The 55,094-nt window shown below is 67.8% G+C and carries 55 protein-coding genes and 1 tRNA gene (2 of these 56 only partly in view); 35 read left to right on the forward strand and 21 right to left on the reverse strand.

Features of this window, described 5'->3' with window-relative positions; genetic code table 11:
• The 9 genes from AC5P7I_RS11355 to AC5P7I_RS11395 form a co-directional block, all read left to right on the forward strand.
• Positions 1-50 carry the end of a TonB-dependent receptor plug domain-containing protein gene (locus tag AC5P7I_RS11355; protein WP_262087396.1) on the forward strand. It extends 2,527 nt beyond the left edge of the window, so the window shows 50 of its 2,577 coding nt (coding positions 2,528-2,577); its start codon lies beyond the left edge, outside the window; it ends in the stop codon at positions 48-50.
• A 117-nt stretch (positions 51-167) separates the two neighbouring features.
• Positions 168-749 carry an FMN reductase gene (gene msuE, locus AC5P7I_RS11360; RefSeq protein ID WP_032960012.1) on the forward strand — a complete coding sequence of 194 codons (582 nt, stop codon included), beginning with the start codon at positions 168-170 and terminating at the stop codon, positions 747-749.
• Positions 750-906: 157 nt separating this feature from the next.
• Complete coding sequence (locus tag AC5P7I_RS11365; RefSeq protein ID WP_032960011.1) at positions 907-1,269, forward strand: DUF3088 family protein; 363 nt, start codon at positions 907-909, stop codon at positions 1,267-1,269.
• A gap of 14 nt (positions 1,270-1,283) precedes the next feature.
• A complete protein-coding gene (locus AC5P7I_RS11370; protein WP_069117071.1) occupies positions 1,284-2,261 on the forward strand; it encodes an MsnO8 family LLM class oxidoreductase in 978 nt (325 codons plus the stop codon).
• An 18-nt stretch (positions 2,262-2,279) separates the two neighbouring features.
• The gene (locus AC5P7I_RS11375; RefSeq protein ID WP_180835531.1) at positions 2,280-3,623 is read left to right on the forward strand and encodes an LLM class flavin-dependent oxidoreductase; all 1,344 of its coding nucleotides are present in this window, start codon (positions 2,280-2,282) and stop codon (positions 3,621-3,623) included.
• A gap of 4 nt (positions 3,624-3,627) precedes the next feature.
• Positions 3,628-4,848: a M20 aminoacylase family protein gene (locus AC5P7I_RS11380; protein ID WP_321212197.1), complete on the forward strand. Its 1,221-nt coding sequence runs from the start codon at positions 3,628-3,630 to the stop codon at positions 4,846-4,848.
• Positions 4,845-5,396 carry a GNAT family N-acetyltransferase gene (locus tag AC5P7I_RS11385; protein ID WP_014646902.1) on the forward strand — a complete coding sequence of 184 codons (552 nt, stop codon included), beginning with the start codon at positions 4,845-4,847 and terminating at the stop codon, positions 5,394-5,396. The genes AC5P7I_RS11380 and AC5P7I_RS11385 overlap by 4 nt, the downstream gene beginning before the upstream one ends.
• Positions 5,393-7,138 carry an amino acid ABC transporter permease/ATP-binding protein gene (locus tag AC5P7I_RS11390; protein ID WP_321212198.1) on the forward strand — a complete coding sequence of 582 codons (1,746 nt, stop codon included), beginning with the start codon at positions 5,393-5,395 and terminating at the stop codon, positions 7,136-7,138. The genes AC5P7I_RS11385 and AC5P7I_RS11390 overlap by 4 nt, the downstream gene beginning before the upstream one ends.
• 16 nt (positions 7,139-7,154) lie before the next feature.
• On the forward strand, positions 7,155-8,132 hold the full coding sequence (locus AC5P7I_RS11395; RefSeq protein ID WP_014646904.1) for an ABC transporter substrate-binding protein: 978 nt from the start codon (positions 7,155-7,157) through the stop codon (positions 8,130-8,132).
• A gap of 59 nt (positions 8,133-8,191) precedes the next feature.
• Here the strand turns inward: AC5P7I_RS11395 and AC5P7I_RS11400 are convergent, their stop codons facing one another.
• Complete coding sequence (locus AC5P7I_RS11400; RefSeq protein WP_262087404.1) at positions 8,192-11,311, reverse strand: galactose-binding domain-containing protein; 3,120 nt, start codon at positions 11,309-11,311, stop codon at positions 8,192-8,194.
• A 166-nt stretch (positions 11,312-11,477) separates the two neighbouring features.
• The gene (locus AC5P7I_RS11405) at positions 11,478-12,554 is read right to left on the reverse strand and encodes an MBL fold metallo-hydrolase (protein ID WP_262087406.1); all 1,077 of its coding nucleotides are present in this window, start codon (positions 12,552-12,554) and stop codon (positions 11,478-11,480) included.
• 104 nt (positions 12,555-12,658) lie between these two features.
• On the opposite strand from AC5P7I_RS11405, the gene AC5P7I_RS11410 reads away from it, so the two are divergent.
• Positions 12,659-13,270 carry a TetR/AcrR family transcriptional regulator gene (locus tag AC5P7I_RS11410; RefSeq protein WP_169412155.1) on the forward strand — a complete coding sequence of 204 codons (612 nt, stop codon included), beginning with the start codon at positions 12,659-12,661 and terminating at the stop codon, positions 13,268-13,270.
• On the opposite strand, the gene AC5P7I_RS11415 is transcribed toward AC5P7I_RS11410, so the two are convergent.
• The 4 genes from AC5P7I_RS11415 to AC5P7I_RS11430 all read right to left on the reverse strand — a co-directional run bounded on the left by AC5P7I_RS11415 (position 13,267) and on the right by AC5P7I_RS11430 (position 17,461).
• Entirely contained in the window at positions 13,267-15,213 is a 1,947-nt protein-coding gene (locus AC5P7I_RS11415) for an EAL domain-containing protein (protein ID WP_262087409.1), read from the reverse strand. The genes AC5P7I_RS11410 and AC5P7I_RS11415 overlap by 4 nt on opposite strands.
• Positions 15,214-15,307: 94 nt before the next feature.
• Positions 15,308-16,024, reverse strand: a complete 717-nt coding sequence (locus AC5P7I_RS11420; RefSeq protein WP_262087411.1) for an SDR family NAD(P)-dependent oxidoreductase — start codon at positions 16,022-16,024, stop codon at positions 15,308-15,310.
• Between the two features lie 28 nt (positions 16,025-16,052).
• Positions 16,053-16,781 (reverse strand): GNAT family N-acetyltransferase, encoded by a 729-nt coding sequence (locus tag AC5P7I_RS11425; RefSeq protein ID WP_169412159.1) that lies wholly within the window; start codon positions 16,779-16,781, stop codon positions 16,053-16,055.
• Positions 16,782-16,795: 14 nt separating this feature from the next.
• A complete protein-coding gene (locus tag AC5P7I_RS11430) occupies positions 16,796-17,461 on the reverse strand; it encodes an ArsR/SmtB family transcription factor (protein ID WP_262087414.1) in 666 nt (221 codons plus the stop codon).
• 55 nt (positions 17,462-17,516) lie between these two features.
• Here AC5P7I_RS11430 and AC5P7I_RS11435 point away from each other — a divergent pair, with 55 nt between their 5' ends.
• The 5 genes from AC5P7I_RS11435 to AC5P7I_RS11455 all read left to right on the forward strand — a co-directional run bounded on the left by AC5P7I_RS11435 (position 17,517) and on the right by AC5P7I_RS11455 (position 21,691).
• Positions 17,517-18,023 (forward strand): DUF2938 domain-containing protein, encoded by a 507-nt coding sequence (locus AC5P7I_RS11435; protein ID WP_053494450.1) that lies wholly within the window; start codon positions 17,517-17,519, stop codon positions 18,021-18,023.
• A 41-nt stretch (positions 18,024-18,064) separates the two neighbouring features.
• On the forward strand, positions 18,065-18,868 hold the full coding sequence (locus AC5P7I_RS11440) for an APH(3')-II family aminoglycoside O-phosphotransferase (protein ID WP_262087420.1): 804 nt from the start codon (positions 18,065-18,067) through the stop codon (positions 18,866-18,868).
• Positions 18,869-18,965: 97 nt separating this feature from the next.
• Positions 18,966-19,556: a TetR/AcrR family transcriptional regulator gene (locus AC5P7I_RS11445; protein WP_069117054.1), complete on the forward strand. Its 591-nt coding sequence runs from the start codon at positions 18,966-18,968 to the stop codon at positions 19,554-19,556.
• Positions 19,553-20,587 (forward strand): DUF418 domain-containing protein, encoded by a 1,035-nt coding sequence (locus tag AC5P7I_RS11450; protein WP_262087423.1) that lies wholly within the window; start codon positions 19,553-19,555, stop codon positions 20,585-20,587. Before AC5P7I_RS11445 ends, AC5P7I_RS11450 begins: the two co-directional genes overlap by 4 nt.
• Before the next feature lie 99 nt (positions 20,588-20,686).
• Positions 20,687-21,691, forward strand: a complete 1,005-nt coding sequence (locus tag AC5P7I_RS11455; RefSeq protein WP_262087425.1) for a phosphotransferase — start codon at positions 20,687-20,689, stop codon at positions 21,689-21,691.
• Between the two features lie 99 nt (positions 21,692-21,790).
• On the opposite strand, the gene AC5P7I_RS11460 is transcribed toward AC5P7I_RS11455, so the two are convergent.
• From AC5P7I_RS11460 to amaB, 7 genes are all read right to left on the reverse strand, one after another.
• On the reverse strand, positions 21,791-22,678 hold the full coding sequence (locus tag AC5P7I_RS11460) for a DMT family transporter (RefSeq protein WP_262087552.1): 888 nt from the start codon (positions 22,676-22,678) through the stop codon (positions 21,791-21,793).
• Between the two features lie 32 nt (positions 22,679-22,710).
• Complete coding sequence (murB, locus tag AC5P7I_RS11465; RefSeq protein ID WP_069117045.1) at positions 22,711-23,772, reverse strand: UDP-N-acetylmuramate dehydrogenase; 1,062 nt, start codon at positions 23,770-23,772, stop codon at positions 22,711-22,713.
• A gap of 8 nt (positions 23,773-23,780) precedes the next feature.
• Positions 23,781-24,836: a quinone-dependent dihydroorotate dehydrogenase gene (locus AC5P7I_RS11470; protein ID WP_032962331.1), complete on the reverse strand. Its 1,056-nt coding sequence runs from the start codon at positions 24,834-24,836 to the stop codon at positions 23,781-23,783.
• An 8-nt stretch (positions 24,837-24,844) separates the two neighbouring features.
• Entirely contained in the window at positions 24,845-25,615 is a 771-nt protein-coding gene (locus tag AC5P7I_RS11475; protein ID WP_014646920.1) for a class I SAM-dependent methyltransferase, read from the reverse strand.
• A gap of 4 nt (positions 25,616-25,619) precedes the next feature.
• Positions 25,620-25,904: a DUF4190 domain-containing protein gene (locus AC5P7I_RS11480; RefSeq protein ID WP_014646921.1), complete on the reverse strand. Its 285-nt coding sequence runs from the start codon at positions 25,902-25,904 to the stop codon at positions 25,620-25,622.
• A gap of 179 nt (positions 25,905-26,083) precedes the next feature.
• Complete coding sequence (locus tag AC5P7I_RS11485; RefSeq protein WP_262087432.1) at positions 26,084-26,923, reverse strand: SDR family NAD(P)-dependent oxidoreductase; 840 nt, start codon at positions 26,921-26,923, stop codon at positions 26,084-26,086.
• The gene (amaB, locus tag AC5P7I_RS11490) at positions 26,923-28,455 is read right to left on the reverse strand and encodes an L-piperidine-6-carboxylate dehydrogenase (protein ID WP_014646923.1); all 1,533 of its coding nucleotides are present in this window, start codon (positions 28,453-28,455) and stop codon (positions 26,923-26,925) included. The genes AC5P7I_RS11485 and amaB overlap by 1 nt, the downstream gene beginning before the upstream one ends.
• 183 nt (positions 28,456-28,638) lie before the next feature.
• Here amaB and AC5P7I_RS11495 point away from each other — a divergent pair.
• Positions 28,639-28,715 (forward strand) — tRNA-Arg (locus AC5P7I_RS11495).
• 34 nt (positions 28,716-28,749) lie between these two features.
• Here AC5P7I_RS11495 and AC5P7I_RS11500 read toward each other — a convergent pair.
• Positions 28,750-29,640, reverse strand: a complete 891-nt coding sequence (locus tag AC5P7I_RS11500) for a dihydrodipicolinate synthase family protein (protein ID WP_164077563.1) — start codon at positions 29,638-29,640, stop codon at positions 28,750-28,752.
• A gap of 164 nt (positions 29,641-29,804) precedes the next feature.
• Here AC5P7I_RS11500 and AC5P7I_RS11505 point away from each other — a divergent pair, with 164 nt between their 5' ends.
• The gene (locus tag AC5P7I_RS11505) at positions 29,805-30,269 is read left to right on the forward strand and encodes a GNAT family N-acetyltransferase (RefSeq protein WP_142234639.1); all 465 of its coding nucleotides are present in this window, start codon (positions 29,805-29,807) and stop codon (positions 30,267-30,269) included.
• A gap of 7 nt (positions 30,270-30,276) precedes the next feature.
• Here AC5P7I_RS11505 and AC5P7I_RS11510 read toward each other — a convergent pair whose 3' ends face one another.
• Entirely contained in the window at positions 30,277-30,837 is a 561-nt protein-coding gene (locus AC5P7I_RS11510; protein ID WP_142234640.1) for a GNAT family N-acetyltransferase, read from the reverse strand.
• Between the two features lie 146 nt (positions 30,838-30,983).
• On the opposite strand from AC5P7I_RS11510, the gene AC5P7I_RS11515 reads away from it, so the two are divergent.
• On the forward strand, positions 30,984-31,877 hold the full coding sequence (locus tag AC5P7I_RS11515) for a helix-turn-helix domain-containing protein (RefSeq protein ID WP_142234641.1): 894 nt from the start codon (positions 30,984-30,986) through the stop codon (positions 31,875-31,877).
• 85 nt (positions 31,878-31,962) lie between these two features.
• Here AC5P7I_RS11515 and AC5P7I_RS11520 read toward each other — a convergent pair whose 3' ends face one another.
• On the reverse strand, positions 31,963-32,322 hold the full coding sequence (locus AC5P7I_RS11520; protein ID WP_014646927.1) for a response regulator: 360 nt from the start codon (positions 32,320-32,322) through the stop codon (positions 31,963-31,965).
• Positions 32,312-33,475, reverse strand: coding sequence for a two-component system sensor histidine kinase NtrB (locus tag AC5P7I_RS11525; protein ID WP_401730139.1), 1,164 nt, complete (start codon positions 33,473-33,475; stop codon positions 32,312-32,314). The genes AC5P7I_RS11520 and AC5P7I_RS11525 overlap by 11 nt, the downstream gene beginning before the upstream one ends.
• 151 nt (positions 33,476-33,626) lie before the next feature.
• Here AC5P7I_RS11525 and AC5P7I_RS11530 point away from each other — a divergent pair, with 151 nt between their 5' ends.
• From AC5P7I_RS11530 to AC5P7I_RS11550, 5 genes are all read left to right on the forward strand, one after another.
• Positions 33,627-36,740 (forward strand): response regulator, encoded by a 3,114-nt coding sequence (locus tag AC5P7I_RS11530; protein WP_262087438.1) that lies wholly within the window; start codon positions 33,627-33,629, stop codon positions 36,738-36,740.
• Positions 36,737-37,561 (forward strand): CheR family methyltransferase, encoded by an 825-nt coding sequence (locus AC5P7I_RS11535; RefSeq protein ID WP_075076806.1) that lies wholly within the window; start codon positions 36,737-36,739, stop codon positions 37,559-37,561. The genes AC5P7I_RS11530 and AC5P7I_RS11535 overlap by 4 nt, the downstream gene beginning before the upstream one ends.
• Positions 37,561-38,136 carry a chemotaxis protein CheB gene (locus tag AC5P7I_RS11540; RefSeq protein WP_046430340.1) on the forward strand — a complete coding sequence of 192 codons (576 nt, stop codon included), beginning with the start codon at positions 37,561-37,563 and terminating at the stop codon, positions 38,134-38,136. The genes AC5P7I_RS11535 and AC5P7I_RS11540 overlap by 1 nt, the downstream gene beginning before the upstream one ends.
• Positions 38,133-39,266: a hybrid sensor histidine kinase/response regulator gene (locus AC5P7I_RS11545; RefSeq protein ID WP_032957670.1), complete on the forward strand. Its 1,134-nt coding sequence runs from the start codon at positions 38,133-38,135 to the stop codon at positions 39,264-39,266. Before AC5P7I_RS11540 ends, AC5P7I_RS11545 begins: the two co-directional genes overlap by 4 nt.
• A gap of 83 nt (positions 39,267-39,349) precedes the next feature.
• Positions 39,350-39,778 carry a BLUF domain-containing protein gene (locus AC5P7I_RS11550; RefSeq protein WP_049406521.1) on the forward strand — a complete coding sequence of 143 codons (429 nt, stop codon included), beginning with the start codon at positions 39,350-39,352 and terminating at the stop codon, positions 39,776-39,778.
• Between the two features lie 3 nt (positions 39,779-39,781).
• Here the strand turns inward: AC5P7I_RS11550 and AC5P7I_RS11555 are convergent, their stop codons facing one another.
• Positions 39,782-40,105: an ArsR/SmtB family transcription factor gene (locus AC5P7I_RS11555; protein WP_032957672.1), complete on the reverse strand. Its 324-nt coding sequence runs from the start codon at positions 40,103-40,105 to the stop codon at positions 39,782-39,784.
• Positions 40,106-40,191: 86 nt separating this feature from the next.
• On the opposite strand from AC5P7I_RS11555, the gene AC5P7I_RS11560 reads away from it, so the two are divergent.
• The 3 genes from AC5P7I_RS11560 (at position 40,192) to AC5P7I_RS11570 (ending at position 42,159) form a co-directional block, all read left to right on the forward strand.
• On the forward strand, positions 40,192-40,629 hold the full coding sequence (locus AC5P7I_RS11560; RefSeq protein ID WP_049440812.1) for a YeeE/YedE family protein: 438 nt from the start codon (positions 40,192-40,194) through the stop codon (positions 40,627-40,629).
• Positions 40,626-41,039, forward strand: coding sequence for a DUF6691 family protein (locus AC5P7I_RS11565; protein WP_262087443.1), 414 nt, complete (start codon positions 40,626-40,628; stop codon positions 41,037-41,039). The genes AC5P7I_RS11560 and AC5P7I_RS11565 overlap by 4 nt, the downstream gene beginning before the upstream one ends.
• 67 nt (positions 41,040-41,106) lie before the next feature.
• Positions 41,107-42,159, forward strand: coding sequence for a linear amide C-N hydrolase (locus tag AC5P7I_RS11570; RefSeq protein WP_014646937.1), 1,053 nt, complete (start codon positions 41,107-41,109; stop codon positions 42,157-42,159).
• Here the strand turns inward: AC5P7I_RS11570 and AC5P7I_RS11575 are convergent.
• The gene (locus AC5P7I_RS11575; RefSeq protein ID WP_041863364.1) at positions 42,156-42,962 is read right to left on the reverse strand and encodes a DUF6491 family protein; all 807 of its coding nucleotides are present in this window, start codon (positions 42,960-42,962) and stop codon (positions 42,156-42,158) included. The two genes, AC5P7I_RS11570 and AC5P7I_RS11575, sit on opposite strands and share 4 nt — an antisense overlap.
• A gap of 103 nt (positions 42,963-43,065) precedes the next feature.
• On the opposite strand from AC5P7I_RS11575, the gene AC5P7I_RS11580 reads away from it, so the two are divergent.
• Together AC5P7I_RS11580 and AC5P7I_RS11585 are read left to right on the forward strand one after the other, a co-directional pair.
• The gene (locus tag AC5P7I_RS11580) at positions 43,066-43,761 is read left to right on the forward strand and encodes a helix-turn-helix transcriptional regulator (RefSeq protein WP_014646939.1); all 696 of its coding nucleotides are present in this window, start codon (positions 43,066-43,068) and stop codon (positions 43,759-43,761) included.
• 167 nt (positions 43,762-43,928) lie between these two features.
• Positions 43,929-44,879 carry a DMT family transporter gene (locus AC5P7I_RS11585; protein ID WP_262087447.1) on the forward strand — a complete coding sequence of 317 codons (951 nt, stop codon included), beginning with the start codon at positions 43,929-43,931 and terminating at the stop codon, positions 44,877-44,879.
• Positions 44,880-44,887: 8 nt separating this feature from the next.
• On the opposite strand, the gene AC5P7I_RS11590 is transcribed toward AC5P7I_RS11585, so the two are convergent.
• Positions 44,888-45,208 (reverse strand): hypothetical protein, encoded by a 321-nt coding sequence (locus AC5P7I_RS11590; RefSeq protein WP_164072103.1) that lies wholly within the window; start codon positions 45,206-45,208, stop codon positions 44,888-44,890.
• Between the two features lie 27 nt (positions 45,209-45,235).
• Between AC5P7I_RS11590 and thrA the strand changes: the two genes are divergently transcribed.
• From thrA to thrC, 3 genes are read left to right on the forward strand one after another with little or no spacing between them, the layout of a single operon-like run.
• Positions 45,236-47,740, forward strand: a complete 2,505-nt coding sequence (gene thrA, locus AC5P7I_RS11595; RefSeq protein ID WP_262087455.1) for a bifunctional aspartate kinase/homoserine dehydrogenase I — start codon at positions 45,236-45,238, stop codon at positions 47,738-47,740.
• Complete coding sequence (locus tag AC5P7I_RS11600; protein WP_262087457.1) at positions 47,737-48,651, forward strand: homoserine kinase; 915 nt, start codon at positions 47,737-47,739, stop codon at positions 48,649-48,651. The genes thrA and AC5P7I_RS11600 overlap by 4 nt, the downstream gene beginning before the upstream one ends.
• A gap of 29 nt (positions 48,652-48,680) precedes the next feature.
• Complete coding sequence (thrC, locus tag AC5P7I_RS11605; protein ID WP_262087460.1) at positions 48,681-49,967, forward strand: threonine synthase; 1,287 nt, start codon at positions 48,681-48,683, stop codon at positions 49,965-49,967.
• Between the two features lie 102 nt (positions 49,968-50,069).
• Here the strand turns inward: thrC and AC5P7I_RS11610 are convergent, their stop codons facing one another.
• On the reverse strand, positions 50,070-50,822 hold the full coding sequence (locus AC5P7I_RS11610) for a Crp/Fnr family transcriptional regulator (protein ID WP_010482595.1): 753 nt from the start codon (positions 50,820-50,822) through the stop codon (positions 50,070-50,072).
• Between the two features lie 127 nt (positions 50,823-50,949).
• On the opposite strand from AC5P7I_RS11610, the gene hisS reads away from it, so the two are divergent.
• The 4 genes from hisS to hisD all read left to right on the forward strand — a co-directional run.
• Entirely contained in the window at positions 50,950-52,347 is a 1,398-nt protein-coding gene (gene hisS / locus AC5P7I_RS11615) for a histidine--tRNA ligase (protein ID WP_049420211.1), read from the forward strand.
• Between the two features lie 487 nt (positions 52,348-52,834).
• Positions 52,835-53,143: a YerC/YecD family TrpR-related protein gene (locus AC5P7I_RS11620; protein ID WP_005416326.1), complete on the forward strand. Its 309-nt coding sequence runs from the start codon at positions 52,835-52,837 to the stop codon at positions 53,141-53,143.
• A gap of 34 nt (positions 53,144-53,177) precedes the next feature.
• Positions 53,178-54,089, forward strand: coding sequence for an ATP phosphoribosyltransferase (gene hisG, locus AC5P7I_RS11625; protein ID WP_262087464.1), 912 nt, complete (start codon positions 53,178-53,180; stop codon positions 54,087-54,089).
• On the forward strand, positions 54,086-55,094 hold the 5' portion of the coding sequence (gene hisD, locus AC5P7I_RS11630; protein ID WP_032957995.1) for a histidinol dehydrogenase. Its footprint extends 287 nt past the window's final position; the window shows 1,009 of its 1,296 coding nt (coding positions 1-1,009); its start codon is at positions 54,086-54,088; the stop codon falls past the right edge of the window. Before hisG ends, hisD begins: the two co-directional genes overlap by 4 nt.

Genomic DNA, 55,094 nt, shown 5'->3' on the forward strand with positions numbered 1-55,094 from the left:
TGGGCAACGTCGGGGCGTATTGGTATGGGCGGATCAGTTACCGGTTCTGATCTGGGGCAGCCGAGCATGGCTCGGCTCTACAAAGGCGGGAAGCAGCCGAGCATGGCTCGGCTCTACAAAAGACGAAGGGCGGCCGGAGGTAGTTCGGCATTATCGAGGAGCAGTTCATGTCTTCTGCATTGAAGGTGGTTGCATTGGTGGGGTCGCCGACCAGTTCGGCGACATCGCGCACGTTGCTGCTGGTGCGACATCTGCTGGCGTCGCTGCAGCAACGCGTGCATGCCAGCGTGGAGCTGGTGGAGCTGGCGCCGATCGCGCGCTCGCTGGGCCAGTCGTTGTCGCGCGATGAGGCGGGGCCGGAGGTGGAGCAGGCGCTGCAGAGCATCGAGGCCGCAGAGCTGCTGGTGGTGGCCGCGCCGGTCTATCGCGGCTCGTATCCCGGGTTGTTCAAGCACCTGGTCGACTTCGTCGGGCTGGAGGCGCTGGTGGATACGCCGGTGCTGCTGGCAGCGACCGGTGGCAGCGAGCGCCATGCGCTGGTGATCGACCACCAGTTGCGGCCGTTGTTCAGTTTCCTGCAGGCGCACACGCTGCCGATCGGGGTGTACGCCACGCCTGCCGACTTCGACGGCGAGCACATCAACAGTGCTGCCTTGCAGGCACGCATCGCGCTGGCAGCCGAGCGTGCGGCCGGCCACCTGGCGACGCAGGCGCTGGCGGTAGCGGCGCCGCTGCGACGCATCGCCTGACGCCATAACCGGCGGCGCTTTGCTTATGGCCACGCTGCATCTGCATGGCCGGATCTGACCGCCGATTGTCGCCAGGCGTCGCTGCCGCAGCCGCCGGCATCTCTAGCATCGATATCGAAGCGGCATCGCATTGCCGGCCCAGATGAGGACCCCCCCAGTGACGCTCGACGCAGCAAGCAAACCCATCCTGTTCCTGCTCGATCGCGAGTTCGAGGACGGCCAGATTCCCGGCCAGCGCTTCTTCTGCCGGCACAGCCTGTTGCTGGAAGGTGCACTGTCGAGCATCGACGGCCTTGATGCGCAGCTGGACGTACGTCGCATCGGCTTCGCGCGGCCGCGCCGCGAGGTGATCGCCGAGATCGGCGAGCAGGACCAGTCGTTGCCCAAGCTGGTGCTGCCGCAGGGCGTACGCAGCGACCTGGCCAGTGGCGCGCACCAGGACCGGCAGTACATCTCCGGTGCCGAACCGATCCTGGCCGCACTGAACGGATTGCTCGGCATTCCCGTGGCCCACCCCTGAGCGAGGACGCGACCGTGAGCTATCAGATCAGCGTGCTGGACAAGAGCCCGGTGGCCGAGGGCGCTTCGCCGGAGCAGGCGCTGCGCAACAGCCTGCAGCTGGCGCAGCGCGCCGAACAGCTGGGCTATCACCGCTACTGGTTTGCCGAGCACCATGCCGCACCGACGTTGGCCAGCCCTGCACCGGAAGTGCTGGCGGCCTGGGTGCTGGCGCAGACCCGGCGCATCCGCATCGGCAGTGGCGGGGTGATGCTGCGCCACTACGCGCCGTACAAGGTGGCGGAGAACTTCAACCTGCTGGCGGCGCTGGCGCCGGGGCGCGTCGATCTGGGCGTGGGCAAGGCCCCCGGGGGCCTGCCGGCCTCGACCGCCGCGCTGGCAGCCGGGCGTCCGCCGTTCGCCGACTTCGACCAGCAACTGCGCGACCTGGAGGGTTATCTGGCCGGCGCCGAAAGCGAGGCGCTGGCGCGGCCGGTTCCGCAGCAGGCGCCGGAGCGTTTCCTGCTCGGCGCAAGTCCACAGAGCGCAAAGCAGGCGGCCGAACTGGGCTGGCGCTTCGTCTACGCCGCGCACTTCGATGGTGACCCGAAGCACATCGAGGCCGCGTTCGACGCCTATCGCAGCGTCGCCTCGCAGCCACCGCTGCTGGCCACAGTGGCCTTCGCCGCACCGACTGCTGAAGCCGCAGCGCGTCACATCGGTGCGCTGCGGGTCTACAAGCTGCACCTCGGTCCCGGGCAGGCGGTGAACCTGCCCAGCCCGGAGGCGGCTGTCGAGTACGCGCGCCAGGTGGGCGTGGCCGACTTCCGCATCGAGGAAACGCGCCCCAGCGTGCTGTCCGGCGATGCGCAGCACGTGCGCGGCGAACTGGATGCGCTGCACCGGCGTTTCGGCGTGGGCGAGTTCATCCTCGATGCGCCGGTGGCCGACCTCGACGCACGCCTGACATCCCTTGAACTGCTGTCGCCCGCGCCGCGCGCGGCGGTGGCCTGACCTGCAGGAGCGTTTCCCATGAGCACGACCCCGCGCCACATTCCGTTCGGCATCATGCTGCAGGGCCCCGGCAGCCACATGCATGCCTGGAAGCACCCGTCCAACCCGGCCGATGCCAGCGTCAACCTGCAGTTCTACATCGACATCGCGCGCACCGCCGAAGACAACGGCATCGCCTTCGGCTTCGTGGCCGACGGGTTGTATATCAACGAGAAGTCGATCCCGCATTTCCTCAACCGTTTCGAGCCGATCTCGCTGCTGTCGGCGCTCGCTACGGCGACGAAGAAGATCGGCTTGGCCGGTACGCTGTCCACCTCCTACAGCGACCCATTCACCGTCGCCCGCCAGTTCGCCTCGCTGGATCTGCTCAGCGGCGGCCGCGCCGGCTGGAACGTGGTGACGTCGCCGTTGGAGGGCTCGGGTCGCAATTATGGCCGCCCACATCCCGAGCATGCACTGCGCTACCAGATCGCCGACGAGTACCTGGAGGTGGTGCAGGGGCTGTGGGATTCCTGGGATGACGATGCCTTCGTGCGCGAGCGCGACAGCGGTACGTTCTTCGCGCCGGAAAAGTTCCGCCGCCTCGACCACAAGGGCCGCTTCTTCCAGGTGGAAGGCCCGCTCAACATCCAGCGTTCGCCACAGGGCCAGCCGGTGATCTTCCAGGCCGGTTCGTCCGACGATGGCATCGCGCTGGCCGGCAAGTACGCCGATGCGGTGTTCACCCATTCGCCGTCGCTGGAAGAAACCCGCGCGTTCACCCAGAAGGTGAAGAACTCGGCGATCGCGCATGGCCGCAGCGGCAACGACGTGAAGATCTTCCCGGGCATCGGCCCCATCGTCGGCCGTACCGCAGAGCAGGCCGAAGCCAAGTACCAGGCAATCGCCGCACTGGCCACGCTGGAGGATGCACTGGCGTACCTGGGACGCTTCTTCGATCACCACGATTTCAGCCAGTACGATCCGGACGCGCCGTTCCCGGAGCTGGGTGAGATCGGCAGCAACTCGTTCCGTTCCACCACCGATCGCATCAAGCAGGATGCGCGGGAGAAGGGGCTGAGCCTGCGCCAGGTGGCACTGGAAGCCGTGAGTCCACGACCGAACTTCATCGGTACGCCGGAGCGCGTGGCCGATGAGCTGATCCGCTGGTTCGATGCCGGTGCCAGCGACGGCTTCATCCTCGGTTTTGCGGCACAGCGCGAAGGCCTGGACGATTTCGTGACCCAGGTGCTGCCGATCCTGCAGGCGCGCGGCTACCACCAGCGCGAGCTGGGAGGGCAGACCCTGCGCGAGCATCTGGGCCTGCCGTACAAGGCCAGCCGCCATTCGACCGATGCCGAGCCGGCGCGGAAGGCGGGGTAGGGCAATGAGCGGAGACACTGCGGCAGCACCGGGCCATGCCCGGCGGGATTCCCAAACGACGGGCGTATTGCCCGAGATCGCGGCACGCGCCGAGGCCACCATCGCGATCCGCCGTGACCTGCACCGCCACCCGGAGCTGGCCTTCGAGGAGCACCGCACCAGCGCCCGTGTGGCCGAGTTGCTGCAGCAGTGGGGCTATGAGGTGACCACCGGTCTTGGCGGCACCGGCGTGGTCGGCACATTGCAGCGTGGGCAGGGCAGCCGTCGGCTGGGGCTGCGTGCGGACATCGATGCCTTGCCGATCCACGAAGACTCGGGGCTGGCCTACGCCAGCCAGACCGACGGCCTGATGCATGCCTGCGGCCATGATGGTCACACCGCCATCCTGTTGTCCGCCGCGCATTACCTGGCCCATCACGGCACTATCGACGGCACCTTGCAGCTGGTGTTCCAGCCAGCCGAGGAAACCGGCTCGGGTGCATCGAAGATGATTGCCGACGGCCTGTTCGAGCGCTTCCCGGTGGATGCGATCTATGGGCTGCACAACTGGCCCGGCGTACCGGTCGGCCACTTCGGCTTCGTCGACGGCCCGGCGATGGCGTCGGTCGACTGGGCGCGGCTGAAGGTGATCGGCAAGGGCGGCCACGGTGCCGAGCCGCAGGGCAGCGTGGATCCGATCCTGGTCGCCGCGCACATCATCACTGCATTGCAGAGTGTGGTGTCGCGCAATGTCGACCCGCGGCAGATGGGCGTGGTCACCGTCGGTTCGATCCACGGTGGGCAGGCCGCCAATGTGATTCCGGACGTGGTCGAGCTGAAGCTGACCGTGCGCGCCTACCTGCCCGAGGTGCGCGACACGCTGCGCCGCCGGGTGACCGGGATTGCCGAGCAGACCGCTGCCGCTTTCGGGGCACGCGCCGAAATCGAGTTCCCGCGTGGCTTCCCCAGCGTGATCAACCACCCGCAGCAGACCGCCTACATCCGCGACGTGGCCATACAGGGCTTCGGCCACGAACAGGTGGTGCCGGAGTTCGCGCCGCGCACCGCCAGCGAGGACTTCGCTTTCCTGTTGCAGGCACGGCCCGGGAGTTTCGTGTTCGTCGGCAACGGCGACAGCGCACCGTTGCACAGCCCGCGCTATGTGTTCAACGACGCCGCCATTGCACCCGCTGCCAGCCTGTGGGCTCGGCTGGCCGAAGACTATCTGGTGAAGGACGTGGCATGAGCAGCAACGAACGCTTCCTCTATACGTCGGTGGATGATCCGCTGGCGCGGCCGCTGTTCGATGGCCTGGAGCAGGAGTACGACAGCCGTTACGCCGACGTGCGCCGACGCATCGGCGGCAGCGCCCGCGAGGAGCTGCAACGCTATCCGGCGCAGGCCTTCGCGGCGCCGGTAGGCGCGTTCGTGCTGCTGCTGCGCGATGGTGTGGCGATCTCCGGCGGCGCCTTCATGCCGCACCGCGATCCGGACACCGCCGAATTCAAACGCATCTGGACGCTGCCCGGGCTGCGCAGGCAGGGCATCGCGCGTCGCGTGCTTCAGGAACTGGAAGACCAGGCGGCGCGGCAAGGGTACCGTCGGGTGTTCCTGACCACCGGCTTCCGCCAGCCTGAAGCCGTCGGCCTGTACCTCAGCCACGGCTATACCGCGCTGTTCGACCTGCAGGCCGACCCGGAAACCATCGCGCATCTGCCGTTCGAGAAGCATCTACGTGCGCCGGCGCCAGTGCTTTCGCCGTCGCAGACCGTGCTGCACGGAGCCCACGCATGAGCACGCCTTCGACTGCGCTGGATGGCATTGCCGCACCCCCCGCGCCAGCACCGGCGTTGAAGATCGTGCCGGCCCGGCATCCGCTGCAGGTGGTCGGAACCCTTCTGGCGTTGGCGTTGATCCTGATCGGGCTGCAATCGGTGCTGGGCAATCCGCGCTGGGGCTGGGGCACGTTCGCCGAGTGGTTCTTCGCGCGCCCGGTGCTGGAAGGCCTGGGTCGCACGCTGCTGCTGACCGCACTCGGTACTGGTCTCGGTTTCGCGCTGGGCACCATGCTGGCGTTGGCCCGGGTGTCCGGCTCGCCGCTGCTCTCGGCGGTGTCGTGGGGCTATGTATGGCTGTTCCGTTCGATCCCGCTGCTGGTGCTGTTGCTGCTGCTGAACAACCTGGGCTACCTGTACAGCACCATCGAACTGGGCGTGCCGTTCACCGGCATCAGCCTGTTCTCGTACCCGACCACGCAGCTGATCGGCGTGTTCACCGCCGCAGTGCTCGGCCTCACCTTGAATCAGGCCGCGTTCTCGGCCGAAGTGATCCGCGGTGGCATCCTCTCGGTCGACCATGGCCAGTACGAGGCGGCAGCGGCACTTGGCCTGCCGCGTGGCCGCCAGGTGCGCCGCATCATCCTGCCGCAGGCGATGCGTTCGATCCTGCCGGCCGCGTTCAACGATGTGATCGGCCTGGCCAAGAGCACCTCGGTGGTCTACGTGCTGGCGCTGCCGGAGCTGTTCTACACCGTGCAGGTGATCTACCGCCGCAATCTGGAAGTGGTGCCGCTGCTGATGGTGGCCACGGTCTGGTACCTGGTGATACTTACCGTGCTGTCGCTGTTGCAGCGGCGCGTGGAGCAACGCTTCGCGCGCGGCCAGCTGCAGCGCGAGCGCTCGGTGTCGCGGGTGTCATCGCCCCCGCGTGTGCAGAGCGAAGCCGCACCGCGCGTAGCAAGCCGCCCGCGTATCGCCCCCCAGGTTGAAGCGGGCGAGGGCGCGGCGGTGTCGCTGCATGGCGTAGGCAAGGTGTTTGGCGACCAGCCGGTGCTGGAAGACGTGAACCTGGACCTGCGCGCCGGCAGCGTGACCGTGCTGATCGGCCCTTCGGGCGCCGGCAAGTCCACGCTGCTGCGGCTGATCAACCACCTGGAACGCGCCGACGGCGGTTACGTGACTGTCGGCGGCCAGCTGATCGGCTACCGCCGCGAGGGCGACACCCTGTACGAGCTGCCCGAGCGCGAGATCCGACGCCGCCGTGCGGAAGTGGGCATGGTGTTCCAGGGCTTCAACCTGTTCCCGCACCTGACCGCGCTGGAGAACATCATCGAGGCACCGATCGCGGTGCGTGGCGTGCCGCGCGCGCAGGCTGAGCAGCAGGCGCGCACGCTGCTGGAACGGGTCGGCCTGGCCGACAAGGCCGATGCCTTCCCGCGCCAGCTGTCCGGTGGCCAGCAGCAGCGCATCGCAATTGCCCGCGCGCTGGCCCTGCAGCCGAAGGTGCTGCTGTTCGACGAACCGACGTCGGCGCTGGACCCGGAACTGGTGGCCGAGGTGCTGAGCGTGATCGAGGAGCTGGCCCGCTCCGGCACCACGCTGGTGATCGTCACCCATGAGCTGAGCTTCGCCCGCCGCGTGGCCGACCACGTGGTGATGATGGACCAGGGCCGGGTGATCGAGCAGGGCACGCCCGAGGTGCTGTTCGAACGCCCGCGCCAGCAGCGCACCGCCGATTTCCTGGCCAAGACCCTGTAACCGAGAAAGGAACACCATGAGCCCTGCAGCACCGCGTCGTCCCTCACGCAGCACCCTGTTGATCGTGGGCGTGCTGGTCATCGGCATCACCGGTATCGTCTATTCGCGCGTGCGGCAGGCACCGGATGCCGGCACCGTGGCCGCGACCAGCCTGGCCGGTGCGAACACGGCGGTGTTGAAAGGCACGTTCGATCCAGAGGCGCAGTCATTGATCCCCAAGGGGTATCGCTTCGTCACGCCCGGGTCCTTCACCGTGGCCACCCATCCAGGGCAGCTGCCGCTGGCCGACTACGGGGCCGACAGCAAGGACGTTGTGGGCATCGAGCCCGACATCGCGCGCCTGATCGCCGATGCGCTGGGCCTGAAGCTGGTGATCGTGCCGGTGGCCTGGGCCGACTGGCCGCTGGGTCTGGAATCAGGCAAGTACGATGCGGTGCTGTCCAACGTGACGGTTACCGAAGAGCGCAAGAAGAAGTTCGATTTCTCCAGCTACCGTTTCGACCTGCTGGGCATCTACACGCGCGCAGACGGGCCGATCCAGAAGATCGAGAAGCCGGCCGATGTGGCCGGGCTGAAGGTGGTGGTGGGTGCCAGCACCAACCAGGACCAGATCCTGCGGCAGTGGGACCAGCAGAACATCGCGGCGGGATTGAAACCAGTGGAGTACCAGTACTTCGATGACGCCGTGGTCGGCCGGTTGGCGGTGATCACCGGCCGTGCCGATGTGTCGTTCGAGCCCAACGCCACCGGCGCCTATTCCGCACGCGACGGTAAGGTGCGGCGCGTCGGCCTGTTCCCCGGTGGCTGGCCGAACGCTGCGGCGATCTCGGTGACCACGCGCAAGGGCAGCGGCCTGGCTGATGCAGTGACGCAGGCGCTGAACACCCAGATCGCCAGTGGCACCTACGCGCAGGCGCTGAAACGGTGGAACGTGGCCGAGGAAGCCGTGCCGCAGTCGCAGACCAACCCGCCGGGATTGCCGACGTTGCAATGACACCGGGCGTGGCCCGGCGCGACCTCCGCTTTTGTAGAGCCGAGCCATGCTCGGCTGCTTTACCAACGCGCCTCCAGCGTTCTGAACGGTTTCGCCAGGCGCACGCCCTCGGCGTCGAAGTCGGAAACGCTGCGTCCGTCCACACGCACCGTCTTCGGCATCGTGCGCGCCGGCCACCAGACCTTCACCGCCGTTCCGCCGCGCAGCCCTTTGCCAAGCCCCACCGTCAGCACCCCGTCGCGCTGCAGCGCCTGCATCCGCAATGTGCCATACGCCGTCGGCAGGCGTTCCACCGTCAATCCATCCCCCGCCACCCACGAGGGCGGTGTGCCCGGCAGCAGCGAGAGCGCATCATCGTCTTCGCGCATCAGCATGCCGAACAGGGTGCGGCCGTATTCGGCGCCGATCCAGGTATGCGGCATGTCGCCGAGGTAGCGCGGGAAGCGCAGCCGTGAATGCACTACTTCGGCCAGTACCTGCCATTCAAGCGGGCGCCGGTCATGAAGCAGGCCCTGCAGCAGCTCGTCAGCCACGTCTGGCTGGCCCAGGTGCACATAGCTCAGCACGTTGCGGATCTCGTACGGCGTGTAGGCATACAGCGCACCGGGCTGGCTGCGCTTGCGCACGTCTTCCAGGTAGCGGGCGAAGGTGGTCCGCAACGCATCTGCCGGCAACACGCTCTGCGCGCCGGTCGGGTCCAGGGCGATCGACACGCCCGTGGGGTCACCATCGCCAAGATCGGCCGATGACGGAATGAAGTCGATGCCCTTCCACGCCATCGTTGCGCGGATCGAGGCACGCAATGCGTCGTACAGCGCTTTGTACTGCTCGCGCGCCCAACGGGCGGTTTCGTGGTCGCCCAGCGCCTCGGCCAGCCACGCGCCGTCGTGCCACCCCTTCAGGCCCCAATAGTCATCCCAGTAGCTGTGGGTGGGTGATGGATAGCCCTCATGGCTGATCGATGGTGCAAGGATGCCCGCAAAGCGTTCCGGGGCAGGCTGGTCAGCCTTGTAACCGGGCACCAGCGTGCGCTCGCGCAGTTCCTGCAGGAAGTGCAGCGCGGCCTTCACCTTCGGCAGGTAGTCACGCACCGACTCGGGTCCGCCATCCAGCCGTGCAACGTCGGCGACCAGCGCCACGTACTGGCCCTGGCTGTCGTACTCGATGTCCGAACCGAAGCCGGTGTTGACGCTGCCATCGTCATTGAGGATCGGCGAGACCAGGCCGTTGGCATGTACGCCGTGTTCGCTGTACCAGGCCAGGTAGTCGCGCGCGACCTTGGCCTCGCCCATGCGCAGCAGCACGGCCGAGGTGGCCATGCCGTCGCGGATGAAGGAGCGGTTGTAGTTGCGCGGGCCGGGCTGCATCGCCGGGCCGGTCTGGTTGATCAGCATGTAGGCGGCCTGCGCGCGCAGCATGTCCACCAGTGATGGGTCGGGCAGGCGCAGGCCGACCTGGCCCAGCCGTGCCTGCCAGTCCGCGGACGCCTGCGTGGCCAGTGAATCGAACGCCGCATTGGCATCGCGGGGAAGCGTGGCCAGATCCAGCGCAGGCGCTTCGGGCAGCACGCCATTGGCATCCGCGGCGGCGGTGCCCAACGGGAACGCGACCACGATGGCATCGCTGGTTCCCGGCGCCAACGAGACGCGGTAGTCCAACGCCGCCGAGGCAAGACCCTGGTCATCATGCGCCTGTTGCGCGGAAGGCAGTTGGCCGGCAGCGATGTCCGCGGTGATTTCCGTTGCGCCATCCCTGCCGAACGGGGCCGCGCCGGACGCAGCCACCGGCGTGAGCGAGTGCAGCAGCGTGCGCCCATTGATGCGCACAGCCTGTCCATCGATCGCCACATCGCGAATGGGTGACAGCCCGCCGTTCTGCCATGGCGGATTCATCTGCATCGGGCGCACGACCAGGCTGAGTGTGCCGTCGATCCGGGTTTTTCCGGTGTTGTGCAGGCGATGGCGGAGGAAGGTTACCGGCTGGCCATCGCGCTCGATGGCGAACACTTCACTGCGCAGCTCCAGGCCGGGTTGCGGTGACCAGGTGGCGGAGGGCATCGGCTTCCAGCCATCCCGCAGCGCGTGCTGTATCGGCTGTCCTGCCGCGCCAGCGGCGCGGCCGTCAGCACTTCGCCAGATCGGCTGCACCAGTGGCGCGCCCTTGAAGGCTTCCAGATTGCCGTATTCGTCGAAGATCGACTTCTGCCGGCCCGCATGCACGCCCACTGCGGTCCAATAGGTCTGCTGCATCTGCAACGACGCCGGGAACAACGCGCGCTGCGCGCCGCTGGCAGCGATCTGGTAGCGCTTCATCGGCGTCATCACGGCTTTCGGGCCGAGCAGGCGCAGGCGCGCGATCTGCGGTGCAGCGCCGTCCACGCTCAGGCGGAATGTACGTAACGGTTGTGCTGCAGTGGCGGCCAGCCAGCTTTGTCGATGATTGGCCGCTTGTGCATCGTGTGCGAGGTCCTGCCAACGGCCCTGTGCATCCTGCACCTGCAGTCGCGCGGCGCCGCGCGCGCCATCGGCCCAGTCGACGACCAGGCCAGCCGTTGATTGGGCCCGCGGCAGCGTGATCTCGAACGTATGGGATCCATTTGCCCCGGCCGGCATCGCGACGGTGCCGCCGCCTTGCCAGAGCGCCGCTGCCTGCGTTGCATCGATACCGCTGATGCGTGCGCTGAGCGTGCTGTCCAGTGGCTCCATCTCGAAGATCGACACGCCCCAATCGGAGGTGCGCTGCGGGCTGGCCAGCCGCAGGTAGCGTGCCTGCCGCGGCGCGAAGTACAGCGTTTCCACGTCGCCCAGCGAATCGGCCATCGTGTACGCGGTCTGCCACTGCGTGCCGTCCAGCGAGGTCTGCAGTGAATAGCCTTCCGGGTTGGAGACATCCCAGGTAAGGCGCGCACCGGCCAGCAGGGTGGGCGCGCCCAGATCGATCTGGAACCAGTGGCCCGGACTGAAGGCGCCGCCGGTCACGGTCTTCGGGTCGCCGTCGATCAGGTGGCCGATCGCCATCGCCGGTACCTGCTGCGAGGAACTGCTGGCCTGCCATTGGCTGCGCGGGGGGAGGGTCTGTGCCTGTGCGCTGGAGGCCAGGGCGGCCAACAGCAGGGCGGCGGCAGATCGCCATGGGATAGCTGAGCGGGAGACCTTGGAGCGTTCGGCGCGCAACGTCATTACGGACTGCCTCGCAGGTTCGACCGGAATCGGGCGAGCGCTACGCTAGCAAGGGATGTAATCGGTTACATGACGCACTGCAGCGCCGCAGGCCGCTTCCGTGGTTGACGCAGCCGAGCATGGCTCGGCTCTACATGGCTTCCGGCAGGTCAAACGGCATCCCCCGTTAAAGCTCCACCGTCTCCCACCATCGCGTACCCGCCTGCGGCGCCTGCATGTCCAGTGCTTCGCCCATCATCGGCGTGGCCACCGGCACAGTCTTTGCGGCCGCCAATGCCGTGATGCGCTCGAACGGCTGCTGCCATGCGTGCAGGGCCAGATCGAAGGTGCCGTTGTGGATCGGCAGCAGCCACTTGCCGCGCAGGTCCAGGTGCGCCTGCAGGGTCTGTTCCGGCTGCATGTGCACGAACGCCCAGCGCGGATCGTAGGCGCCGGTCTCGATCATGGTCAGGTCGAACGGTCCGTACTTCTCGCCGATGGCCTTGAAGCCATCGAAGTAGCCGGTGTCGCCGCTGAAGAAGATGCGGAAGTCGCCGTCCTGGATCACCCATGACGCCCACAGGCTGCGGTCGCTGTCACCCAGCCCGCGGCCGGAGAAGTGCTGGCCCGGGGTCGCGGTCAAGCGCAGGCCACTGGCTTCAGTCGACTGCCACCAGTCCAGCTGTTCCACCTTGCTGGCGTCCACACCCCATGCAATCAGCTGGTCGCCGACGCCGAGTGGTGCGATGAAGCGCGCGGTCTTGCCGGCCAGCTGCATTACCGCGGCACGGTCGAGATGGTCATAGTGGTTGTGCGAGAGGATCACGCCGGCGATGGGCGGCAGTTCGTCGATGCTGATCGGCGGTGCGTGGAAGCGCGCCGGCCCCATCCACTGCACCGGTGAGGCGCGCTCGGAGAACACCGGGTCGGTCAGCCAGTACTGGCCACGCAGCTTCAGCAGGATCGTGGAGTGCCCAAGCCGGAACAGGCTGCGATCCGGCGCAGCATCCAGGGAGGCGCGGTCCAGCGGCTTCACCGGAATCGGGTGGGCGGGCACGGTCCCCTTGGGCTTGTTGAACAGGAACGTCCACCAGATCTCCGCACCGTCGCGCAGGCCCATCGCCGGACGGGGCAGGGCATTGCGGAACTTGCCGTCGCGGTACTGCGGCGAATCGGGGAAGTCGGGGAGGGACCAGGACTTGCAGAAGGTGTAGGCGGTCACGGCGAGGATTCCAAGCAGGAGGACAAGGAGCAGGCGCTTCATGGGTGACGTCCGCTGGGTACACTGCACAGTGTAGTTTCACATTTTTCAAAAGTACACTACTGGGTGTAAAATGGTGGCGTCCGTTCAGCTATCCGGTTTCCGCCATGCCCCGTGCCCCACAACGCCTGACCGACCGCAAACGCGAGGCCATCGTGCGCGCGGCGGTGGAGGAGTTCCGTGCATCGGGCTACGAGGCGACCAGCATGGACCGCATCGCCGAGGTGGCCGGGGTCTCCAAGCGCACCGTCTACAACCACTTCCCGAGCAAGGAAGCGCTGTTTTCTATGATCCTGGAGGAGCTGTGGGAACGCAGCGTGGCCAGCGACGCACTGCCGTATCGCGCGGACCAGCCGTTGCAGGCGCAGCTGCTGCAGTTGCTGGGCCAGAAGCTGGAACTGCTCAGCGATGCCAACTTCATCGACCTGGCACGGGTTGCGATGGCCGAGGTCATCCACTCACCGGAGCGGGCGCAGGCCATCGTCTGCCGCATGGGCGAGAAGGAAAGTGGCGAGAGTGCGTGGATCCGCGCAGCGATCGCCGATGGCCGGTTGCGAGAGGTTGATCCGGAATTCGCCGGCCACCAGCTGCATGGGCTGGTGAAGAGCTTCGCGTTCTGGCCGCAGGTGACGATGGGGCAGGCACCGTTGAGCGCACAGGAGCGTGCACGCGTGGCCGAATCGGCGGTGGCCATGTTCCTGGGTTTCTACGCGGTCTAGCTGGCGGCGAAGCGGCGGAACTCGTCGGCCGGCAGCGCCGCCGAGTACAGATAGCCCTGGCCGACATCCACGCCCAGCGCGCGCAGGTGCTGTTCCTGCGCCAGGGTTTCGGTCCCCTCGGCCACCACGATCGCGCCGCAGCGGTGCGCGACTTCGACGATGAAGCGAACGATCGACTGCGACTTGGCGTCGGACAGCGTGGCGATCAACGCCTGCTCGATCTTGACCTCGGCGATGGCCAGCTGCGAAAGCAGGATCAGGGTCGAATAGCCCGCGCCGAAATCATCCAGCGACAGGGTGACTCCGGCCGCCAGCAGCTGTGCGATGTTGGCATCGACCAGGTCACGCTCGACGATCTCGGTCCACTCGACGATTTCCAGCCGCAGCATCGCGCCGGGGATGTCGTGCAGCTGCAGCAGTTCCTGCAGGCGCAGGCCGAAGTCGGGCAGGCGCAGGGATTCGGCTGACACATTGACTGCGATGGTCAGCGCCGCGCCGTCCTGCCGGCAGTGCTGCAGGAAGTGCACCGCCGACTGCAGCGTGGCCCATTCCAGGTCTGCCAGCCGGCCCTGCCGGCGCAGCAGCGAGATCACCCGCATCGGTGCAATCGGCCGGCCTTCGCCATCGCGCATGCGCAGCAGCGCTTCGGCGCCGACCAGCTGGCGGTCCTGCAGGCGATGCTTGGGCTGGTAGCACAGCGGTGCGTCGCCCTGCTGCAGCCAGCGTTCGAGGGCGACTTCGATCAGGGCGTCGATCTCGCCGTCGCGCTGGATCGGGTCGTCGAAGAACACGACGCCGGATTCGATCGCGCTCAGTGCCACGGTGATCGCGCGGAACGGAAGATGTCCTTCGTCGGCATCAACGGGGGGCTTCAATTCAACCACCGCACAGCGGAACAGTGGCCGGAAGCCAGGCCAATCGCGGCCGACCCGATCGGCCAGGTTGCTGGCCAGCTCGGTGATCTGCGGTTGTATGCGCAGTTCGGACAAGGTCATGCCGCGCACCAGGATCGCCAGCGCGGCATCACCGAACTGGTAGACCTCCACGTCGTCCACCGCCAGCGATGGCAGCAACCGGTGGACGTCGGCCGGTGTATCGCGCTGCCACAGGCCGTTGTCCTGCAATGGCCCGTAGCGCAGGCGCAGATCGCGCAGGTTGCCCATCTCGGCCACGATCAGGCAGGCCTTGCCGATGCCGTCGTTGTCGCGCCAGTACCGCTGCAGGCGTTCACCGAGCGCACGCATGTTGGGCAGGCCGCTGATCGGATCGATGCGCAGCCACGCCTGTTCGCGCTGCCGCTGCGCATCGATCTGGGCATCGTTGTAGACCAGTGCGAACACTGCGCCGAGTACCAGCAGCGAGACCGGCAGTGCCAGCACACGCTGGATCGCCAGTTCGGCCACCGGTAATTGATCGGCCCCAATGATCGCCACACCCAGCGCCAGGCCCAGGGCGGTCATCCCGATACGCACGGACCACGCCTGCAGGATCATGCGTGGCGAGAGTTCGTTGAGCATGCGCGGGTGCAGGCGCCTGCGCAGCCAGACGCCGGCCACCATCTGCAACACGGCCTCGAGGCTGGCAGGCAGGAAGAACTGGGTGCCGACGAACTGGTAGCGGGCGAGCAGGGCGGCGGCCAGGCAGGCCAAGCCGCCGCGCCAGCCACCGAGCAGGCCACTGACCAGCAGGATGTCGAAGCCGAGGTGCAGCTTGACCACACCCTGGGTGTAACGGGCCACGAACCAGGAATTGAACAGGTAGATCAGGCCCAGCGCTATGCCGACATACAGGCGCCGTCCTTCAATGGCGTGCCCGGCGCGACGGGTGGCGATCAGCAGCACGCCGATCATGCCGATCACCGCCGTGGCCTGCAGCAGGTACAGCGGCAGGCTGGGCAGGGCGCTGTCCAGGACCTGGGCCGAGACCCGTGAAAGCGCATCCATAGCAGGTTCCCGCCTGTGACCGACGGCCAGTGACGAGCAGGGTAAACCACAGGCGCCTGTGCGGCCACCAAGGGGCAGGCCAAGGTCCCTGCGGTCAGTAGCGCGGGTCGGCGATGGCGGGCAGCACCAGTTCGCGCACGAAGGAGGACGGTGACAGCTGCAGCAGGGCGCGTACCATCGCCACGACATCATGGACCGGCACCAGTGCGCCGTCGCCGCGCGCTGCGGCGTCCGCTACCGGCACTGACAGTGCATCGTCGGTGTTGAGGTAGCCCAGCTGCAGGCTGGTTACCGCCAGGCGCCGATCCCGGAAGCCTTCGCGCAGCGCATCGGCGATGCCGTTGAGCGCGAACTTGGATGCGCCGAACGCCACTTCCGGGCGGCCGCTGCGCGGCAGCGCCGAGGTCGAGCCGGTCAGCACCAGCTGTGGACGTGCTGCGCCCAGTACCCTCGGCAGCAGGCGCCGCAGCAGCACCAGGTTGGCGGTGATGTTGACGTCGACCAGCTGGGCAAGCGCGGCATCGCTTTCGTCGAGGAAGGCGTACCCGTCGCTGAAGGCCGTCTCTTCCCAGATGCCCAGGTTGTGGATGAGCACATCCAGATCGGCCGGCGCCTGCGCTGCGATGTGATTGGCAGCAAGGGTGGGCTGGGACAGATCCGCTTCGATCCACTGCAGGGTGACGCCCTCGGGGCATTCAAGGTCGTGCGGGCGGCTGCGCGAAACGCCGATGACGGTGTCGCCCGCACTGCACAGGCCTTCGACGAACGCTCGACCGAGGCCCCTGCTGGCGCCGATGACCATCAATTTCATGTGGCTTCCTTGTTGTGCTGCGGCGGCCTCAGTCGGCCGCCAGAATGGTGTCCCAATCGGCGAACGCGCGCAGGCCGCTGCGTCCGGCGGTGATGATCGAGGCGGTGTTGTCGAGCTGGCAACGGTATTGCGGCTGCAGCCCGGACGCCCGCGCGGACACGGCCATGGCGTGTACCAGCTGTCGCGCGTGACCGCGACCGCGGGCCTCGGGCAGGGTCAGTACGCCCATATCGGCGAAGGCTGGATCCAGGCTCCAGGGGTACATGCTTCCCGCAGCGACCAGGCGCTCGCCGTCGAAGGCACCGAACACCTGCCAGTGATCCAGCTCGACCCATGCGGCATCGAGATCGTCCTCGCTGGCGGTGGCCTGGAACGCGTTGAACGCTGCCGCGTCGGTCGCGCCGAGGCGGCGGATATGTGGTGGGGCAGGGTGTTCGGCGAGGGCGGCGAGTGTTGCGGTGGGGAAGTAGAAGACACGATCCGCGCCGTGCGTATGCTGGCCGAGCTGCTGCAAGCGCTGTTGCAGCTGCGCCAGTGTCCAGTGCGGTTGCGCACGCAGTTGCAGGCGAGCGGCCAGGGCAGGACGCAACAGCGCTCGGGCGGGGCCCGCGACCGGCTGTAACAGCATGCCGTCCTCACCCTCATCGACATCATCGCTGCACGCCAGGAGCAGCTGCGGCCCCTGCTGCAACGTGCGCTGGCCGGCGAACACGCGCTGCCAGGCAGCATCGATCAACGGGGAAATCGCATCATCCATGACAAACGGTTCGCTCAGTGTCGGGGCAGTTCAACCTGCAGGCCTGCGGCCTTCCATTCGGGATAGCCGGCGGCCAGTCGCTGCGCGCTGAGGCCGGCTTCGCGCAGCATCATCACTGCATCGTTGGACAGCACGCAGTAGGGCCCGCGGCAGTACGCGACAATGTGGACGGCGCGCGGCAGTTCGTCCATCCGCGCGTGCAGTTCCGTAGCGGGAATGTTCAGCGCGCCGGGCAGGTGCCCCAGATCGAATTCCTCGCGCGGCCGCACGTCCAGCAGTACCACGCTGTCGCGTTGCTCCAGCAGCTGCTCGACGGTCAGCCCTTCCAGTGCATCGCGGCGCTGCAGGCTGTCGGTGAGGACGCCCTGCATTTCGCTGCGCTGGTGGTCGGCATAGTCGCGCAGCGCGGCCAGCAGGTTGGCCAGTGGGCCGTCAGCGCTGCGGTAGAGGATGCGCTTGCCGTCACGGCGGGTCTGCACCAGGCCGGCACGACGCAGCTGCTGCAGGTGCTGGGAGGTATTGGCCACCGACAGGCCGCTCAGTTCGGCCAGGCGCTCGACCGCACGCTCGCCCTGGGCGATGTGCTCCAGCAGGGCCAGGCGGTGCGGGTGGCTCAGGGTGCGGGCGATCTCGGCCAGCGCTTCCAGCGGGGACGGTGGCAGCTCGGTTGCAGCGTTCATGCCGGGCACGCTAGCATCGCTCCATCATTCAAGCAAATAATTGAAGGTGGGCGGAATGAGTGGCTGGGCGACGACATTGGTGATCGATGCGGTAGTGATCGGCGTGGGCGCGACCGCGCTGATGGATCTGTGGGCGTTGCTGCAGTGCAGGCTGCTCGGCATTCCGTCGCTGGATTTTGCGATGGTCGGCCGCTGGCTCGGCCACCTGCGGCGTGGGCGCTTCCGCCATGAGGGCATTGGTCGTTCGCTGCCGGTGGCCGGCGAGCGCGCGCTGGGGTGGACCGCGCATTACGTGATCGGTGTGGTCTTCGCCGCGGTGTTGCTGGCCGTGGTCGGGAACGGTTGGGTGCAGGCACCGACCCTGTGGCCGGCGCTGGCCTTCGGCATTCTCAGCGTTGCCGCGCCGTTCTTCATCCTGCAGCCGGGCATGGGCGCCGGCATTGCCGCTTCGAAGACCCCGGCGCCTGGCAAGGCGCGGCTGCGCAGCCTGGTGGCACACAGCGTGTTCGGCGCAGGCATGTACCTTTCCGCGCTGCTGTTGGCCGGGGTCCGTGCAGGATGAGCGAGAATCCGTAGGGTCACCGGCACCAGGAACATCCCGCCATGGAAGCACCCGATCCCTTCACTGATGGCATGCCGCTGCCGTGGGCGTGGCGGGAAACATTGGCCGATGCGCGCATCGAGCGACAGTCGATCGGCGTATCGCGTGCGGACGTTGCCCGCGTGCATCGTCCGGGGCAGGCCGATGCCTTCCTGAAATCGGAAGTGATAGACACCTTCAGTGAGTTGGGCGATGAGATCGCGCGCCTGCGCTGGCTGCAGGCGCAGGGCCAGCCGGCGCCAACGGTAATTGCCACCACCGAAGAAGCGGGCCGGCGCTGGTTGCTGATGAGCGCGCTGCCCGGCCGCGACCTGGCCTCGTCGCCTGAGCTTCCGCCCCAGCGCCTGGTGGAACTGCTGGCCGATGCGCTGCGGGGCCTGCATGCCATACCGGTGGCGGCCTGTCCGTTCGACCAGCGGCTGGCCTCGCGCCTGCAGGCCGCGCAGGCACGGGTCGAGGCGGGCCTGGTCGACGCCGATGACTTCGATGACGAGCGCCTGGGGCAGAGCGCACAGCAGGTGTTCGCCGAACTGCGCGCTACCCGGCCCAATCACGAGGATCTGGTGGTCAGCCACGGCGACGCCTGCCTGCCGAACCTGCTGGCAGCCGAAGCCCGTTTCAGCGGTTTCATCGACTGTGGCCGGCTGGGTGTGGCCGATCGCTACCAGGATCTGGCGCTCGCCGCGCGCAGCCTGGTCCACAACTTCGGCGACACGCGCTGGGTCGCGCCGCTGTTCCGGCGCTATGGCGTTGTGCCCGACGAACGGCGGCTGGCGTTCTACCGTCTTCTCGACGAGTTCTTCTGAAACCGCACAGGGCAGCGTAGGGCAGGGCTGAACGGCACCCTGCCAGCGGATGCGCGCGCCCTTAAAAATGGACGAACGTTCGTTCACTATTTGTGGCATGAACCGAACCGACCGCAACGGGCAACGCATCGCGCAGATCCTGCAGGCCGCCCTGCAGTGCTTTCTCGTGAAGGGCTTCCACCAGACCAGCATGCGTGACATCGCGCAGGCGGCCGGCGTCAGCCTCGGCAATCTCTACAACCACTTCCCGGGCAAGGAGGCGATCATCCTTGCGGTGGCCGTGGCCGAAGGCGAGGAACTGGCACCGTTGCTGCAGCGACTGGCCGCGTCCGATGGCGAGCGCGCACGGGTGCTGGTTTTCCTTCAGGACTTCCACGCACTGTGCCAGCAACCGGAGTGGGCAACGCTCGCCGTCGAAGTGCTGGCCGAGAGCGCACGCAATCCGGCCGTGGCCGAGGCATTTGCGGCCAATCGCAGGCAATTGCAGGCGACGCTGGCCGAAGCCCTGCAGCAGGTGGCACGGCGCGAACGTCGGCGCCCCGTGCTGGCCCCGGCACTGCAGGCACAGGTGCTGCTGGATGCCATCGAAAGCGATGCCCTGCGCCGAGGGCTGGGCGAAGCCGGGGGCACCGATGAGGCATCGCTGGATCTCGGCCTGCTTGCGCTGCTGCTGGGCGCACGCGCATGAGCGCCGTCGACCGGCGACTGCACGGCGTTGATCTGGCGCGTTACCTGGCCTTGGCCGGCATGGTGCTGGTCAACTTCCGCCTGGCGATGGCCGTGCCGGCAGAGGGCGCCGGATGGTTGGCAGGCGTCTTCCACTTTCTGGAAGGCAAGGCTTCGGCGACGTTCGTTACGCTGGCCGGGTTGGGCCTGGTACTGGGCGCGCATCGGCAGGGTTGGTGGCCGGCCAGTGTGCAGACCTGGCGGCGCGCACTGTTCCTGCTGGTGCTGGGCCTGCTCAACCTGACGCTGTTCCCGGCCGATATCCTGCATTACTACGCGGTGTATTTCGCGCTGGCCGTGCTGTGGCTGCGGGCCTCGCCGCGGGTGTTGCTGGCCAGCATCGTGGGGATCGCGGCCTGTTCGTTCTGGGCGTTGCTGCACTGGGACTACAGCCAGGGATGGAACTGGCAGACGCTGGAATACGCCGGTCTGTGGCAATGGCCGGGCGCGGCCCGCAACCTGCTGTTCAACGGGTTCCATCCGCTGCTGCCGTGGCTGTGCTTCTTCCTGCTGGGCATGCTGCTGGCGCGGCTGCAACTGTCGCAACCGCGGGTCCAGCGCGCGCTGCTGGTGCTGGGCCTGATGCTGATCGTGGCTGGACATGGCGTGCAGCAGCTTGCGCAGGGAACGCCCTGGCAGGCGTGGCTGGGAACGCAGCCGATGCCACCGGGACCGGCCTACGTACTCACAGGCGCGGGCGCGGCCTGCAGTGTCATTGCCGCCTGCCTGTGGCTGACGCGTGTACGACCGGGTGACTGGCTGGAACCGTTCACCGCGGCCGGGCGCATGACCCTGACCCTGTACGTCGGCCATATCCTGCTGGGCATGGGCACGCTGGAAGGCCTGGGCCTGCTTGATGGCAGCGCATCGCTCGCGTCGGTGCTGCTGTGGGCATTGTTGCTCCTGATGCTGGCCACGGGCGCAGCGTGGCTGTGGTCCTGGCGGTTCGCGCGGGGCCCATTGGAAGCGGTGATGCGACGCGTCGCCGGCTAGCACTTTGGTCGCGCAGGCACGATGTTGTGACGGACATGTCTGTGTCGCGGCCCGCGCATCTGCGATAGTGGCGGCAGGTAATACTCTCCGCTTGCATCCATGTCATTCGCTTCGGCGCAGCATCTCGGCGAAGTCCTTCAGCAGTCCTATGGCATCACCGCCAATGCCGTGGTGCCACGCCCGGTTGGCGCCGATGCCAACGCCAGTGTGTATCGCATCGATGCACGGCGCGGGCAATGGTGGTTGAAGTGCCGCAGTTACCAGGTTGCCCCTGCCGTCTGGGACACCCTGCATTGGCTGCGCGGCACGCTGGGCATCGAGGAAATCGTCGCGCCCTGGCCAGCCCTGACCGGTGGAGCGTCAGTGCAGCGCTGGGGCCTGCAGTTCACCCTGTTCCCGTATGTGGAAGGCCAATCCGGCTTCGAGGCGGCGTTGAGCCGCACGCAGTGGCAACGATTGGGCGAGGTGCTGCGGCGCCTGCACGAGGCGTGCCCGCCACCGGCGCTGCAGGAGGCGCTGCCGAGCCTGCGGATGGAAACCGCGGCGCTTGATACGGTCGGGCAATGGCTGGCCGGCGAGGGCCTGGCGGCCGCCAGGGATAGGCTGGGCCGCGCCTTCGTATCCGTCTGGGACCAGCAGCATGCGCGCATCGCGGCGCTGCATGCGCAGGCACTGCAGCTGCACGCCGCGTTGCAGGATGTCCCGGTGCGGCTGCACCTGTGCCACACCGACCTGCATGCCGGCAATCTGCTGATGGGCAATGACGGCAGCCTGCACCTGATCGATTGGGATGGCCTGTCGCTGGCCCCGCGCGAGCGCGACCTGATGTTCATCGGTGGCGCGGTCGGTGGGCGCTGGGGGCGCGAGAACCCGTTGGGATTCGAGGAAGGCTATGGCAGTGACCGCGGCGATCCACGCTGGATCGCCTGGTACCGGCACTGGCGCATCCTGCAGGACCTGATCGAGTTCCAGCAGGTCCTGCTGGGCAGCGATGGAGAGGACCGTTCGCCGCAGCTGCGCCGGCAGTCGCTGCATTTCCTCAGCGAACAGTTTGCACCGGGCAATGTATTCGACGCGGCAGAGCGGGTGTATCGCGCGCTGTAGATCCACGCCATGCGTGCATGGCATTTTCTACGATGAACCCTCACGCTGCGCGATGAGTCGAGCATGGCTCGGCTCTACAGGGGGCCGCGGGGTGTGGAGCTACTCTGCGGGCTTGGCCGCTGCAGAGGCCGCCGCGCTTGCAGCGCGGCGTGACAGCACGGCTTCGCGGTGGGCGATGTAGGCGTTGGCGGCGAGGATGATGCCGGCACCGATGATCGTCCAGCGGTCTACCGTTTCCTTGAACAGCAGCCAGCCGAACAGCGTTACCAGTGGCAGCTGCAGGAAGCTGATCGGGGTCAGGGCAGAGACCTCGCCCAGCCGTAGCGCGCGGGTCCACAACAGCTGGCCGACGGTGCCGAGCACGCCGGTGGCCAGCAGCCACAGCCAGGCCGACCCGGTCGGCCAGACCCAGACGAACAGCGCCGGCACCAGCGACAGCGGCACCCAGAACACGTAGGTATAGAGCACCACGGTATCGGCACTGTCGACGCGGGTCAGCTGCTTGATCTGGATCGCCACCAGCGAGCTGAGTACCGCCGCACCCACCGCGACCAGGCTGCCGGCGGTGAAGCCGGCGGTGCCGGGACGCACGATCACCAGCACGCCGATGAAGCCGACCACGACCGCGGCCCAGCGGCGCACGCGCACGGTTTCACCCAGCCACAGCACGGCGGCAATGGTGACGAACAGCGGCGTGGAATAGGAGAGCGAAACCGCCTGCGCCAACGGCAGGTGACCCAGCGCCCAGAATGCGCACAGCATCGAGCCCAGGCCGATTGCACTGCGCACGAAATAGCGTGGCAGCTGCTGCGTCCTCAAGGGCGCACGGCCGGGCCGCAGCAGCATCGGCAGCAGCGCAAGCAGGCCGAAGGCGTTGCGGAAGAACGCCACTTCCTGGGTGGGCACGTAGCGCGTGGCATAGCGGATCGCCACCGCCATCAGGCCGAACGCCATCGTGCTGCCGAGCATCAGCAGCGCCGCCCGCATAGGGGTGGCGCTGGGGGAAAGGGTGGGGCTGTTCACCACTGTGCGCCGAGCAGGCGGGGCTCCGGTTCGATCGGCACGCCGAATTTTTCCAGCACCGAGGCCGAGATGCGGCGCGCCAGCGCCAGCAGTTCAGCGCCGCTGGCATTGCCGTGGTTGACCAGCACCAGCGCGTGGCTGGGAGCCACGCCGGCATCGCCGTCGCGGAAGCCCTTCCAGCCGCAGGATTCGATCATCCAGGCCGCCGAGACCTTGCGCTTGTCGTCCTGCTCGGCCGGGAACACCGGCAGGTCGGGGAAATGCTGCAGCAGCACGTCGACCTGCTCCAGCGGCAGCACCGGGTTCTTGAAGAAGCTGCCGGCATTGCCGAGTACCTCCGGGTCGGGCAGCTTGCGGCGGCGGATCGCGATCACCGCATTGGCCACGTCCACCGCGCCCGGCAGCTCCACGCCCTGTGCCTGAAGTTCCTCGCGGATGCCGGCGTAGTCCATGCGCAGATCGTGCAGCAGTGGCAGTTTCAGTTCGATGGCGGTGATCAGGTAGCGATCGGGCTGTTGCTTGAACACGCTGTCGCGGTAGGCGAAACCACACTGTTCGTTATCCAGGCGCACCCAGGCCTGTTCCTGGCAGTCCCAGGCTTCGACCGCCTGGATGAACTCGCCGACCTGCGCGCCATAGGCGCCGATGTTCTGGATCGGTGCGGCACCGGCGGTGCCGGGAATCAGCGCCAGGTTTTCCAGGCCGGACAGGCCTTCCTGCAGCGACCACATCACCAGGCCATGCCAGGGCACGCCGGCGCCGGCGCGGATCACGGCATGGTCGGCGCGGTGTTCAAGGAAACTGATGTCGCGGTTGCCGAACACCAGCACGGTACCGGGCAGGTCCTCGGCGATCAGGACGTTGCTGCCGGCACCCAGCACCAGCAGTGGGCCGTTGGCCACCTCGGGCAGTGCCAGCACCTCCGGCAGCAGCGCGGCATCGTGCAGTTCCAGCAGCTGTTCCGCATTGGCCTGCACGTGGAAGGTGTTCAGTCCCTGCAGCGGCGCATTTTGGGTGAGCGTCCAGCGCAGCGGGGCGTTGCCGTCGATGGTGTCCATGGGCGCGCTCACAGTGGGGCCACCGCGCCGCGGCTGGGCGCTTCGCGGCGGCGACGGATCGCCTCCACGCATTCGGAAACCAGCGCCGGTCCACGGAAGATCAGGCCGCTGTAGCACTGCACCAGCGCGGCACCGGCCGCCATCTTGGCCACGGCATCGGCACCGGACAGGATGCCGCCGACGCCGACCAAGGGCACCGACTCGGGCAGGCGCGAGCGCAGGCGGCGCAGCACCAGCGTGGACTGCTCCAGCACCGGCGCACCGGACAGGCCACCGGCCTCGTTGGCCAGCGGATCGCCGGCCACCTTGCTGTGGTCGATGGTGGTGTTGGTGGCGATCACTCCGTCCACCTGCAGCTCGCCCAGCACGCGGGCGGCGGCATCGATGTCGCGCTCGCTGAGGTCCGGCGCCACCTTCACCAGCATCGGTACGCGGCGGCCGTGGCGGGCCGCGAGCTCTTCCTGGCGGTCACGCAGCTGGCTGACCAGCTGGCGCAGCGCGGTTTCTTCCTGCAGTTCACGGAGGCCGGCGGTGTTGGGCGAGGAAATGTTGACAGTGATGTAGTCGGCCAGCGCGTACACCTTGTCCAGGCAGGCGATGTAATCGTCCACGGCCTGTTCGTTGGGGGTGTCCTTGTTCTTGCCGATGTTGATGCCGAGCAGGCCGCGGCGGTTGCGCGCGCGCTCGACGTTGCGCACCAGTGCGTCCACGCCTGCATTGTTGAAGCCCATGCGGTTGATGATCGCGTTGTGTTCCGGCAGGCGGAACAGGCGCGGCTGCGGATTGCCGGCCTGCGGGCGCGGGGTGATCGTGCCGATTTCGACGAAGCCGAAGCCGAGCGCGAACAATGCATCGATGTGCTCCCCGTTCTTGTCCAGGCCGGCGGCCAGGCCGACCGGGTTGGGGAACGTCAGCCCGAACACCGTGCTGGGCATCGGCGCGATGCGTGCGGCCAGCAGCGGCGTGGTGCCGGTGCGATAGGCCAGGTCCAGTGCGGACAGGCCAAGGCCGTGGGCGCGCTCGGCGTCGAGCGAGAACAGGAAGGGGCGGGCAAGCGAATACATGCGTCGGTTCAGTCCAGCGTGCCGAGGAAGGCTCGGGTTCGATATTCAAAAGCAACCTGGCCGTCGACCGCGTGGGCGGCGAACAGGTGCTGCAGAGCGTCGATCATCGGTGCGTGGCGCGGATGACCGGGTTGAGGGGCGTAGGAGGAGGACAGCAGGCGCCCGCGCAGGGCGTCGAAGTCCAGGTGCTGCACGTTCGGCAGCTCCACCCTGCCGCGCAGGCCAGCGCCGAACCAGGCCTGCATGGTGGCGTCGTCCTGGTAGCGCTCGGCCACGGCGGTGTAGTCGGTGCCGTAGTCCAGCAGCAGCTGTTCGTACCCGATCAGGAACGGGCTCGCATCGAGCAGGCGAGAATTCCAGTAGATGAGGGCCTGGCCGCCGGGGCGCAGGATGCGCTGCCACTCGGCGCGTACCGCCACGGTGTCGAACCAATGGAAGGCCTGCGCGACGCTGACCAGATCGATGCTGGCATCGTCCAGCGCGGTGGCCTCGGCGCGGCCGTCCACCGCACGGAACTGCGGGTACTGCGGTGCCAGCCATTCTTCGGCCGCGCCCCGCATGGCCGCATTGGGCTCAACCGCGACAACAGGATGGCCGCTGGCCAGGAACAGGCGGCTGGAAATGCCGGTACCGGCGCCGATGTCAGCCACACGCGCCTGCTGGCTGACACCCATCGGGCCATGCAGCCACTCCAGCAGCGCGGGTGGGTAGTCGGGCCGGTAGCGGACGTAGTCGGCGACTCGGCTGCTGAAGCGTTCAGTGCTGTCGGAGGCGGTCATGGCGTCAGTTCGACACCGCCGCCAGCCACGCCAGGCCGCCGAAGAACAGGATGAAGACCACGATGGCGGCAAGTGCCGCGCCGACCATGACCCAGCCCAGCACCAGGCCGGTGACGGCCAGGCCATCGCCTTCCAGTTCGTGCGGGCGGCGGCGGATTTCGGCGCGGGCCATGTGGCCGGTGATGATGGCGACGATGCTGGCCACGAAGGGCAGGACGGTCCAGCTGGCGATGCCCATGACCAGGCTGACCACGGCCAGGGCGCTTGTCTGTCGGGGTGCCACGCTCATCGGGGTCCTCCTTGGCAGTGTGCACATGATAGTGCCTCTGCCCCGGCAATCCCATGCCCGGCGGATGGGATGGCAGGCGTCGACCCTGGCCGACGAATGGGATTTCGGCCCTGGTAGGCGTCGACCTTGGTCGACGAAAGGCATGCCAACCAGGGTTGGCGGCTACCGAAGTGCCGGTATCAGCCCATCAACACCTGGCCGGCATCCACATTGAGCACGCTACCGGTGACCCAGCGCGCCAGCGGCGAGCACAGGAACAGGGCGGCGTCGGCGATCTCGCGCGGGTGGCCGAAGCGGCCGAACGGAATCTTCGCCAGGGTGCCGTGGTACAGCGCAGGGTCCTCGACGCGGCGACGGTCCCAGAGGCCGTCATCGAACTCGATCGAGCCCGGGGCGATGGCATTGACCCGGATCCGGTCCTTGGCCAGCGCCAGCGCCTGTGACGTGGTGTAGTGCGAAAGCGCCGCTTTGGCCGCAGCATACGGCGCGCCACCGGGGCGCGGCTGCTGCGCGGCAATCGACGACAGATTGAGGATGCAGGCGTCGCTGGAGGCACGCAGCCATGGCAGTGCCAGGCGCGAGGCACGCACGGCCGCCATCAGGTCGATCTGCAGGCTGGCCGCCCAGCCGTCCTCGTCGTCGGCCATGCCGTAGCCGGTGGCATTGTTGACCAGTACATCGATACCGCCGAGGGCATCGGCGGCGGCCTGCAGCCAGGCCTGGATCTGGCCGGGATCGGCCAGATCGGTGGAAAACGCGTGCAGTTCGAAGCCCTGCGCCCGTGCATCGGCACGCAGGGCATCCAGGCCGGCCTGGCCGCGGGCGCAGACCGAGACCTGTGCGCCGGCGCCGGCAAAGGCCAGCGCCATTTCACGGCCAATGCCCTTGCTGCCGCCGGCGATGAGCACGCGGCGGCCGCTGAAATCGAGGGTCGGAGCCCCTGCGGGGATCCGACCCCTCGCTGGGGCCAGATCCCCGGAGGGGCTCTGGCCCACGGACGTGTCCGCGTCGTTTGCCATCACAGGTCGAACTTGATGCCCTGGGCCAGCGGCAGCGAATCCGAATAGTTGATGGTGTTGGTCTGGCGGCGCATGTAGACCTTCCACGCATCCGAACCGGACTCGCGGCCACCGCCGGTGTCCTTCTCGCCACCGAAGGCACCGCCGATCTCCGCACCGGACGTGCCGATGTTGATGTTGGCGATGCCGCAGTCGCTGCCGGCGGCCGACAGGAACTTCTCGGCAGTCTTCAGGTTCTGGGTGAAGATCGAGGACGACAGGCCCTGCGGCACGCCGTTCTGCATGTCGATGGCTTCATCGAGGGTGTCGTACGGCATCACGTACAGGATCGGCGCGAAGGTCTCGTGCTGGACCACGGCGTCGCTGTTCTTCAGGCCGGAGACGATGGCCGGCAACACGAAGTTGCCCGGGCGGTCGATGCGGCTGCCACCGGTTTCGATGGTGCCGCCGGCCGCCTTGGCCTGGGCGATCGCATCGAGGAACTGCTGCACGGCGCCTTCGCTGTTCAGCGGGCCCATCAGGTTGGCCGCATCGGTCGGGTCGCCGATCTTGCCTTCCACCTGCTTGTAGGCCTTGACCAGGGTGGCCAGCACATCGGCGTAGATCGAACGATGCACGATCAGGCGGCGGGTGGTGGTGCAGCGCTGGCCGGCGGTGCCGACGGCGCCGAACACGATGCCCGGCACGGCCAGCTTCAGGTCGGCGGTTTCGTCCAGGATGATGGCGTTGTTGCCGCCGAGTTCCAGCAGGCAGCGGCCGAGGCGGCGCGCGACCTTCTCGTTGACGGTGCGACCGACCTGGGTCGAGCCGGTGAAGCTGATCAGCGGCACGCGGCGGTCATCGACCATCTTTTCCGACAGCGCGGTGCCGGCATCGTTGATCAGGAAGAAGATGTCCGGGAAGCCGGCTTCGCGCAGGGCGTCGTTGCAGATCTTCAGCGAGGCGATGGCGGTCAGCGGCGTCTTGTTGGACGGCTTCCAGATGCACACGTCGCCACAGATGGCGGCCAGGAACGAGTTCCAGCTCCACACCGCGACCGGGAAGTTGAAGGCCGAGATGATGCCGACCAGGCCCAGCGGGTGGTACTGCTCGTACATGCGGTGGCCGGGGCGCTCGGAATGCATGGTGTAGCCGTACAGCATGCGGCTCTGGCCCACGGCGAAATCGGCGATGTCGATCATCTCCTGCACTTCGCCATCGCCTTCCGGCTTGCTCTTGCCCATTTCCAGGGCAACCAGCGAACCCAGGGCGTCCTTGTGCCTGCGCAGTGCTTCACCGCACAGGCGCACGGCTTCACCGCGGCGCGGGGCCGGCGTGGTACGCCAGACCTTGAAGGCTTCCTGGGCGCGGGCCACGACGGTCTCGTACTCGGCCTCGGTGGTCGCGCGGACCTGCGCGATCGGCTCGCCGGTGGTCGGGTTGACCGGGGTGATCAGCTCACCGCTGGTCGCGCTCGACCACTCCCCGTTGCCCAGGTACGTGCCAGCGTTGATCGCGTCCAGGCCAAGGGACTTGAGCAGCTCGGAAGACATGCAGACTCCTGTATTTCGTTACGTTGTTTGGCGCCATCGCGGGCAGGTGGGGGACGCGATGAACTGAATCGCCGATGGTAGCAGAGCGCCCCGATCGGCCATGGTGCAACGCGCCAGCCAGGCCCGGCCGAACATGAATGCTTGGAGGGCAGGGCACGTTGCCTGTAAACTTCCCGGCTGCATGGCCCCGTAGCTCAGCTGGATAGAGCGTCCCCCTCCTAAGGGGAAGGTCGCCCGTTCGAATCGGGCCGGGGTCACCATCCACGCGCTGCCCGGGACGCCCTTCTTCGAGCGCTACAGCAGCTCCAGGCCGCGCAGTACCTGCGCCACGTGCGCACGCTCTTCGCCTCGCAGCCCAAGCAGCGGCCGTGGCAGGCAGTCCTCCGCACACAGGCCCATCAGTGCCGCCGCGCATGCCATGACGCGGATGCCACCGAAGCGGTCGTACAGCGCCCAGAGCGGCGCCAGCCTCGCCGACACGGCCTGCGCCGTCGCCATGTCGCCGGTGCCGGCCGCGCGGGTGATCTGCTGCACCACCCCGGGGAACAGCCCGCCGGTTACCGAGTACCAGCCATCGCAGCCAGCGGCCAGTCCGCGCACGGCGGCTGCGTCGCCGCTGATGCCCAGCGTGACATGCGCTGGAAGATGGGCGCGCAGTGCGGTGACGCGCGCCGCTGCTTCGGCAGGATCGTCGGAAAGGCGTGGGATCTTGATCGAGGCGATGTTGGGCAGGGCGGCGATCCGCCCATGCAGTTCATCGCTGAACCGGAAGTGGGTGGTGCCGGGATTGTCGTAGACACAGATCGGTGTGCCCACCGCCGTGCACACCGATTCGAAGAGCGTGTAGACCTCGTGCTCCTTCAATGGCTGGTAGGACACGGGTGCCAGCAGTAGGCCGGCTGCACCCGCATCTTCCGCGTCCCGGGCCAATGCCAGCACATCGCGGGTGCGCAGCGCACCGATGCCGACGATGACCGGGACATCGCCCGAATGGGCCAACGCTTCGCGCAGCACGCGCATGCGCTCGGCCTTTTCCAGGTAGGCGTAGCTGCCGGTGGAGCCGAGCACGCCCATCGACCCCACGCCAGCGGCCGCGAGACGCTCGACCAGCCCGGCGAAGGCGTGCAGGTCGATGCTCGATTCGTTCATCGGCGTAAGAGGAAAGGCGCTGAGGCCGTGGATCATGGCTAACCCCGAAGGCAGAGGGCGAAGGGAGGTTGTCTGCAGCGGCGACCCTGGACGGCTGGCATTTTTTATTGTCCTAGGACAAAATTCAAGCGCTGCCGTGCAACGTGATTCGGCCGCCGGGATCGCGCACCATGGCGGCCATCCTTCCTTGCGCGCACGCCATGACTGAGTACCTTCGCCCCGTGCAGCCTCCGCACTTCGCCGCCATCGGCGCGTGGCTGGATTCGGCCAGCGCAACCCGGCGCTGGGCCGGTCCCGGCGTGGCGTATCCGCTCGTGCCGGACGCATTCGCGCACGCACTGCAACTGCAGCAGCGCCCGGGCTGGGTGCTGCTGGATGCGCATGGCCACTGCCTTGGTTTCGGCCAGTACTGGCCAACGACCTCCGGCACGCTGCACCTGGGCCGCATCATCGTTTCGCCGCGGGCACGCGGGCGTGGACTGGGACGTGTACTGATGCAGGCGCTGATGGCGCAGGCGTTGCAGTCGCCCGGGGCGGAGCGGCTGACCCTGCGTGTCTATCGTGACAACGTCGCGGCGGTGACCCTGTACCGCGACCTGGGCTTTCAGCCGATGGAAGACGCTTCGACGCCGGAACTGCTGTTCATGCAGCACCGTGCCGGCTGAGTGGTGATCACGCGCGCAGCACGGAAGCCTGTTGCGCCTGCCATTGCTCGCGGGTGATGCGGCTGATGTGTTCGGTGCGGTAGTCGCCGAGGAAGCTGTTGAACTTGTTCACTTCGGTATGGTGATGCTGGAAACCGCATTTGCTCTGTACGCTCAGGGACTGCAGGTTGTCGGCGAAGTAGCCGCACCACAGTGCGTCCAGGCGCAGGCCGAGGAAGGCGTGCCGCATCACTTCGCGCACTGCTTCGGGCACCAGGCCGCGCCCCCAGTACGGTACGCCGATCCAGTAGGCGATCTCGCCTTCGCGCTCGCCGATCTCGAAGTTGCTGTCGGCACCGATCAGGATGCCGACGCAGCCGATGGCGCGGCCATCTTCGCGGCTCTGCAGGGCATAGACCTCCGGCCGGTTGAACACGGTGCGGATGATCTCGGTACTTTCCTCGACGCTGGTGTGGGCTGGCCATCCGGCGATGGGCCCGACGCGCAGGTCGCGGGCGTATTCGTACAGGTCGGCGGCGTCGGTGTCGCGCCAGGGGCGCAGGATCAAGCGTTCGGTATGCAGCGGCATGGCCGTTCCAGGGGCAGGGAGAGAGCGCACAGGCTAGGCCGCGTCGGGCGGAGGGCACAGGGCGGGACCTTGATGGTTTCGGTACTTTTCACAACTCCCCGGCGTTGCCCGGTATGCTGTGCCCCGGAATGCAGCCAGATCGGCCAATGGACCGCATACCCCAGCTTCTGGATCAGGACGAATCGATGCGCCTGGAGGTCAGTACGCTGGCCGAAGGGCAGGGGGTTCCGCTGTCGTTCGGGCACGCGTATCTGGCGGTACTGGTGTGCGTGTCCGGGCGTGCGCGCTTCGCGCTGAACTTCCGTGAGGTGGCGGTGCAGCGGCACGACGTGCTGGTGCTGGCCGAGGACACGCTGGCGCTGCTGCGGAAGCGATCGCGTGGCTTCCTGGCGGTGGTCTGCCTGATGCCGAAGGCGCTGGCGTCGGAGGTGGCCTACGTACTGCCCAACGCGCTGTTCAAGTTCCTGCATGAGCATCCCCATTGCGTGCCGTCGCCGCTGGAGGTGCCGCTCCTGCAGGGCTGGCTGCAGCAGCTGATGGACGCGCAGCATACTGGGGGCCGCTATCGGCACGTGATGCTGCGCAATCTACTGCAGACCTTTTTCCTGAAATTCGCCACGCTGTTGCCGGCACAGAAGGGGGTCGCAGCGTCGGTCAGCCGGCGCGAGCGCCTGGCGTGGAATTTCTGGGAACTGGTCGGCCAGCGCAGTACCCGCCAGCGCGACGTGCAGTCTTATGCCGATGCGTTGTGCATCACGCCGTTCTATCTTTCACAGCTGACCCGCGAGTGCTTCGGTGAAACACCCAAGGCGTTGATCGACCGCCAGGTGGTGCTGGAGATCAAGGCGCTGCTGAGCTACAGCGAGCTGCCGATCGGGCGCATCGCCGAGCGATTGTGCTTCGAGGATGCGTCCTACCTGTGCCGCTACTTCCGGCGGCACACCGGGCAGTCGCTGACCGGCTACCGCCGTGCGGGGCAGGGCGGCGCTGGTGGGATGCGAACAGCGGTGCCGGCACTTCGGGCAGCAGATCCTCGGTAACCCCGCCGAGCACGCGTTCGACCACGCAGTCGCGGCGGTAGGGCCCCGGCACCCGCAGATCGGCTTCGCCAGGCCTGGCGAAAGGTCAATCCTGCTTCAACAGCTCGACCAGTTGGCGCAGGCGATAGGGCTTGGGCAGGAACTCCACCTGCTCCGGCAGCGGCGGCAGCTGCGAGCGCGCATAGCCGGAGGACAGGATCATGCGTGCCTGCGGCTGTTCGCGGGCGACGTGCTCGCTCAGTTCGATGCCGGACATGCCGTTGGGCATGCTGACATCGCTGAACACCACGTCAAAACGCGCCTCGCCCTTGAGCAGCTCCGCCGCCTCGTGGCCATCGGCGGTGGTGGCGACCTCGATGCCGAAATCGCGCAGGGCCAAGCCGATCATCTCGCGCAGATCGTTCTGGTCCTCCACCATCAGTACGCGGATCGGTTCATCGGTCATGGGTTGCTTCCTCTGATGCGGGTAACAGCAGGCTTACCGTCGTGCCGACACCGGGCGTGGTGGACACATCGACGAAGCCGCCGCTCTGGGTAGTGAATCCGAACACCTGGCTCAGGCCCAGGCCGCTGCCCTTGCCGATGTCCTTGGTGGTGAAGAAGGGCTCGCTGGCGCGCTCGGCGATGTCGGCCGCCATGCCATGGCCTTCGTCACAGACGCTGAGGGTGACATAGCCGCGTTGCAGCGTAGTGTCCGCATCCGGGTCGAGCCGATGTTCCAGCGCGGTGCCGATCAGGATGCGCCCGCCATCGATGGTGGCCTCCACGGCATTTGCCACCAGGTTGGCCAGGGCAGCCTGCAGCTGCATCGCGTCGGTGCACACCTGCGGCAGGCCCGGCGTGAGGCAGGCGTCCAGCGTCACCGTGGGTGGGCAGGCGCGCTGCAGGCCCGGCAGCCATTGCTGTACCAGCGTGTTGATGTCCAGCGGTTCGCGGATCAGGGTCTGGCCCGTGCTGAAGGCCAGCAGCTGGCGGGTCAGCAGGGCGCCGCGGTCGGTGGCCGCCTGCGCAGCGTCCAGCAGCTCGGCGGCGCGTGCATCGTCACCGCGGACGCGTAGCGACAGCAGGTCCAGTGCGTTGCCGATGGTGGTCAGCAGGTTGTTGAACTCGTGCGACAGGCCGCGGCTGAGCCGGCCGACCGTCTCGAACTGCTGGGTGTTGCGCAGCGCACGCTGGGCATCGCGCAGCAGTCGCTGTGCCTGCCATTGCTCGGTGATGTCGCGGGTGATCTTGACGAAGCCAAGCAGTTCGCCCGCTTCAACGACCGGCTCGATGACCACGCTGGCGCGGAACGAGGAGCCGTCGCGGCGTACCCGCCAGCCCTCGCTGGCAACATGGCCCTGCTGCGCCGCGAGGCGGAGCAGGCGCTGCGGTTCGCCGGCCTCGCGCTCGGTGGCCAGGTAGAAGCGACCGAAGTGCGTACCCACCACTTCATCGGCTGAATAGCCCTTGATGCGCTCGGCGCCCGGGTTCCAGCTGCAGACGATGCCTTCAGGATCAAGCAGGTACAGCGCATGGTCGCGCACGCTGTCGATCAGCAATCGCAGTTGTCGGGAAGGGTCCGTCAGCACGGACGTCGTAGAGGCAGCTGCGTCCACGTGTAGATAAGTGTTACCCCTGTGAGGGACGTGAAGCTAGGCATTCAAGTGTGAAGGATGCGTGCACACCTGACACGTGCCATTTGTCCTGTGCGGCTGAATGCGACACGGAGTACCATCTTCCACCCTTTGCCTTCTGGAACCGACCTGCATGCGTCCTGGTGCGACTACGCGTGACCGCTGGATCTGGATGACCTCTGCCGTATTGCTGGCGGCGACCATCGCGCTGGAACTGGTGGTGCCGCTGGGATACGCGGTCTGGCTGGCCTATTTCCTGGCCGTGGGCGTCACGGTGTTCCAGCGCAGTGCGCGCGCGCCGTTCGTGGTCGCGATGATCGCCTGTGTCCTGCTGGTGATCGGCTTCAACGTGGCGCCCGCCAGCAACAACTCGTCGTTCTCGTTCGTCAACCGCACCATCGGTGGCTGCGCCTTCCTGATGATCGCGCTGATCGTCTCGCGCGCCATCCAGGCCCGCCGCCAGGCCATGCGCGCGCTCTGGCTGCAGGAGGCCGAGAACGCGGTGGCGTCGAGCCTGCGCGGCGACCTGGGGCCGGAGCAGATCGCTGAGGCGGCTGCGACGAGCCTGGCCGGGCAGCTGGACGCGGAGGTCGGTGCGGTCTATCGGCTGGAAGGCGGACGGCTGCAGCTGACCGGTGGCATGGCGCTGCCTTCGGGCGCGCCGGCCTCGCTGGCCCTGCACGAAGGGCTGGCCGGGCAGGTCGCTCGTGATGAACGGATCCGCCACCTGCATGGCGACGATGCCGCCGTGCTTGAACTGCAGACCAGCCTGGGCCGGCTGCCGGTGCGCGAGCGCATCCTGGCGCCGCTCAGCAGCGATGGTGCCGTGGTCGGCATCATCGAACTGGGCCGCGCCCGGGTCGGTGAACAGCGTGATCTGGATCGCGAGCTGCTGGAGCGCTGTGCCGAGACCATCGGCATGGCGCTGCGCGCATCGCTGTTGCGTGCGCAACTGGTGGTGCTGCTGGAAGAGTCGCAGCGCCAGGGCGAGGAGCTGCAGGCCCAGCAGGAAGAGCTGCGCGTGGCCAACGAGGAGCTGGAAGAGCAGAGCCGCAGCCTGCTGCAGTCGCAGAGCCACCTGGAAGAACAGCAGGCCGAGCTGGAACAGAGCAACGTGCAGCTGGAAGAGCGCACCCACGAGCTGGAGGCGCAGAAGCAGGCGCTGCTGGTCGCGCAGAGCCAGCTGGTGCGCAACAGCAACGAACTGGCCGCGACATCGCGCTACAAGTCCGAGTTCCTGGCCAACATGTCGCACGAACTGCGCACGCCGCTGAACAGCTCGCTGATCCTGGCCAAGCTGCTGGCCGACAACAAGGACGGCACGCTCACCGAGGAACAGGTGAAGTACGCCCGTGCGATCCTTTCGTCCAACAACGATCTGTTGGCACTGATCAACGACATCCTCGACCTGTCGCGCATCGAGGCCGGCCATGTCGAACTGTCCGATGAAGTGGTGGTGGTCGACAGCGCGCTGCAGCGCCTGCGCGAGACCTTCGAGCCGATGGCGCGGCAGAAGGGCCTGGCCCTGCAGATCGAAGCCGATGCGCTGGCACCGAGCCAGCTGGTGGTCGACAGCCAGCGGCTGCAGCAGATCCTGAAGAACCTGCTGGCCAACGCGGTGAAGTTCACCGAGCACGGAAAGGTCAGCCTGCACGTGCGTGCGGCCGGCAACGGCCGCATCCGGTTCGAGGTCTGCGACACCGGCATCGGCATCGCCCGCGAGCAGCTGGACGTCATCTTTGAAGCCTTCCGCCAGGCCGACGGCAGCACCCGCCGTCGCTACGGCGGTACCGGCCTGGGCCTGTCGATCTCGCGCGATCTGGCCGAGCGCATGGGCGGCCAGATCCAGGTCGACAGCGAGCCCGGGCGCGGCAGCTGCTTCATCCTGGAGCTGCCATTGCAGGGCGCCCCCGCGGCGAGCGCAGCCGAGGCTGCCGAGGCCCCCGTGGCAGTGCAGGCGCCGGCACGGACACCGGCCGTGCTGCCGCCCGCGCCGGTGCGCGCTGCCACTGCGGCGGCGCCGGCCATCGCGTCGGCCGGCGTGGCCGACGACCGCGGCCGCCGCCAGCGCGCCGGGCGCCTGATCCTGGCGGTCGAGGACGATGCCACGTTCGCCGAAGCACTGGTGGCCCTGGCCCATGAACTGGACTTCGACTGCGTGGTGGCGGGTACGGCGGAAGAAGCGCTGACACTTGCCAGTGAGCTGCGTCCGAACGGCATCCTGCTTGATATCGGCCTGCCGGACGTGTCGGGCCTGAGCGTGCTGGAGCGCCTGAAGCGCAACCCCGAAACCCGGCACATCCCGGTGCATGTGGTCTCGGCAACGGACCGCAGCCAGGTGGCGCGCGAGCTGGGCGCGATCGGCTTCGCGATCAAGCCGACCACGCGCGAGCGGCTGGTGACGGCCATCGAGCAGCTGGAACAGACCAGCCAGCGCGACGTGCGGCGCCTGCTGATCGTCGAGGACGACAGCGAGCTGCGCAGCAACCTGGAACTGCTGCTGGGCCGCGACCAGCTGCAGATCGTCGCGGTGGGCACCCTGGCCGATGCACTGGAACAGCTCAGCACGGTCACGTTCGACTGCATGGTGATGGACCTGTCGCTGCCCGACGGCAGCGGCTACGACCTGCTTGAACACATGGCCGGCAACGATGAGGTCGGTTTCCCGCCGGTGATCGTCTATACCGGCCGCGCGCTCAGCCGCGAGGAAGAGCAGCGCCTGCGCCGCTATTCCAAGAGCATCATCATCAAGGGTGCGCGTTCGCCGGAACGCCTGCTGGATGAAGTGACCCTGTTCCTGCACAGCGTCGAGGCCAGCCTGCCGACCGACCAGCAGCGCCTGCTGCGCGAAGCGCGCCGTCGCGACACCGTGCTCGATGGCCGTACCGTGCTGCTGGCCGAAGACGATGTCCGCAACATCTTCGCGCTGTCCAGCGTGCTCGAACCGCTCGGCGTCACGCTGGAGATCGCGCGCAATGGCCAGGAAGCGGTGGATCGCCTGGCCGAGCGCGAGGTCGATCTGGTGCTGATGGACATCATGATGCCGGAGAAGGATGGGCTGGCCGCGATGCGCGAGATCCGCGCGCAGCGCCACCTGCAGGACCTGCCGATCATCGCGCTGACCGCCAAGGCCATGCCGGACGACCGTGAGCGATGCCTGCAGGCCGGTGCCAACGATTACATCGCCAAGCCCATCGATGTCGACAAGCTGGTCTCGCTGTGCCGTGTCTGGTGCTCGCGGCAATGAACGAGCAGGCGCTGTTCGACCTGGAACTGAAGGTGCTGCTGGAAGCGCTGTACCAGCGCTACCACTACGACTTCCGCAGCTACGCGGTATCGTCGCTGCGGCGGCGCATCCGCCAGGCCATGCAGCGCTACGAGTGCGAGCGGCTGGCCGACCTGCAGCACCGCCTGCTGCACGAGCCGGACCTGTTCGCGCAGGCGATGCAGTTCTTCACAGTGCAGGTGTCGGAGATGTTCCGTGACCCGGCCTATTTCCGTGAGCTGCGCGAGCAGGTGGTGCCGGTGCTGCGCACCTATCCCTCGGTGAAGCTGTGGGTGGCTGGCTGCAGTACGGGCGAGGAAGTGTGGTCACTGGCGATCCTGCTGCACGAGGAAGACCTGCTCGAGCGCAGCATCGTTTACGCCACCGACATCAATCCGGCAGCGCTGGCCACCGCCGAAGCCGGCGCCTATGGCATCGACCGCATGGCCCAGTTCAGCCGCAACTACCTGGCGGCCGGCGGCACCGCTTCGCTCTCCGACTACTACGCCACGGCCTACGATGGCGCGGTGTTCAACCGCCAGCTGCGCCGCAACGTGGTGTTCGCCGACCACAGCCTGGCCACCGACACCGTGTTCTCCGAAGTGCACCTGGTGTCGTGCCGCAACGTGCTGATCTATTTCAACCGCGACCTGCAGGATCGCGCGGTGGGCCTGTTCCGTGATGCGCTGGTGCATCGCGGCTTCCTTGGCCTGGGCAGCAAGGAGTCGCTGCAGTTCGGGCGCCACCACGGTGCGTTCGAGGTCTGCTCGCGCGAGCATCGCCTGTACCGGAAAGTCGCCTGATGAGCCTGCCGATACGACCGGCCGTGCTGGTGATCGGGGCCTCTGCGGGTGGGGTCGCAGCGCTGCAGACGGTGCTTGGCGCGCTGCCTGCGGCACTGCCGGCGCCGGTGCTGGCAGTGCTGCACCTGCCACGCGATCGCAGCAGCCGCATCGCCGAAGTGCTGGCGCCGTACTGCGCGCTGCCGGTGCGCGAGGCCGAAGACAAGCAGCCGCTGCAGCCTGGCACGGTGACCTTTGCGCCACCGGACTATCACCTGCTGGTGGAAGACGCCGGTTCGCTGGCGCTGTCGGTGGACGCCCCGGTACTGTTTTCTCGCCCGGCCATCGATCCGCTGTTCGAGTCGGCGGCAGCGGTGTTCGGCGCGCAGGTGCTGGCCCTGCTGCTGACCGGTGCCAGCAGTGATGGCAGCGAAGGCGTGGCCGCCGTGCGCGCCGCTGGTGGCCGCGCCTGGCTGCAATGTCCCGAGGAGGCCGAGGCATCGATGATGCCGGCCTCCGCCCTGCAGCACGCTGGCGCCGATGCCGTGCTGCCCCTTGAACTGATGTGCCGTCGCCTGAAGGAGTTGTTTGCATGAACCTGTTGCCACCGGACCCTGCGCAGTCGCAGACCCCGGTCAACCTGCTGATCGTCGATGACGTGCCGCAGAACCTGGTAGCCATGCAGGCGCTGCTGCAGCGCGAGGGCGTGAACCTGCTGCTTGCGGGCTCGGGTGCGCAGGCGCTGGAGCTGCTGCTGGAGCACGAGGTGGCGCTGGCATTGCTGGATGTGCACATGCCGGAGATCGATGGTTTCACCCTGGCCGAGCTGATGCGCGGTTCGCACCGCAGCCGCGATGTGCCGATCATCTTCCTGACCGCCTCGCCGGATGACCCGGTGCGTGCCTTCAAGGGCTACGAAACCGGTGCGGTCGATTTCCTGCACAAGCCGGTCGCACCGCAGGTGATCCTGAGCAAGGTCAACGTCTTCATCGAGCTCTACCAGCAGCGCCAGCTGCTGAAGGCGCGCAACGAGGCGCTGGAACGTTCGCTCAAGCTCAACGAGACGATGGCGGCCGTGCTCACCCATGACCTGCGCACGCCGCTGTCGGCGATCCTGCTGTGTGCCGACAAGCTGGCGCTGGAGCTTCCAGAGGACAATGCCGGTGCGCAGCAGACCCTGAAGCACCTGGAAGCCAGCACCCTGCGCATGGCGCGGATGGTCGAGCAGCTGCTGGACTTTTCGCGGATCCGCAGCGGCGGCCTGCGCCTGCAGGCAAGTGCCTGCGATCTTGCGGAGGTGACGCGTGCCGTGGTGGCCGAAGCGGGCAGCGCCCACGGCCACGCACGGGTGCATCTCGACATGCAGGGCGATACCCGCCTGCAGGGTGATCTGGATCGGCTTGGCCAGGTCGCCGCGAACCTGGTCGGCAACGCGCTTACCCATGGCAGCGAGGCGAGGGTGGAGGTCGACGGCCGCGATCCGCGCAGCGTGCTGCTGCGGGTAAGCAACGCCGGTCGGATCGACGACGCGCTGCTGCCGCGATTGTTCGAGCCGTTCAAGGCCAGTTTCCACCCCAGCAATGGCCTGGGGCTGGGCCTGTACATCGTTGATCAGTTCGTCCGCGCGCACGGCGGCCACATCGGCGCGCGCAACGAGGCGGGGCAGGTGGTGTTCGAGGCGACGCTGCCACGGCGCTCTGAAAGCCCGGCAACGGCGGCCAGCTGAATCCTTCAGCAAGCGACGCGTGGATCTGAGACGGGCTCGTCCGCAACTGCTACCGTGGCGGCAGATATTGCCAAGGAAGCACCATGCCACTGCGTGCGATCGCCTATGTCAGCCGGGCGCTGCCGGATCTCTCCGCTCGACGGCTGCAGGCGCTGGTCGACGATGCGGCCCGCTTCAACAAGATGGCCGGCGTGACCGGCGTGCTGCTGCACGACGGCGGGCGTTTCCTGCAGTACATCGAAGGGCCGCCGGATGGCATCGGTTCGGTCTACGAACGCATCCTGCAGGCCGGCAGCCATATCGACATCATTGAACTGGCGCGCGGCCGCCTGGGCCAGCGCCAGTTTCCGTACTGGTCGATGCGCGCGCTGCCGGTGGAGGAGGCGCTGTTGCGCCAGCTGTCATCCTGTGACTGGTCGGGCTTTACCCGTACGCTGCAGGGTGATCGCTCCGCGCCGACGCCGGTGGACCTGCTCGACAACGTTGTGCAGCCAGCACTGCACGCCGGCTGAGCGTCAGCCCGAGGTGCCGCCGCCGCAATAGGCGGCATGCAGCGCCTGCAGCACGCCCAATGCGGGCCCTTCCTGCATGCGGTAGTGGATGGCCTGTGCTTCGCGCCGGGTCGCCACGATGTCCATATCGCGCAGCACAGCCAGGTGCTGCGACAGCGCGGACGCACTCAATCCGGTCAGCGCCTGCAGCTCCGGTACCGGCGCTTCGCCTTCGACCAGGCGGCACAGCACGCGCAAGCGGGCAGGATGGGCCAGGCGCTTGAGCAGGGCAGCGGCCTGCGCGGCGTGCTTGGCCATCGCGGCACTGTCGAGCGGGGTGCTGGGCATGGTTGACCTTTTTGTTTAGACGTGTCTAATTTAGATAAATCTAAATAAAAGGGCAATCCCATGAAGGGCGTGAATGAGGGCAGGGCATGAACCTGCCGTGGACTGCGGTGGCCGGCGGTGGGTTGATCGGCGCCGCCGCAGTGCTGTTGCTCGCCACCCTCGGGCGTGTGGCCGGTATCAGCGGGATCGCCGCAGGCAGCCTGCGCGCAGCGGAAGGCGAGCGCGGATGGCGCTGGGCCTTCCTGTCTGGCCTGCTCGCGGCGGCCGGGCTGGTGCTGTGGTGGCAGTCGCTGCCCGAAGCGTTGCCGCGGGTACAGTTGCGCGATGCCTTGCCTGCCTGGCAGTTGATCGGCGCCGGCCTGCTGGTGGGCTTCGGCACCCGCTTGGGCAGTGGCTGTACCAGCGGTCACGGCGTCTGTGGCATGGCTCGCGGCTCGAAGCGCTCGCTGCTGGCGGTGCTGGTGTTCATGGCCTGCGCGATGCTGACGACGTTCCTCATCCGCCACGGCGGAGGCCTGGCATGAGCCGCGCGACAGGGGCCGCGGCAGCGGCGGGTGCGCTGTTCGGTGCGGGGCTGGCGCTTTCGGGGATGACCGACGCGCGCCGTGTGCTCGGCTTCCTCGACATTGCGGGTGATTTCGATCCCACCCTGGTGTGGGTGCTGGGCGCGGCGCTGCTGGTCAGTGCGGTCGGCCAGCGCTGGGTGCTGCGCCGCGCGCAGCCGTGGTTCGCGGTGCGCTTCCAGCTGCCCAGTGCGCGTGATGTCGATGCGCGCCTGCTCCTGGGTGCCGCTCTGTTCGGTATCGGCTGGGGATGGGCTGGCTATTGCCCGGGACCGGCCATCGCCGGGCTGGCAGTCGCATCGCGTGAAGCGCTGTGGTTCGTGCCTGCAATGCTTGCAGCTTTCTGGCTGCACGATCGGGTCGTACGCTGAGGCTTCACCCCTGTGTCACCCCGCGTGCGGTCAGATCCGGGGTTCACGGGGAAAGGAGCACAACGACATGGTACGGATGAAGTGGACGGGCAGGGCAATGCTGGCGGTCGCACTGGCCGCTGCGGTGGCACCGGCGCTGGCCTGCACGCGCGCGGTGTACCTGGGTGACAACGGCGATGTGATCACCGCACGCTCGATGGACTGGAAGGTCGACGTGGCGACCAACCTCTATGTGCTGCCGCGCGGCATCGCGCGCACCGGCCAGGCCGGACCGAAGTCGCTGGCCTGGACAGCGCGCTATGGTTCGGTGGTGGCCACCGGCTACGACGTGTCGACCACCGATGGCATGAACGAGAAGGGCCTGGTGGCCAACCTGCTGTGGCTGGTCGAATCGGAGTATCCGCAGCAGCGCGGCAACAAGCCGGGACTGGCGATCTCGCTGTGGGCGCAGTATGTGCTGGACAATTTCGCGACCGTGGATGAGGCAGTGGCGGCGCTGAAGCGCGAGCCGTACTCGATCGTCACCGACAAGGTGCCGGGCGAGGACCGCCAGGCAACGCTGCATCTGTCGCTGTCCGACGCGAGCGGCGACAGTGCCATCGTCGAGTACATCGGGGGGCGCCAGGTGATCCACCATGACCGGCGCTACCAGGTGATGACCAACTCGCCGATCTTCGAGCAGCAGCTGGCACTCAACAGCTACTGGCAGCAGATCGGTGGCACGGTGATGCTGCCAGGTACCAACCGCTCGTCCGACCGCTTCGCGCGTGCGTCGTTCTACATCAACGCCATTCCCAAGGCCGAGGACCCGGTGGAAGCGCTGGCCAGCGTGTTCAGCGTGATCCGCAATGCGTCGGTGCCGTACGGCATCACCACGCCGGGCGAGCCGAACATCTCATCGACGCGCTGGCGCACGGTGGCCGACCACAAGCGGCGGTTGTACTTCTTCGAATCGGCGCTGACCCCCAACACCTTCTGGATCGATCTGAACAAGGTCGATTTCGGCGGCCAGGTGCTCAAGCTCGACCTTGGCAAGGACCAGCGCAACACGTTCGCCGGCGATGCATTGGGTCACTTCGTACCCAGTGCACCGTTCGCCTTCCTCGGCGTGGACGGCTAGCGCGAGGCCTGGTCCGGCGCGTTCTTCGGATAGACCGCCAGCACGCTGCAGCCCGGGCGGGCGAAGCGCGGCGTGCTGGCGCGCATGTCGCCGGGGATTCCGGACGGCGTCTCCACGATGCGATCGCCCGGATTGCCACAGATCAGGCCGTTCTGGAAACCGGACTGGAATTCCACCGAGGTCGCCCCGGCCAGGATCGAGCAGCTGCCGGCCAGTTCGACGCGGTAGTAGCGATTGCCGCCATTGCGGCGCGGATTGGTCTCCACCACCACGCCTTGCGGATCCTCGTTCCAGCTGCGCACATGGCGGGTGGCGAAGCAGAACGCTGGCGAGGCCTGGAAGGTATGGCGCGGGCTGCTGCCGCCACGGCTGGGCTTGCCTGTGGCGGTCACGTTCACCGGCGGCAGGGTGGCCGCGTACAGGCGGCTGCTCTGGCGAGCGGTGCTGGCGAACTCCCGGTTGTCGATGGGGGTGACACTGCCGACGCCGCAGCGGCGGCCATCCACCATCACCTGTTCACTGGGGCGGCCGCAGGCCCAGCCCGAAGGCGCCTCCAGCCGCAGTGCGCTGGCTTCGTTGACACCCGGGCAGGCTGCGCTGAAGTCGATGCGGAAGGCCTGGCCCCTGCCATCACGGACCGCGATGGCGGTCGGTGTCTCCTGCTCGACCTGGCGTACGTCACGTGCGTCCAGGCAGTGCGGTGCAGGTGCGATGCGCTCGGCGGCCGATGGCGCGGATGGCGCCTGGGCCAGGGCGGCCAGGGGTAAGGCGCTGGCCAGTGCCAGCGGAAGCAATCGGATCATGCTGTTCATCCTGCCATCCCTGCGTCTGTAACTGGCTGGAACATAGCATGGCCGGTGCCGGGGCCGCGTTGCAGGGAAATGCCAGCACGCGCACACTCGTCATATGGGCGCGATCTTCCACCTGCGGCACTACGGCCAGGCCACCGGCCTGGACCGTCATGACTACGCGCAGTGGGTGCTGCCGCTGCAGGGCGAACTGCAGTTCGAGATGCAAGGCCGCGGTGGTCGCCTGGACCTGCTGCAGGGGGCCTTCGTCGCGGCTGGCGAAGCACACGACCAGATGGCCGATGGCCCGAATGCTTTCGTGATCGTCGACTGCCCCCCGGGTGTGCTCGATGACGGTACCCAGGAACACCTGTGCCGCCAGCGCTGGCTGCATCTGCCACTGGCGCTGCGACAGCGCCTGGCGCAGGTGTGTGAGGGCCAGGCACTGCCGGCCCTGTTGCCGCAGCTGCTCCAGGTGTTCGCACCGGCGGGCAGTGGTGCGCGCCTGCAGGGCCTGTGCGCGGCGGTGCAGGTTGATCCGGGCCAGGCGTGGCCGGTAGCACGCATGGCCGCCTTCGTCGGTGTCAGCGAAAGCCGGTTGCATGCGCTGTTCCAGCGGGAGTTCGGGCTGAGCCCGCAGGCCTGGCTCAGTGCAAGCCGGTTGCGTTGGGCCAAGCACCAACTGCGTACCAGTGCGGCGCCGATCAGCGATATCGCGCTGGCGGCAGGCTATTCCGAGCAGAGTGCACTGACCCGTGCGCTGCGTCGTGAGTGCGGGCAGACGCCGGCCGCCTGGCGCAGGGGCGCCATCTGACCTGTAGAGCCGAGCCCACGCTCGGCTGCCCTTATCTGCACAGCGGCCAATCGCAGCCGAGCATTGGCTCGGCTCTACAGAGATGACAAGGCAATAGCCTCGGTCAAGAGCGCCCGCTGGCCAGCGCTTACACTGCGCGGCCCGTTCTCTTCCCCCGAAGAACCCGAATGCGCAACAACCCGATGGCCCTGGGCATCGCCAATGGCGTTGCCGCTGGCGCGCTGTGGGGCGTGGTCTTTCTCGCGCCCGCCGTGCTGCAGTCGTTCAATGCCCTGCAACTGTCCGCCGGTCGCTACCTGGTCTATGGCCTGATTGCCATCGCTCTGCTGCTGCCGCGCTGGAAGCGGCTGGCACCGCGGCTGGGCCGCGCCGAATGGTTCGGGCTGCTGTGGCTGAGCCTGGCCGGCAACCTGGTGTACTTCCTGCTGCTGGCCACGGCGGTGCAGTGGGCCGGTGGCGCGGCGGCGTCATTGATTGTCGGCCTGATTCCGGTGGTGGTCACTGTGGTTGGCGTGCGCGAGCAGGGCGCGGTGCCGTTGAAGCAGCTGCTGCCGGCGCTGGGCCTGTGCGTGCTCGGCGTGGCGCTGGTGGGCTGGGAAGCATTGATGTCCGAACACCTCGCAACACCGTGGCGGCAGCGCCTGATTGGCCTGCTCTGTGCGTTCGGTGCGCTGTTCTCGTGGGCGCTGTACTCGATCGGCAACAGTCGTTGGCTGGCGCGCCGGCCGGACCTGTCCAGCCACGACTGGTCGTTGCTGACCGGCGTCACCACTGGCGGCCTGGCCCTGCTGCTGGTGCCGATGGCCTTCATCGGCCACAGCGGTACCCACACCGCGGCGCAGTGGAGTGGCTTCTGGGCGATCAGCGTCGGCGTGGCAGTGGTGGCCTCGATCCTCGGCAACGCGTTCTGGAACCGTGCCAGCCGCCTGTTGCCATTGACCCTGACCGGGCAGATGATCGTGTTCGAGACGCTGTTCGCGCTGGCGTATGCCTTCGCCTGGCAGCAGCGCTGGCCCTCGCTGCTGGAGGCGCTGGCGATCGTGTTCCTGGTGGCCGGCGTGATGCTGTGCGCGCATGCCCATCGCTCGCCACGGGCGATCGCCGAACATGCAGGCTGATGTGGGCGTCAAGCGTGCTGATGCCGGCTTGGTCTCAGATGCAACCAAATGCCGGCACGTTGGCCGATGATCGCCGCAATGATTTTTTGCATCGCAGCACTTGACAGCGGGCCGGCGCACAGTGTTTTCTGTGCGTCATGGTCCTTGATGCCGCCCACGCCAGCCTGATCGCCCCCGCCATTGCGGGCCGTCCGACTGCGCCGGTCGCCACCACCACCATTACCACCACCACCGTCACCACTGCCCTGGTGCGGCCCGTCGTCTTCGTGTAACTCCCGAAAACCACGGCCCCGCACCATCCAGGTGGCGGGGAAACTCGACACCTGCATGCGACGGGGCCTCCTACCGAGGTCTGCATGTCTTCCCACGCCCCCGCCCATCCCGTTGCCCCGGCCGATCTGGCTGCACCGTCCACTGTCGTGCACAAGTTCGGCGGCACCTCGGTGGCCGATGCCGAACGCTATCGCCATGTTGCCGGCCTGCTGCTGGCCCGTCCTGAGTCGCTGCAGGTCACTGTCGTCTCGGCGATGAAGGGGGTCACCGACGCGCTGATCGATCTGGCGCAGCTGGCGGCAAAGGGTGACCAGGGTTGGCGCGAGGCCTGGCATGCCCTGCGCGCGCGCCACCGTGGCGCCGCCGTGGCGCTGCTGGGCGAGCAGGTCGGCGAGACGGTCGAATGGATCGACGCCCGCTTCGATCAGCTGGCCGAAGTGCTGACGGCGCTGGCGGTGATCGGCGAGCTGCCGCGCGAGGTGCTGGACCGCGTGCAGGGCCTGGGCGAAGTGTTCTCCGCGCAGTTGCTTGGCACCCACCTGCGTGCCTTGGGCGAAGACTGTGCGGTGCTCGATGCGCGCGATGTGCTGGTGGTCGGGCATGGCGAGCTGGGCGTCGATGTCGACTGGGAAGCCAGCGCCGACCGCCTCGCGCAATGGCGCCTTCAACATCCTCAGCCGCGCCTGGTCGCCACCGGTTTCGTCGCGCGTGACCGTGATGACCGCATCACCACCCTGGGCCGCAACGGCAGTGACTACTCCGGCGCGATCTTCGCCGCGCTGTTCAATGCCGATGAACTGCACATCTGGACCGACGTCGACGGCGTGCTGTCAGCCGACCCGCGCCTGGTACCCGAAGCCGTGCAGCTGGAATCGCTCAGCTACGACGAGGCCTGCGAACTGGCCTACTTCGGCGCCAAAGTGGTGCACCCGCAGACGATGTCGCCGGCGATCCGCCTGGGCCTGCCGATCTTCATCCGCAATACGTTCCAACCGGCGCATCCGGGTACGCGCATCAGTGCCGAGCGCTCGCCGCGTGGGCCGGTAAAGGGCCTGACCCTGAGCCCGGGCCTGGCCCTGTTGAACCTGGAAGGCACCGGCCTGATCGGCGTGCCAGGCACTGCAGAGCGCGTATTCGCTGCCCTGCGCCAGGCGCAGGTGTCGGTGGTGATGATCTCGCAGGGTTCGTCGGAACATTCGATCTGCTGCGTGGTGCGCGCCGCCGAAGCTGCACGTGGCCGCGAGGCGCTGCTGCATGCGTTTGCGCATGAGCTGTCGGTGGGCCAGGTGCAGCGCGTGCAGGTCAGCGAGGGCGTCAGCGTTCTGGCGGCAGTGGGCGACGGCATGGCCGGCCAACCTGGCGTGGCGGCGCGCCTGTTCGAGGCGCTGGGCCGCGCGCAGGTGAACATCCTGGCAATCGCGCAGGGCTCGTCCGAGCGCAACATTTCGGTGGCGGTGGACAGTGCCGATGCCACCCGCGCCCTGCGCGCCGCGCATGCCGGCTTCTGGCTGTCGCCGCAGACCTTCGCGGTGGGTGTGATCGGGCCTGGCAACGTCGGTGCCGCGCTGCTGGACCAGCTGCTGGCCGCGCGCCCGCAGTTGCTGGCCAAGGCCAATGTCGACCTGCGCCTGCGCGCACTGGCCTCGCGTTCGCGCATGCGGCTGGATGCGGATGGGCTGCATGCCGACTGGCGCGAAGCCCTTCAGCAGGCGGGTGAGCCCAGCGATCTGGATCGCTTCACCGAACACCTGCTGGCCGCGCACCTGCCGCATGCGGTGGTGATCGACTGCAGTGGCAGTGCCGAGGTGGCCGAGCGCTATGAGGGCTGGTTGGCAGCCGGCATCCACGTGGTCACCCCGAACAAACAGGCCGGCGCCGGGCCGCTGCCGCGCTACCAGCGCATCCGCGCCGCGGCGGCGGCCAGTGGTGCGCGTTTCCGCTACGAGGCCACGGTGGGCGCGGGCCTGCCGGTGATCACCACGCTGCGTGACCTGGTCGATACCGGTGACGAGGTGCTGGCCATCGAAGGCATCTTCTCCGGCACGCTGGCCTGGCTGTTCAACCGCTTCGATGGCAGCCAGCCGTTCTCGCAGCTGGTCGCGCAGGCGCGGTCGATGGGCTACACCGAGCCGGACCCGCGTGACGATCTTTCGGGCGTGGACGTGGCGCGCAAGCTGGTGATCCTGGCCCGCGAAGCCGGCCACGCGCTCAGTCTTGAGCAGGTGGAAGTGGAAAGCCTGGTGCCGGCGCTGCTGCGCGAGGGCAGCGTGGATGACTTCATGGCGCGGCTGGGCGAGTCCGACGCCAGCCTGCTGCAACGCCTGCAGGATGCGCGGGCGCGTGGCGCGGTGCTGCGCTATGTGGCACAGCTGGGTGCCGACGGCGCCTCGGTGGGGCTGCAGGAACTGCCGGCCGATCATGCCTTCGCCAACCTGCGGCTGACCGACAACGTGGTGCAGTTCCGCACCCGTCGCTACTGCGACAACCCGTTGGTGGTGCAGGGGCCGGGTGCGGGTCCGGAGGTGACGGCAGCGGGTGTGTTCGCGGACCTGCTGCGGGTCGCCGCCGGTGAAGGAGCGCGGCTGTGATCGCACGTGCGTTCGCGCCTGCCTCGGTGGCCAACGTGGCAGTGGGCTTCGACATTCTCGGCCATGCCATTGCCGGTATCGGCGATACCGTGAGCGTGCGCCGCATCGACGAGCCGGTGGTGCGGATCGATGCGATCCGTGGCAGTGCCGTCGCGCTGCCACTGGACGCCGCCGGCAACACCGCCGGGGCTGCGCTGATGTCGCTGCGCGAAGGCCTGGGCCTGGATTTCGGTTTCGCGGTCGAGATCGACAAGGGCATCCCGTTCGGTTCCGGCATGGGCGGTTCGGCAGCGTCGAGTGTCGCGGCGCTGGTCGCCGCCAATGCGCTGCTGCAGGCCCCGTTGCCGCGCGAGGCGCTGTACCCCTACGCGCTGGACGGTGAGGCGGTGGCCAGTGGTGGCCGTCACGGTGACAACGTCGGCCCGCTGCTGCTGGGTGGCCTGGCGCTGTGTACGGCCGATCGCCTGTTGCCGGTCCCGGTGCCTGCCAGCTGGCACAGCCTGCTGGTGCATCCGCATGCGGTGCTGGAAACGCGCCGTGCCCGCCAGGCCCTGCAGGGCAGCTATGCGCTGGGCGAGTTCGTGGCCCAGAGCGCGAACCTCGCGCTGGTGCTCAGTGGTTGTCATCGCAGTGATGCGACGCTGGTACGCGCGGGACTGCGCGACGTGCTGGTCGAACCGCGACGGGCCGGATTGATTGCCGGCTTCGAGGCCGCCCGTGATGCAGCGCTGTCGGCCCATGCAATGGGTGCGGGCATCTCCGGTGCCGGACCCAGTGTGTTCGCCTGGTTCGAGGATGCCGACCAGGCCCGTGCCGCCGTGGCGCCGGTGCAGGCAGCGTTCGCTGCGGTCGGCTTCGACAGTGACGCCTGGGTATCGCCGCTGGATGCGCCGGGAGCCCGGCTGTGCTGAATCCTTCCCCTTCTCTGGAAACCGATCCCATGCAATTTGTTTCGACACGCGGGCAGTCTCCCGCCGTTGGCCTCAGCGCGGCGATCGCCGCTGGATTGGCGCCCGATGGCGGGCTGTATGTTCCCGCGCATCTGCCGGCCGCGCGCGAGCTGCAGGCCGGGGCGACCCTGGCCGATACCGCCGCCGATCTGCTGGCACCGTTCTTTGCGGGCGATGCACTCGAGACTGCGCTTCCGGGGATCTGCCGCGAAGCGTTCGACTTCCCGGTGCCGCTGCGTGCGCTCGGCGAGAGTGACCATGTGCTGGAGCTGTTCCATGGGCCGACGGCGGCATTCAAGGATATCGGCGCGCGCTTCCTGGCCGGTACGCTGTCGCGCCTGCAGGGCGGCAAGGATCGCGATCTGACGATCGTCGTCGCCACGTCCGGCGATACGGGTGCCGCCGTTGCGGCGGCCTTCCATCGCCAGCCGGGCGTGCGCGTGGTGGTGCTGTATCCGGAGGGTCGCGTGTCTCCGCGCCAGGCGCATCAGCTCGGTTGTTTCGGCGACAACATCCAGGCCCTGCACGTGACGGGCGCATTCGACGATTGCCAGGCGATGGTCAAGCAGGCGCTGGCTGACCGCGAACTGCAGGCGCAGGTGCCGTTGAGCTCGGCCAACAGCATCAGCCTGGGCCGACTGCTGCCGCAGATGAGCTACTACGCGCATGCAGCGTTGACCCACTACGCCGCGCATCGTCGCCGGCTCAACCTGGTGGTGCCGACCGGCAATCTGGGCAACGCGATGGCGGCCGTGCTGGCGCGCGCGCTGGGCGTGCCGATCGGCCAGGTCGTGCTGGCCACCAATGCCAATGCCGTGCTGCCGGCGTACTTCAATGGTGGCGACTACCAGCCGCAGGCCAGTGTGGCGACGGTGGCCAATGCAATGGACGTGGGTGCGCCGAGCAACTTCGAGCGACTGCGCTGGCTCTACCACGGCGACGACGCAGAGCTGCGTGCAGCTTTCCGCGCGTTCGCGGTGGATGACGTGACCATCCGCGCGACGATTGCCGCAGCGCATGCCAGCCGCGGCGAGCTGTTCTGCCCGCACACGGCGACGGCGGTGAAGGTGCTGCAGGATCTGCGCGCGCGCGGTGCCAAGGGCGACTGGGCGGCGGTGGCTACGGCGCATCCAGCCAAGTTCGAGGCTGTGGTCGAGCCGCTGATCGGCGAAACGGTGGCGGTGCCACCTGCGCTGGATGCCTTGCTGCAGCGACCGGCGCACGCCGAACCATTGGCGGCAGATTACGCGGCGTTGCGCGAGGTGTTGCTGCGTTGATCGCAGATGGAGGCGGTTGCCGGCCAGCGGCCGGCACTACCCGTGTTGCATCCTTCCGCTAGTGCCGGCCGCTGGCCGGCAACCCAACCAACCGCGATACGGTCAGATCAACCCTTCACCGGCCAGCGTGCGCAGCCCATCCTCGTCGAGGATCTCCACCACGTTCAGGTGGGGCAGGGCGATGAGCCCCTGCTGGCGCAGCTTGGTGAAGGTGCGGCTGACCGTTTCCATGGTGAGGCCCAGATGGTCGGCGATATCGCCGCGGCCCATCGGCAGCGACACGCGCAGGCCGTCGCCCCCCAGCTTGGCCTCGCGCGCGGCCAGGCGCAGCAGGAAATCGGCCAGCTTCTCGGCCGGCTGCAGGCGTGCCAGCGCCAGCGCAGCATCCTGTGCGGCATCCAGTTCCTGGCAGGCGCGCTGCAGCAGCTTGCGCTCCAGGTGCGGGAAGCGGCTGCGCAGGGCCTTCATCTGTGGCAGCGCGACACGGCACACGCGGCTGTCGGCGATGGCCTCGATGTCGTAGCGATGGTGGTCGCTGCCGCTCAGGCCCAGATAGTCGCCGGGCAGCACGAAACCGTTGATCTGGCGCCGGCCGTCGGCCAGGGTGCGCACCAGGCGCAGTGCGCCTGCGGTCAATGTATAGACATGGTCGCGCTCTTCGCCGGTGCGTGCCAGCGTGCTGCCCATGCTGACCTGCTGCGAGACGGTGACCTGTTCCAGCGCCTGCACTTCGTCTGGCGACAGCGCCGAGCACACCGCAAGGTGCCGAACCGAGCAGTGCAGGCAGTCCAGCGTGGTGCAGGACGGCGAGGCGGGATCGTTGGTGGCGGGCGGAGCGCCGGAAGGCCGTGACATGTTGCGGGGGGCGTATCGCGGGCGGGGAGGGCCTTATGATACTTCAAGCGGCCGTTCGACCCTGCCCGAGGCGGGGGCGCTAGAATGTCGCCCCCTCCCACGTCCCGTTCCAGCAGGAGTTCCGCCCGTGATCAAGCCCCGTACCCCGCCCGGCACCCTTGAGCTGCTGCCGCGCGAGCAGATTGCGTTCCAGCGCATGCTGGACGTCATCCGCCGCAACTACGAGCGCTTCGGGTTCCTGCCGGTGGAGACGCCGGTGTTCGAGCTGTCCGACGTGCTGCTGACCAAGTCCGGTGGTGAGACCGAGCGCCAGGTGTATTTCGTGCAGTCCACCGGCGCGCTGGCCAACGCGGCCGAGTCGGGCGACCGTTCGCTGCCGGAAATGGCGCTGCGCTTCGACCTGACCGTGCCGCTGGCACGCTACGTGGCCGAGCACGAACACGAACTGACCTTCCCGTTCCGCCGTTACCAGATGCAGCGCGTGTACCGCGGCGAGCGTGCCCAGCGCGGTCGTTTCCGCGAGTTCTACCAGTGCGACATCGACGTGATCGGCAAGGACAGCCTGAGCGTGCGGTACGACGCTGAAGTGCTGGCGGTCATCCATGCGGTGTTCTCGGAACTGCGCATCGGTGACTTCAGCATCCAGCTGAACAACCGCAAGCTGATGCGCGGCTTCTTCGAGAGCCTGGGCGTGGCTGAAGGCGAGCGCCAGCTGGCGGTGCTGCGCGAAGTGGACAAGCTGGACAAGCGTGGCGCCGATTACGTTCGCGAGACGCTGGTGGGCGAGGGCTTCAACATCCCGGCAGAACAGGTCGAGAAGATCCTGGCCTTCGTCGCTGTGCGTTCGCAGGGCCATGCCGATGCGCTGGCGCAGCTGGCCACGCTGGAAGCCGACGCCGGTTCTTCGGAGATCCTGCGTACCGGCGTCGCCGAACTGCGCGAAGTGCTGCAGCTGGTGCAGGCGCTGGGCGTGCCGGAAACCGCATACTGCCTGAACTTCTCCATTGCGCGCGGCCTGGACTATTACACCGGCACCGTCTACGAGACCACGCTGACCGACCACCCGCAGATCGGCTCGATCTGTTCGGGCGGCCGTTACGAAGACCTGGCCAGCCACTACAGCAAGTCGAAGCTGCCGGGCGTGGGTATCTCCATCGGCCTGTCGCGCCTGTTCTGGCAGCTGCGCGAGGCGGGCCTGATCGACGGCATCGAAGCCAGCAGCGTGCAGGCGCTGGTGGCGCTGATGGACGAGCAGGGCATGCCGCAGTCGCTGGACATCGCGCGCCGCCTGCGCGCCGGTGGCATCAATACCGAAGTGCAGATGGAGCCGAAGAAGATCGGCAAGCAGTTCCAGTACGCGGCCAAGGCCGGCATCCGCTTCGTGGTGCTGGCGGGTGAAGACGAGCTCGCGCGCGGCGTGGTGGCGGTAAAGGACCTGCTGCGTGAGCAGCAGTTCGAAGTGTCGCGCGACGAGCTGGCCAGCACCCTGCTGGTGGAGCTGGAGCAGTCCAGGGCGATGATGTGAAGCCGGCCGTCGCAGGGGTACTCACCGTACTCCTGTTGGCGGGCTGCCAGAGTGACCTAGTGCTGCGCAGTGATCGGCTGGGCCCGGCGCAGTACCGGCTGCAGGTTGATCGCTGTCACGTGATCGACCGCGCGCAGCTTGAGGGCGACCTGCGGGCCCTGGCCTCGCGGAAGTGCCCGGCGGGTGCAGGGGCGTTGCAGAACAGTCCCTGCCGAGCCGGCAGGGCAGTCTGTTCGGGGAGTGCCTGCGGCGCGGGACGCTGCAGGCGGAGGTGCGTTGCCTGCCCTGAGTCGAGCCAGGTTGTTGATTTGAAAGCAGAACGCCCGCCCTTTGGTGGGCGTTCTGCATTTCCGGCATCCGGTCCAGGGGTCAGATCCGTTTTCCTTTGGAAAACGGATCTGACCCCATGAGGCTCCGATTTGACGCACCGCGCAAGAATGCGCTAATGTACTAACGCGCTATTACATTGATGCATGGACCCGACCCCGTGAAAGCCCGCCCCGAGATTGCCGCCAAAGACCCGAAGGCCGACCTGGAAGCCCTGGCCCGGGCCTTTGCCGCGCTGCGCGAGCCGGAGCAGGTCGAGGCATTCCTGCGCGACCTGTGCACCCCGGCCGAGCTGGAGGCCATGGCCGACCGCTGGAAGGTGGTGCCGCTGCTGCAGCAGGGCGTGCCGTACCGCGAGATCCACGAGCGCACCGGCGTCAGCGTGACCACCACCGGACGGGTGGCACGCACGCTCGAGCATGGCCATCGAGGCTATGCCGCCGCCATCGACCGCCTTGCTTCGCGCTGATCCGCGCCCCGTTCCGAACTTCGAGACCTCCCCTATGAGTGCAACCCAGGCAGCGCCGGCACGAGACCGGCTGCGTATCGCCATCCAGAAGAGTGGCCGGCTGGCCGAGCCCGCCCGCAACCTGCTCAGCGCCTGTGGTCTGAGCTGGCGCGAAAGCCGCGACAAGCTGTTCTGCTACGGCGAATCGCTGCCGGTGGACCTGTTGCTGGTGCGCGACGACGACATCCCCGGCCTGATCGCCGATGGCGTCTGCGACCTCGGCATCGTCGGTCGCAATGAACTGGACGAGCAGGCCGCAGCACGTCGCCAGATCGGCCTGCCGGACGCCTACCAGGCGCTGCGCGGGCTGGGCTTCGGCCAGTGCCGGCTGATGCTGGCGGTGCCCGAGGAATGGCAGTGGCAGGGTCCGGCGCAGCTGGCCGGCACCCGCATCGCCACCAGCTACCCGGCCACCCTCAAGCAGTGGCTGGCGGAGCAGGGCGTGGACGCGCAGGTGGTCGAGCTGTCCGGGTCGGTGGAAATCGCCCCGCGCCTGGGTACCGCCGACCTGATCTGCGATCTGGTCTCCAGCGGCGCCACGCTGCGTGCCAACCAGTTGACCCCGGTACACAACCTGCTCGACAGCGAGGCGGTGCTGGCTGGTGCGATGCGCGTGCCGGATGACGCACGTGCATCGCTGCGCGCGATGCTGCTGCGCCGCCTCGACGGCGTGGTGCAGCGCCAGGACCGCAAGCTGCTGATGTTCCGTGCCAGCGAAGATCGCGTCGACGCGCTGGCGCAGCTGCTGGCCGATGCCGAGCCGCTGGTGCGGCTGCCGGCCGATGGTGGCGCGCTGCGCCTGCAGACCATGTGCCCCGGCCCGCTGAGCTGGCAGCGCATGGAAGAACTCGAGCGCGCGGGCGCGCAGGGCCTGATGGTACTGAGCGTGGAGCGATCGCTGGCATGAACCGTCTGATCTGGTCCCGACTTGATGAGGCCGCGCGCAGCGCGGCATTGACCCGCCCGGTGCAGGCCGTGGCGCAGCAGACCCGCGATGCCGTAGCGGCCCTGATCGCGCAGGTGCGTGCACAGGGCGACGATGCGCTGCGTGCGATTACGGCGCGTTTCGATGGCGTCGAGCTGGCCTCGTTTGAAGTTTCCGAAGCCGAATTCGCCGCTGCCGAAGCCGCCGTGCCCGCCGAACTGCGACAGGCGATGGTGGACGCCGCCGAACGCATTGCGCGCTTCCACGCCGCTGGCATGGGCAAAGGCTATGCAGTTGAAACCGCGCCGGGCGTGGTCTGCGAACGCATGCTGCGGCCGATCGGCCGGGTGGGCCTGTACGTACCGGCTGGCAGCGCGCCGTTGCCGTCCACCGCGTTGATGCTGGGCGTTCCGGCGCAGCTGGCCGGTTGCCCGCAGGTGGTGCTGTGCACCCCGCCGCGCGCCGACGGCAGTGCCGATCCGGCAGTGCTGGTAGCCGCCCGCCTGACCGGCGTGCAGCGCGTGTTCAAGCTGGGCGGCGCGCAGGCGATCGCGGCGATGGCCTATGGCACGGCCAGCATTCCGGCCTGCGACAAGCTGTTCGGGCCGGGCAACAGCTTCGTTACCGAAGCCAAGCAGCAGGTCGCACAGGACGGCGCCGCCGCCATCGACATGCCTGCCGGTCCTTCGGAGGTGCTGGTGATTGCCGATGCTGGCGCCAATCCGGCGTTCGTCGCCGCCGACCTGCTGTCGCAGGCCGAGCACGGTCCGGATTCGCAGGTGCTGCTGCTGACCGACGACGCCGTGATGCTGGCGGCGGTCGAAGCCGAGGTTGAGCGCCAGGTGGCCCTGCTGCCGCGCCAGCAGATCGCGCGCCAGGCACTGTCGGCATCGCGGCTGGTGCAGGTTGATGCGCTGGACGAGGCATTCGCGATCAGCAACCGCTATGCACCAGAGCACCTGATCCTGGCCCTGCGTGATCCGCGCG

It is taken from the genome of Stenotrophomonas sp. YJH_SMC_138 (assembly GCF_059369855.1).

Coding starts and splice junctions, on each gene's coding strand:
- AC5P7I_RS11380 (WP_321212197.1), top strand. CDS start 3,628: ATGAGCGGAGACACTGCGGCAGCACCGGGCCATGCCCGGCGGGATTCC.
- AC5P7I_RS11580 (WP_014646939.1), top strand. CDS start 43,066: ATGGGCGCGATCTTCCACCTGCGGCACTACGGCCAGGCCACCGGCCTG.
- AC5P7I_RS11570 (WP_014646937.1), top strand. CDS start 41,107: ATGGTACGGATGAAGTGGACGGGCAGGGCAATGCTGGCGGTCGCACTG.
- AC5P7I_RS11575 (WP_041863364.1), bottom strand. CDS start 42,962: ATGATCCGATTGCTTCCGCTGGCACTGGCCAGCGCCTTACCCCTGGCC.
- amaB (WP_014646923.1), bottom strand. CDS start 28,455: ATGTCTTCCGAGCTGCTCAAGTCCCTTGGCCTGGACGCGATCAACGCT.
- AC5P7I_RS11585 (WP_262087447.1), top strand. CDS start 43,929: ATGCGCAACAACCCGATGGCCCTGGGCATCGCCAATGGCGTTGCCGCT.
- AC5P7I_RS11505 (WP_142234639.1), top strand. CDS start 29,805: ATGACTGAGTACCTTCGCCCCGTGCAGCCTCCGCACTTCGCCGCCATC.
- AC5P7I_RS11555 (WP_032957672.1), bottom strand. CDS start 40,105: ATGCCCAGCACCCCGCTCGACAGTGCCGCGATGGCCAAGCACGCCGCG.
- thrA (WP_262087455.1), top strand. CDS start 45,236: ATGTCTTCCCACGCCCCCGCCCATCCCGTTGCCCCGGCCGATCTGGCT.
- AC5P7I_RS11520 (WP_014646927.1), bottom strand. CDS start 32,322: ATGACCGATGAACCGATCCGCGTACTGATGGTGGAGGACCAGAACGAT.
- AC5P7I_RS11590 (WP_164072103.1), bottom strand. CDS start 45,208: ATGCAGGTGTCGAGTTTCCCCGCCACCTGGATGGTGCGGGGCCGTGGT.
- AC5P7I_RS11425 (WP_169412159.1), bottom strand. CDS start 16,781: ATGGATGATGCGATTTCCCCGTTGATCGATGCTGCCTGGCAGCGCGTG.
- AC5P7I_RS11560 (WP_049440812.1), top strand. CDS start 40,192: ATGAACCTGCCGTGGACTGCGGTGGCCGGCGGTGGGTTGATCGGCGCC.
- AC5P7I_RS11385 (WP_014646902.1), top strand. CDS start 4,845: ATGAGCAGCAACGAACGCTTCCTCTATACGTCGGTGGATGATCCGCTG.
- murB (WP_069117045.1), bottom strand. CDS start 23,772: ATGGACACCATCGACGGCAACGCCCCGCTGCGCTGGACGCTCACCCAA.
- AC5P7I_RS11430 (WP_262087414.1), bottom strand. CDS start 17,461: ATGAACGCTGCAACCGAGCTGCCACCGTCCCCGCTGGAAGCGCTGGCC.
- AC5P7I_RS11470 (WP_032962331.1), bottom strand. CDS start 24,836: ATGTATTCGCTTGCCCGCCCCTTCCTGTTCTCGCTCGACGCCGAGCGC.
- AC5P7I_RS11565 (WP_262087443.1), top strand. CDS start 40,626: ATGAGCCGCGCGACAGGGGCCGCGGCAGCGGCGGGTGCGCTGTTCGGT.
- AC5P7I_RS11445 (WP_069117054.1), top strand. CDS start 18,966: ATGAACCGAACCGACCGCAACGGGCAACGCATCGCGCAGATCCTGCAG.
- AC5P7I_RS11440 (WP_262087420.1), top strand. CDS start 18,065: ATGGAAGCACCCGATCCCTTCACTGATGGCATGCCGCTGCCGTGGGCG.
- AC5P7I_RS11420 (WP_262087411.1), bottom strand. CDS start 16,024: ATGAAATTGATGGTCATCGGCGCCAGCAGGGGCCTCGGTCGAGCGTTC.
- AC5P7I_RS11390 (WP_321212198.1), top strand. CDS start 5,393: ATGAGCACGCCTTCGACTGCGCTGGATGGCATTGCCGCACCCCCCGCG.
- AC5P7I_RS11395 (WP_014646904.1), top strand. CDS start 7,155: ATGAGCCCTGCAGCACCGCGTCGTCCCTCACGCAGCACCCTGTTGATC.
- msuE (WP_032960012.1), top strand. CDS start 168: ATGTCTTCTGCATTGAAGGTGGTTGCATTGGTGGGGTCGCCGACCAGT.
- AC5P7I_RS11530 (WP_262087438.1), top strand. CDS start 33,627: ATGCGTCCTGGTGCGACTACGCGTGACCGCTGGATCTGGATGACCTCT.
- AC5P7I_RS11515 (WP_142234641.1), top strand. CDS start 30,984: ATGGACCGCATACCCCAGCTTCTGGATCAGGACGAATCGATGCGCCTG.
- AC5P7I_RS11400 (WP_262087404.1), bottom strand. CDS start 11,311: ATGACGTTGCGCGCCGAACGCTCCAAGGTCTCCCGCTCAGCTATCCCA.
- AC5P7I_RS11540 (WP_046430340.1), top strand. CDS start 37,561: ATGAGCCTGCCGATACGACCGGCCGTGCTGGTGATCGGGGCCTCTGCG.
- AC5P7I_RS11455 (WP_262087425.1), top strand. CDS start 20,687: ATGTCATTCGCTTCGGCGCAGCATCTCGGCGAAGTCCTTCAGCAGTCC.
- AC5P7I_RS11405 (WP_262087406.1), bottom strand. CDS start 12,554: ATGAAGCGCCTGCTCCTTGTCCTCCTGCTTGGAATCCTCGCCGTGACC.
- AC5P7I_RS11510 (WP_142234640.1), bottom strand. CDS start 30,837: ATGCCGCTGCATACCGAACGCTTGATCCTGCGCCCCTGGCGCGACACC.
- AC5P7I_RS11550 (WP_049406521.1), top strand. CDS start 39,350: ATGCCACTGCGTGCGATCGCCTATGTCAGCCGGGCGCTGCCGGATCTC.
- AC5P7I_RS11435 (WP_053494450.1), top strand. CDS start 17,517: ATGAGTGGCTGGGCGACGACATTGGTGATCGATGCGGTAGTGATCGGC.
- AC5P7I_RS11450 (WP_262087423.1), top strand. CDS start 19,553: ATGAGCGCCGTCGACCGGCGACTGCACGGCGTTGATCTGGCGCGTTAC.
- AC5P7I_RS11535 (WP_075076806.1), top strand. CDS start 36,737: ATGAACGAGCAGGCGCTGTTCGACCTGGAACTGAAGGTGCTGCTGGAA.
- AC5P7I_RS11460 (WP_262087552.1), bottom strand. CDS start 22,678: ATGCGGGCGGCGCTGCTGATGCTCGGCAGCACGATGGCGTTCGGCCTG.
- AC5P7I_RS11410 (WP_169412155.1), top strand. CDS start 12,659: ATGCCCCGTGCCCCACAACGCCTGACCGACCGCAAACGCGAGGCCATC.
- AC5P7I_RS11415 (WP_262087409.1), bottom strand. CDS start 15,213: ATGGATGCGCTTTCACGGGTCTCGGCCCAGGTCCTGGACAGCGCCCTG.
- AC5P7I_RS11375 (WP_180835531.1), top strand. CDS start 2,280: ATGAGCACGACCCCGCGCCACATTCCGTTCGGCATCATGCTGCAGGGC.
- AC5P7I_RS11485 (WP_262087432.1), bottom strand. CDS start 26,923: ATGGCAAACGACGCGGACACGTCCGTGGGCCAGAGCCCCTCCGGGGAT.
- AC5P7I_RS11610 (WP_010482595.1), bottom strand. CDS start 50,822: ATGTCACGGCCTTCCGGCGCTCCGCCCGCCACCAACGATCCCGCCTCG.
- AC5P7I_RS11545 (WP_032957670.1), top strand. CDS start 38,133: ATGAACCTGTTGCCACCGGACCCTGCGCAGTCGCAGACCCCGGTCAAC.
- AC5P7I_RS11475 (WP_014646920.1), bottom strand. CDS start 25,615: ATGACCGCCTCCGACAGCACTGAACGCTTCAGCAGCCGAGTCGCCGAC.
- AC5P7I_RS11500 (WP_164077563.1), bottom strand. CDS start 29,640: ATGATCCACGGCCTCAGCGCCTTTCCTCTTACGCCGATGAACGAATCG.
- thrC (WP_262087460.1), top strand. CDS start 48,681: ATGCAATTTGTTTCGACACGCGGGCAGTCTCCCGCCGTTGGCCTCAGC.
- AC5P7I_RS11480 (WP_014646921.1), bottom strand. CDS start 25,904: ATGAGCGTGGCACCCCGACAGACAAGCGCCCTGGCCGTGGTCAGCCTG.
- hisG (WP_262087464.1), top strand. CDS start 53,178: ATGAGTGCAACCCAGGCAGCGCCGGCACGAGACCGGCTGCGTATCGCC.